This window comes from Bradyrhizobium algeriense, assembly GCF_036924595.1.
GTDB classification, from domain to species: domain Bacteria; phylum Pseudomonadota; class Alphaproteobacteria; order Rhizobiales; family Xanthobacteraceae; genus Bradyrhizobium; species Bradyrhizobium algeriense.
Genome location: NZ_JAZHRV010000001.1, coordinates 1,715,765 through 1,773,435, shown reverse-complemented (window position 1 = coordinate 1,773,435; position 57,671 = coordinate 1,715,765). Strand labels below are relative to the sequence as shown.

Sequence of the window (57,671 nt, the reverse complement as noted above, 5' to 3'; positions counted from 1 at the left end):
CACCAGCTTCAGCGTGTCGCCGTTGAGCAGGTTGACGCCGTTGAAGGACGCGTCCTGCGCCGTGGTTTTGATCTGCTCGATGATCTGGTTGTACTGGGCCACAAGACCCGCACGAGCGTTCTGCACGTTGGCGTCCGGAGCCGCCGCAACGATTGTTCCGCCGGTGACGGCTGCACCGCCAGAAATATTCACCGAACTCGAAGAACCAGCCGGTGGCGCAACATAAGCAGCACCGTTGGTGATGGTCTGCGACGCGGAATCGTTGGTCGAGGTGAAGGTCAGCTTGCCCGTGGTCGCGTCGATGCCGGCGCTCAACTGAATGCCCGAAGCCACAAGCTTCGTATTCAAGGCATCGATCGTATTGATCTGGCCGGCCGCCACTCCGAGCGTGATCGTGACGTCGTCCGAAGCATTCGCCGATGTCTTGAAAACAATGGTCTGCGCGTTAAACGAGTTCGTGCCGGCGGCTGTCAGATCGGCTGCAGTACCCAAAGTGCCCGCCGTCGGAGCGTTGCCGGTGAAGGTAGCCTTCGTGAAGCCGCCGGGCTGCTGCAGCGCCTGGTTGGCGATCGACTTGGCGGTATCGACCAGCTTTGACAGCGAGGTGATGCCGGTGTTGGCGGCCTGCAGCACCTGCACGCCGTTGCCGATGCTGTCGAGCAGGTTGCCGATGTCGCTGGCGCGGGCGTCGAGACCTGCGGCGGTGAAGAAGTTGGTGGGGTTGTCGAGCGCGCTGTTGACCTTCTTGCCCGTGGCGAGGCGGGTCTGCGTGGTCGAGAGCAGATCGGCGGTGCCCTGCAGCGAGAGCAGGTTCTGGCGAACCGAAGCCGAGAGGGTGATGTTGGAGAGAGACATGGAAACAACCTTTCTGGTGTACGCAACAGCTCAGCCTTCTTGGCCGAACCCGGGGGGCACCCTGGAAGCAAATGATCAACGAGAAATAAATTGGGACTGGCAGAAACGGGGCTACCGCGCCGGTTCCAAAATCATGGTTAAAAAGGGGTAAAGACGGCGGGAGAGATCAAATCGATGTGGCGGGCGAGTTGCCGGCCAGGTCTTAAGCGAACGTGAATCCTGCCCGTCGTTCCTGCGAACGCAGGAACCCATACGTCGCAGCCATCATTGTCGGAAAAGACAAGCCAACGACCAGCGCGCAAAACAATTGCTGCCGGTGGGTATGGGTCCCTGCGTTCGCAGGGACGACGCTGAGAGCTTGCAGGATCGCCCGGTCACCGCCCGGTGATGACGGGCGAGCGCTCTCTCACCCGTCGTTCCTGCGAACGCAGGAACCCATACGCCGCAGCCATCATTGTCGGAAAAGACAAGTCAACGACCAGCGCGCAAAACAATTGCTGCCGGTGCTATGGGTCCCTGCGTTCGCAGGGACGACGCTGAGAGTTTGAACAAATTCAAACCGGGCAGCGCGCCTTAGATGTATTTCAACAGCGTCGTCTGATACAGCATCGCCGTCGTCTGGTACGATGCGTTGAGGCTGTTCTGCACGGCGAGGAGTTTCGCCGTGACCTCCGCGTCGGTAACGCCTTCGATCGATTGCAGCATGGTCTCCGCGGTGTTCCTGGTCTGGGTCTGGCGATCGCCTGCCGACTTCATCGCGGCCTGCGCGCCGGCGAAATCCGCCGCGATATCCTGCACGCTCTGCTGGCCGGTCTGCGTCAAAAGTTTTGTCGCCACCCGCTGGTAGAGCGCGCCGATCTGGGCGCTGGCGTTCGGGTCGCCGGTCGTGGTGGTCATGGCGGCCATGGCGGCAATGGTCTGCAACTGCGCCGTCAGCGCCTGCTCGTTGGCGCGGGCGCCATATTGCACGGTGATGCTGCCGTCGACGCGTGCCACCGCGGTGCCGCGCGCGGGATCGGTGCCGGTTTCACCAGTATACCAGGAGAGCGTATTCGCAGCCGTGCCGGGCACCTGCGTCGTCGCGGTGGCGAACGGCGGACCGCCGACGCGCGGCACCGGGCTGCCGCTGAAGAATTCGCTGGACGCCTTCAGCGCGGACGCTGCGACCAGGGCGCCGTTGGCGAGGCTGCCGACGGCGGTGGTCAACGCGGCGTTGATGTTGGCGGCGGTCGCGGTCGAGTTGGCGCCGATCAGGAACTGCCCGGCCTGCGGCGGCGTCGTGGTGGTCGCGGTCAACTGCACGTTTTCCGAGGTGCCGTCCGGTAGATTGAACGCCAGCGTGATAGTGTCGCCGGTGTTCAGGTTGGTCGCGCCGAGATCGAACGACCCGGTGGCCGGCGAGCCAGTCGGCCCGGTGGTCGTGACGCTTGCGGCCGACGAGGTGATCGAGGCGAGCTTCAGGCCGAACGGACCTGTGTCCTCGGTCAATGAAATCGACGTCGCCGTCGGCGTTGCCTGTGTCAGCCGGCCGGTGCCGGAGCCGACATCGGCCTGCTTGCGTTCCGCGATCAGCTGCTTCAGGCCCGCCTGCGCGCCGACGCCGTTGAGAACGTCGTCGGTCGCCGCCGTCGCCGGCGTGTCGGTGGCGCGTCCGGAAAACAGATAGCGATCGCCCGACTGGCTGTTCAGCAGGCTCAGCATCTCGTCGAGCGAACTGCGCGCGGTGCCCTGGGCAATGGTCTGGCCGTTGCTGGTGATCTGCGTCGAGGACGTCACCGCCGCGCCCTGCACCGTGGTTCCGATCGCGATAATCCGCGTCAGTGCCGCGTTGGCGACGTTGATGCGCGTGGTGACGTTGGTCATCGTATCCGAGAACGCGTCGATGCTGCTGATCTGCGCGCGCAGCGCGACGGCAAAGCCGCGGTTGACGCCCATGCCGGCATAGGTGTTCGATTTCTTGCCGGTGGCAAGCTGGGTCTGCAGACTGTCGAACTGGCTTTGCAAGTCCAGGATTCGCGATGCCAGAATCGATGTCTTGGTGCCTACACCGCTAACCGTCATGATGACCTACTCCAAAACCGTCGCGCCAAACGCATAACGCTAGACCTGCAACAACGCGTCGAACATCTGCTTGACGGTCGACATCACCCGCGCGTTCGCCGCATATGCATTCTGCAGCGACAGCAAATGCGCCATCTCTTCGTCGATGTTGACGCCGGACTCGCTATTGAACTTCTCCTGCAGCGTGCTCAGCACCACGTCCTGACCGTCGGCGATCTGCTTGGCGGTGTCCGCCGCCTGGCCCTGGGCGCTGGCGATCTGCTGCGAAAAATTCGATAGCGTCGCCTGGAACGGTAACGTCGAGGTACCGAAGCCGGTCGACGGCGAATACAGCGACTTGCCGGCGGTGAGCTGCTGGTAAAGGAAATCCGGTCGCGTGGTGTCGCCGGACGGCGTCGTCGCGTTGTACTGCACCAGCTTCGCCGGATCACCGACGATCTGGCTGTTCACCCGGATGCGCGCCGCGAGCCCCACCGACTGCTGGCCTGCCGCGGTGATCGCGCCGGTATAAAGGCTGTTGCCGTCGGTAAACAACGGCACCTCGCCGCTGCCGCCCAGCAGCGACGATGTGGTCGACGTCACGGAGGCGGCATTCACGGTCGCGGTTCCGAAGCCGTTGTCGAGCACCCGCAGCGTCGAGCCGGTGTTGGAGAACTGCAGGCCGGCTGAGCCGAGCGCCGCGTTGAGCTGGCTTGTCACCGAAGCCATGCCGGCGGAGAAATCGATACCGATCACCTGATCGTTGGGATCGGTGGTGGCGTTGTTGGACAAGGGCAGCACCGACGGATCGTTGACCCGCACCAGCGACAGCTGATGCTGGACGTTGCTGGTATCCGTATAGGTGAGATGGATTACATTGCCGTTCTGCAGACCGGACAGATCGAGATCGAAGCCGTTCGACGCCCCCGAACTCACCGCAGTTCCCGCCGTGGTCTTGTCGGACAGCAGGCTCGACATGTTGGCGGCAAACTGGTCAAGCTGGGTTTGCGCCTGCACCAGCGTTTTATCGCGCAGCTCGAGATAGCCGGCGATGGTGCCGGAACGGATCGAATTGGTCTGAATCAGGTTGAGCGAACCACCGTTCGGGAAGTGGAGCGTGAGGGTGCCGAGGTTGCTCTTGGTCGGATCGGCGTCCCATTGGGTGTTCGGTGTCACCGTGCCTTGCGGATTGAACGACAGCGTCGAGGCCTCGGCACCGACCAGTTGCACGCCGGAATTAGTGAAGACCTGGATTTGATTGTTGCCGTTGTCGATGACGCGAATGTCCATCAGTTGCGACAACTGATCGACATACTGGTCGCGCTGGTCCCTCAGGGCTGCGGCCGCAGCATCGGTGGTGTCGCCGCTAGCAAGCTGGCCGTTGAGATTGACGATCTGCTGCATCGCCGTATTGGCGGTGTTGACCGCCGAATTGAGCCCGGATTCCGCCTGGCTGCGCAGCGACTGGATGCCGCCCGACATGCTGTTGAGCTGCTGCGACAGCGACTGCGCGGCATTGAGCACGCCGATCCGTGCCGACTGGCTGTCCGAGCTGGTCGATAGCCCCTGCACCGCGGTGACCAGTTTGTTGAACGCGGTTTCCAGCGTTCCGGTGCCGCCGGGGGTGCCATAGATCGACTGCAGGCTACTCAGGATCGAGGAGCGCAGGTCGGCGTACGACGCGCCGGACTGCTCGGTGCGGATCTGCTGCTGCAGATACAGGTCGAGTTCGCGATTGACGCCGGTGACGCTGACGCCGGCGCCGATCGAACCGGAGGACGTCTGGATCTGGTTGACGGTCTTGCGGATGTAGCCCGGCGTGTCGGAATTGGCGACGTTCGACGAGGTCAGCGACAGCGCGAGCTGGTTGGCGCGCAATCCCGACATGGCAATTGAGAGGGCTTGACTGAGACTCATGACAAACTGCTCGTTTCAATTGCCTGCCGGATCAGACCGTCCATGTGCGCGACCTATCGCAGCACGTTCAGCAGATCCTGAACCATGGAGTTGGATGTGGTGATCACCTTCGTGTTGGCCGAATAGGCCTGCTGGGTGACGATCAGCTTGGTGAACTCGTCGGCGATGTCGGTGTTGGAGTTTTCCAGCGACGAGCCGACGATCGTCCCGCCGCTGCCGTACAGCGCCTGGCCGGACTGGTCCGTCGCCTCGAACGCGCCGCCGTCGATGCGTTTGAGGAAATTGGTGCCGTTGAAGGTTGCGACCGAGATCTGCGCAAGGTCGATGTTGCGGCCGTTGGAATAGTTGCCGACCACCCGGCCGTTCTGGCCGATCGACACGGTCTGCAGCGATCCGGCCGGAAAGCCGTCCTGCTGGATCTGGTTGACCTTCACGTTGCCGTTGGCATCGGCGAACTGGGTGACGCCGCCGGCTCCGAAGTTGATCGAGATATTGCCGAGCGGCACGCCGCCGATGGTCGGCGCGGTCAGGGTGATGCCGGCGATCGCCGGCGTCATCTGGCCGTTCGGCGAGAAGGTGAAGTCGGTATTGACGTTCTGCCAGGCGAGGTCGGTGCCGGTGGCGCTGGAGTTGACTTGGTAGAACATGTTCCAGGTGTCGGTGTGGCCGGCGCCCAGCGACGAACTGTCGACCTTGGCCCAGCGCAGTTGCAGGCTGACCGGCGAGCCGGAGATGTCGTAGGCCGTCACCGCTCCGCCGCTGACGGATTCGTTGATGAAGGCCTGGAGATCGCTGCCGAGCACCTGTCCGGTGCCGGCAGTGCCGCCGCCGGTGCGCGGCACATTCACGGGCGCCGTCAGGCCGAGGGCCCCAAATGCAGTAGTATTGGTGGTAGTGATCGTGAGGTTGGCGGCAATGCCGCTATGCAGCGTGATCGCACCGCTGCTGTTGATCGTGGACGGCGTTGGCGGCGTCGTCGATGACGCACCAGTGATGCCGTCGATGGTCGAGAGCAGGTTGCCGACGGTGGCTGTCGCAAGATCGAGATAAAGATTCGGCGGCGCGCCTGGGGTGCCGCCGGCGCCCGAGTCGTAGAACTGGATGGTTGTTGAGTTCACGGTGATGGTATTGCCGGCGACGAAGTTCGTGGTGAGCGAATTCGTATTGGTGCCTCCGGCCAACAGGGTTGATGTCGAGATGGGTGTCGGCGTCGTCAGCTTGTTGTTCTTGGCGGCGCCCACGATCGTGGCGTCGCCATAAGGCGTGGCAGGCGTGCCGAGCGAACGCGGATTGCCGGACGCGAAATCCGCCGGCTGCAGCAACTCCGACCCCGGAATCGAATTGTCGTGCTTGGTGGTCAGCGGATAGCTCGCCAGGTTGGCGCGATAGCTCACCACCGATGTCGGCACCGCCGGCAGGAAGTCGTTGGCGAATTTCAGCACCTGCGGCACGCTGCCGGTCATGTTGCCGGTCGCCGGATCGATCGGAACGCCTTCGACATAATAGCCCGCGCCGTTGACCAGGTAGCCGTTCTTGTCGAGCGCAAAGTCGCCGCGGCGGGTGTAATTGTCGACGCCCGAAAATATCGGCTGGTTGTCGCTGAAGCTGCCGGGCTTCTGCACCACGAAGAAGCCGTTGCCGTTGATCGCCATGTAGGTGGAGACCGACGCGGCCTGCACGTCGCCCTGCACGGTGTTGGTCTCACGCGATGCGGTGGTGACGCTGCCGGCGAGCTGATTGTTGACGCCGGTGTCCGGGATCAGATCGAGGAAGCTGGTGTCGATCCGCTTGAAGGCGGTGGTCTGCGAGTTGGCGATGTTGCCGGAGATGTTTTCCAGCGCATAGGACTGCGCGCGCAGCCCCGCAACCGAGGTCGTAAGAGCGCCGAAGATACCCATGACATTTTCTCCAAATTCGATCCGGGCGGCTCGCCGGTGTCAAAAGAACCCAGGCCGCGTCGGGAGAAGATGTCGCAAGCGTTGTGCCAAACTACAAAATCATTATAAATCAATGGCTTAAATAAAAAGCCCCAGTCCGAAGACCGGGGCACATTTGCCGGGCGGGCAACAATTGCCGGGCAGCGCCTGTTACGAAGCCGAGGGACCGGCCGGGTGAAACACCAGCCCAAACCCGTCGATGCAATAGCGCAAACCGGTCGGCTTCGGTCCGTCGTCGAAGACATGACCCATGTGTCCGCCGCAGCGGCGGCAGTGGACTTCCGTGCGCGTCATCCCGAACGTCGTGTCCTTGGTTTCGCCAAGGGCATTGTCGAGCGGCTTCCAGAAGCTCGGCCAGCCGGTGCCGCTATCGTATTTGGTGTCCGAGGAGAACAGCGGCAGATCACAACCGGCGCAGGCAAAGATGCCCTTGCGTTTTTCCTTCAGGAGCGGGCTCGAACCCGGCCGCTCGGTGCCGTGCTTGCGCAGGATTTCATACTGCTGCGGCGTGAGCTGTGCGCGCCATTCGGCGTCGGTCTTTTCCACCTCGAATTTCTCGGCGGCTTGCGCCGGCGTGATGCGCAGCCAGCGGAAAGCGGCGAGGCCAAACAGGCCGGCCAGGGATGCGAGCAGGATACGGCGTTCGATCATGGAAATCTCCGTGCGAGGCGGGCGTAACGGTTCGCCATCAAGTACGGCCCACAGGCGCCGACGTTACACGGAACCGTCCCGGAATTTCTCACTTTCCTGCGAGGAAGCCGCTGATATCCCGCCGTCCTGCGCCGCTAGCGGTCGCGGAGGCTGCGGACGCACCGGGCGCGGCGCAGCCGGCGGACCGCGCGGCGGCCTGGTTCCGGCCTGCCGGTTGGCCTCCGCCAATCGCGCCTCGCGCACGCGTTCCCGGGCGCGGGCGCCTTCGCGGTAACGGGCCAGCGCGCCCGCCGCGGCGGAATGGCCCCGCCCCCACAGGCCGATCAGATGGCCGGCGGCGCGGCCGGTGGCGCCGCCCGCCCAGACCAGTTCGAACGGCGAGAACAGTTTCCAGCGTTCCTCGCCCCACAGGATGCTGCGCGCGATGACCTGCCCCGCCATCGCCGAGGTGTTCAGCCCATGGCGGCCGAAGCCGCTGGCGACCCACAGCCCTTTGCGCAGCTGGCCGATCTGCGGCATGCCGTGCACGGTCACCCCGACCGCGCCGCCGAACACGTCTGATATCGCGACCTTGCCGAGTTGGGGGAAGATGGTGGCAATGCGGCGCTGAATAACGGGTCCAAAGCGGCGCGGCCGCGCCTCCCAGGTGGTTTCCGGGCTCGCCCACATCAGCCGGTCGCCGTCGACGATGCGGAAATGATCGATGCCGTCACTGTCGGCCACCGACCCCTTGAAGGCGATCACCTCGCCCAACCGCTCGCCGAGCGGCTCCGTGACCGCGGCATAGCGCCAGACCGGCAGCAGCGTCTCCGACAGGCGGCGCAACGGGGCGCCGAGATGAACGTTGCCGGCCAGCACGATGTGCGATGCGCGCAGCCGCGCCGACGGCGTCACGATGCGTTTGCGAATCCCTGACGAATCGATGCTGACGACCGGCGTGTCCTCGAAGATGCGCGCGCCCGCCCGCCTCGCCTGCGCGGCAAGACCGTGGATGTATTTGCGGCCGTCGATCTGGAACGCGCGCGGATAATAGACGCCGTGGAAATAGCGTGCGGTCCCGAGCTGATCGCGGACGCGATCGACCTGCCATCCCTCGACCTCGGTCTCGAAATCCTCGCTCAGCGTCTGCAGCCGGCTGATCAGCGTTTCGCCGGCGTCGACGGTGGAGACCTCCAGCGCGCCCTCGGTCAGTGCAATTCCCGGCATCGCCTCCTCGGTGGCGGCGGCACGAACGTACTCGGCGCCCTCCTTCGACATCGCCCACAGCTCGCGCGCGTCATCGAGGCCGACGCGCTCGATCAGGTCGCCGATCGGAAGGCTGTAGCCCGGCATGACCGTGCCGAGCTGATGGCCGGACGCGTTCCAGCCGACATGCCGGCCTTCGAGCACGGCCACGCTGGCGCCGAGGCGCGCGGCCTCCAGCGCCACGGTAAGGCCGGCAAGGCCGGCTCCCACCACGCAAATGTCAACATCCAGGTCGAATGACAGACGCGAGCGAAAAGGCGCGTCGTCCTCGGGGCCGTTGGTCACACTTGTGAAAGTCTCGGGCATGGCGTTTCTTACGGACCGCTGCTGCGCTTGTCACCTTGTCGCGGACATGAGCTTGTAGATTAGTCCAGACTAAGACCGAATCGAGATCGCGATCATGCGCCGTTTGATGCTGCTGCGTCACGCCAAGACCGAACACGACGCGCCTTCGGGCCATGACCAGGACCGCCGTCTCGACGAGCGCGGCCGGCTGGATGCCGCCGCCATCGGAACCTGGATCGGCCGGCATCCGCCGCTCCCCGACGCCGTCCTGGTTTCGACCGCGGTGCGGGCGCGGCAAACCTGGGAGATCGCGCGCGATGCGATGAACGATGCAGTGCGGGAACGGCTTCCGCAGCCACAGGTCGAACTGCTCGACGAACTCTACGGCGCCGAGCCGGCGCAGCTGCTGCGGATCATCCGCATGGCCGAAGTCACCGATCCGGCGCGCTTGATGCTGATCGGCCACAATCCCGGCATGCATGAGTTGGCGCTGATGCTCGCCGGCAGCGGCGACGCGGCGGCGAAGAAATCACTCGAACACAATCTGCCAACCGCTGGCCTTGCCATCCTGGATTTTGCGGTCGGCGACTGGAGCGAAGTGGCGTTCCGCCGCGGCAAACTCGTGCGCTTCACCAGCCCGAAATTGCTGAAGCAGGCGCTGGACGATTGAGGCAGGCGGACATCCCTGCCCCGCCATGCTAAGCTGTTCACGACACGGTTTTCGAGCGAATTAAGAACAAGTTCGCGTAAAAGAAAACACGTCAAAACAAATGGCTGGAGTCCGATCCTGATAAGTCAGGACCGAACGGGCGCAAACCAGGAGGCGCAGATGTTCAAGTCGATTCTCGTTCCGATCGACCTGGCCGATACCGATCTGGCCAAGCCCGCCATCGCAACCGCCGCGACGCTGTCGCAGACCTGGAACGGCTCGGTGCGGCTGCTCAACGTATTGCCGATGACGCCGGTGATGTTGGCCGAATATGTACCGGCCGATTTCGACGCCCAGCAGCGCGCGACCTCGGAGGAAGCGCTCGCCATCGTGGCGAAGGAATCCGGCATCGAGGCGTCGCGCATCTCTACCGCAGTGCGGCAGGGCGGCATCTACCACGAAATCCTCGAAGAGGCGGCGGCGATCAAAGCCGATCTGATCGTGATGACCTCGCACCGGCCTGCGATGCGGACCTATTTCCTCGGCTCCAACGCCGGCCACGTCGTGCGCTACGCCAGGTGCTCGGTGCTGGTGGTGCGGCATTAGGCTGCCAACAGCGCGCCCAGACAAAAAACGCAAAACAACCCCATGCAAAGTACAATGGGCCCCGGCTCGCAGCGCTCACGCCGCCTGCGTCCGGGGCTCGAGATGGTCCGTCGTCACGGCCCGGCCTGATCTCATCCTGCTCTAGAGCCTTTTCCGTTCCGATAGAATCGGAACGGGGCTCTAGATTTTTGTTTTGACGCGTTTTCTTAACGCGAACCGGTTTCCACTTCGCTGGAAAACGCTCTAATTTCCGATCGTGGCGATCGTGGCCAGACTCGAGCAGGCGTCCTTCACTGCGGCGTCGAGCTCGTTCAAGGCAAACTCAAGCGTCAATGCGAAGCCGACAATCAAGGCTGCGATGAAAATTTGCTCAATCCTGCCGCGCAGCCTGATTCGCCGGTCATGCATGGGTTCTTGGATCCGTCCCACGGCCGGGAAGTTCGATAGCTTGAAAATTCTGAATGAGATCCCGATGCCGGCGGATCACTCGCGCAGCTTCCTGCTGCCTCGACTCGTGCAAGGCGGCCAGCAACCATGTCCAGATTCGGACGCCCAGCGCCGGTCGTGGATGGCTTTCGGTTGACCAAGGATTGGGTCGGTGTGCGCCGGTGACCCGCAATTTATTGACGGAATGCATCTGATGTTCCTCGACCGGCCGCGAAGCCTTTGCGCAACCATGTCACGGCGATGCCTGCGCCGCGTCGTAGGATCATAGGATTTCGCGCACTTCGTCCTGAGAAAGAGGATGGAGCGGAGCCACGCATGGGTGCGGTGGCCGTGAAAATCGACGGCCGATTACTCCGGCCGCCCCTTCCACCCATGCAGGACCAGGGCGGGAAAAGCCGTCAGCGCCAGCACGGTTCCAAGCCCGGTGGCCGGATCGCTGGAGAGGATGGCCGCGAGCGACGCGCCGCATGCCGCCCCGGCCATTTGCGAGAATCCGAACAGGGCCGCCGCGGCACCGGCCTTGTCGCCGAATGGCGATAGCGCGGCCGCACTCGAAAGCGGACTCGCGATTCCGACCCCGAACAGGAAGATCGAAGCGGCGACAAGAAACGGCACCAGCGAGTGCTTCGCGACCAGCACCGTGACAAGCAGCGCGACAGCGCCGACGACGGCCGATCCCAGGCCAAGCAGCGTCGCATGTGAGGGCCCGAACCGTGCCGACAACCTTGGCGCCAGCATGCCGGCCCCGAATATCAGGAAGACAATTGCGGCAAACAGCAGGCCGAGCGTGATCGGCGACAGTCCAAAGCCTTCGAGAAGCACGCGCGACGCGCCGGAGAAAACGGCGAACACGCCGGCCATCAGAAGGCTTGCGGTTCTGGCAGGCGCAGCAAACCGCGCGTCTCGGATCAGGCCGAGGTAGGAACCGGCAATTTTGAGCGGATGCAGGGAACTGTCGGAGGCCGCTTTGGTCTCGCCGATGAACATCGCATACGCCGCTCCGGCGCAGATGGCGACAATCGCCACAAAAGCAAATTCCGCGCGCCAACCGAAAAGACGATCAAGCGCGCTGCCGACGAGCGGCGAGAATCCCGGTGCCGCCGCAGTTGCGATCGTGATCGACGCCATTGTCTTTGCCAGCGCCTGGCCGTCGAACAGATCCCGGGCGATGGCGCGCGAGAGAACGGCCATCGTACACGCGCCGGAAGCTTGTATCGCCCGGCCGATTAGCAAGCCCAGCAGATCGCCCGCAAATGCGCACCACATCGTCCCCAGCACAAAAATGCAGAGCCCGATCAGGATTGGCATTTGCCGCCCGAACCGGTCCGACAACGGGCCGACAATCAATTGTCCCAAGGCAAAAACCGCCAGAAAAATGGTGATGGTCGAGGTGACGGCCGCGCTGGATACGCGCAGATCGGCCGCGATCGCCGGCAGCGAGGGTAGAAAAATGTTGGTCGACAGGATTCCTGTGGCGGCGAACGCACAAATTACCGCTCTGCAAGTCATTGCCGTTCGCGGCCCGGGCTTTGTTGCAGGCGCCTTGCTCGGAACGACTTCAATGCTCATGCCATGCGTGTCCCGTGCTTGCAGGTCAAAACGCAGGAGCACCGGATGTCTGATGGCCTACGCTGCCACGGCTCTCAGGCCGGACGTCTGCCATCCTGAACAATTGTCTGTGGTGTGTCGTCCTAGGAATGCCGGAGGAGGCGTTGGATCGTCAGCGTCCGGCGTGGACAAAAGCGGCTGCGCCCCGTCGCGCTCAGTCCGCTAGCGGCGTCGCATATCCCGCAACGAGCTTGACGAGATCGGCCTGCCGCGACGTACCCGTCTTTTCGAACAGGCGGGTGACATGCGTCCTGACCGTCGTCTCGGCGATGCCGAACGCGGCGGCGACTTCCGGAACGCCGCCCACCTCGACAATCGCCATCAATACGCGAAGCTCGGTGGGCGTCAGCTTGAAGGCGCTGCCGATGGCTTCAGGCGCGGAAGACACCGCCAGAGCCGCTTTGCGCACGAACAAGGCGGCAGCCGCGGTGTAGACAACTCCGGCGCGCCGCCGCGCTCCCGACGTCAATGGCAACGCATGGGCGACGTAGCGTTCACCATCCCTTCCGATCAGAGGTACGGCGATCCCCTTGACGCCGAGAGCTGCGTCGCCCTGCCCTGCGGCCGCAAAGACCTCTCGCAACGCCCGGTCGACCTGCGCGTCGCCGGCGACCAGCTGTCCGCTCACCGAACTCAGGATATCGCTTGCGCCAAGGATGGCATTGCCCGCGACATTGGCGTGAATTAGACGCCCGGTCCCGTCAACGAGATACATGCCGGCACCAAGCCCATCGAGCGCATCGACGAAGGTTGCGACTTCCGCCGCCTTGAACTCGAACATTCTGCCAATCAGCACGGCGCGCCTGACATGCGGAGCGATCAGCCTCATTTGCCGGCGTGCCTGATCATCGACCATGCCGTTTCGCTTGTGGCGGAACACTCCGAAGATGGCTGAGCTGATTACCGTCCTGTCGAGGACGACGCTCAGGAAATCAATCAGGCCCTGAGGTTCGGCCCATTGGCGATAGAAATCGGTCTGGGCATAGGCTGCGAAAGGCATCAGGTCGGTGGTCGCAATCGGCACTTCGAGGTCGCCGAGAAAGTGCCCTTCTGCGGCCGAATAGATCTGTCGAAAGAGCGCAACGGGCAACGGCCGCTCAAAGCCAACGCTGTGCGGAATCACGGCGTGCGGCACGCCGACGTCCTTGCAGAAGAGTCCGGCGCCGGAGCCGCCGACAAACAAGGCGATCGTTTCGAGGGTGCGCTGCCAAAGCGACGGCTCGATGGCGGCATCGTATATGATGCCAATCAGGTCGCTGAGCTGTTGCTGATGATCGAAAGCGCCGCGAGAGATCGATCGCAGATGTGACACTGTATTCATTCCGAAACGTCTCCAGGCGCAGGCGCTCCATGATACGCCTTCGCGTTCTTGCGATGATCCGGGCATATCGTCTCCTCAAATTATGTTGAGGCGGTCGCAGGGAATAACAGCCATCCTCCAATTGGAGGATGGCTGTTCGGGCACAAGGCCGGTCGCTGTGCCGCGGCGCATCATCAAGATCGCGCCTTGCCGGTGCGAGGTGTCCTGCGCCCCGTCAGAAGGCGACGCGAATGCCACCCCTGGCGGTCCCGATGCGGCTCTGGTCGGACATCGCAATGCCTTCCACCGCGCCGAACAGCGCGACGTTCCTGGCAGTGTGGTAGTCGAAGCCGGCGCCGAACACGGCGCCCACCGTGCTGCCTTTGCCGGGAGTCGCGAACGAAAGCCCCTGCCCGATCAGCACCGTGTTGACGGTGGCATCGCCGACGCGCTGCTGCGCGATCACGCCGCCATGCACGCTGGTCTTCAGGGTGTGGTCGCCGCCGAAGAAGGCCGTCGTCTTTGACACTTCAAGCTGGCCGCGCTCCTCGAAATTCTGCAGCGTGCGGCTGCCGACCGTCAGCCCCTGGGCCGAGCCTGCCTCGGAGTAACCATCGAAGAAGCCCGCGACATAACGCACGCGTGCCGTCGGCGTCAGCACATAGCCGTTGCCGATCTGAAAGCGAGTGCCATACGCCAGTTCCGGACTGATGAACCAGCCGTCGTATTGCGCCTTCGCCGTCTCCGCAGCACCATTGTTCAGCACCAGCCGCTCCGACTTGTTGGAGGAACTGCCGCCCTGCACGGTGAAATCGAAGAAGTGCGAGGCCCATTCGAAGCGGCTGTAGGCGCCGGCGAACAAATAATCGGTATCGACACGCTGCGAGCCGAGATCGACCGACAGCCGCCCCGAGCCGCCGCCGATGAAGGCTCCGACCAGCCAGTCCGGCCGGATCTTGCGGTCAATGCCCATGGCGCTGCTCCAGGCGGTGTTGGTGGCGCGCAAGGTGGCCGCTGTCTCGTCCTGGGTGCGCTGACCGCCGAAACTGTTGGCCCACACCGTGATCGGCGCAGCATTGCTCCAGCCGGAAACGCTGGGAGCCTTGAAGAAGCCTCCGGCATGGCCGCTGTCGGGCGCATAGGCCATCGCCATCATCGATCCGTTCGCCGACGGCGGCGCACCGTTCAGCCGGCCCTGCACCAGCGACGACACGCCGCCGGTGAAATCCATCAGTGCGCGGTCGGCCAACGCCAGCGCGGTCGGATCGAGGGTAGCGAGCGTCGCCCCGGCCGAGACCGCCGGATTGTTGTTGCCGGTGGAGAAGCTGGTGTTGAGGACACCCGTGAAATTTATGAAAGTTGGAAGCGCCACTGACGTCAGTGACGACACCCGGGTTTTGGGCGCGCTGATCGCAACATTGACGATGTCGTCGCCAAAACCCATGTCGACCACGCCGATGATGCGCGAACCGGTCCGCAATGTCAGCGTGTCGGCGGCGGGGGTCAGCTTGATCGCGGTACCGCCAGTGCCGACGATGGTACCGGAATTGTCGATGGTGCTGCCGCTGCCAAAGGAAAGGATGCCAACGTCGCCCGACACCGTGCCGGAATTGGCTATCGTGCCCCGGTCGACAAGGATGCCGCTAAGCGCTCCCGAAATGCTGCCGGAATTGGTGATGGTCGCAATGTGTGCCGCCACACCGAACCTGCCTCCCGCAATCGAGCCGGAATTGATGCCCTTGACGTTGTCGCCGAAAACAGCCGATTCGCCGCCAGACATGGCGCCCGAGTTGACGAGATCGATATTGTTCGCGCTGATCGCTCTATTGCTGCCGGAGATATTGCCGGAATTAGTGAGGTTGACGACGCTGGCCGAGAGCGCGATGTCACGCGAGACGATGCTACCGGAATTGGTGACGTCGATCCTGCCATTACCGCCGTTTCCGGCGGCGACGCCAAACACACCGCCGGAGATGATACCGCCGTTTTGCACGGTCGCGCGCGTGAAGGCGGTGATGCCGCTGTTCCCGCCCGAGATGGTGCCGGAATTCGCAACGTTGGCGACGTCGCCTCCCCGAATGCCGGTGCCGTCTACAGCCGTGGCCTCGATAGTGCCCGCGTTATCTACACTGGCGACACGGGCGGAAATGCCGAACTGCCCACCCGAGATGGTGCCAGTGAGGGCATTGGTCACATTGGCTTCGGTGGCTGATAAAATGCCAAATCCATCGGCGGCCTGCCCGAAAATGGCGCCGGAGTTCGTGACATTCAACGCCTTGAGGCTTTCGATCCCAACTGTGCCACCCGAGATAGTGCCTGCATTGGACACTTTGGCATCGTCGACAAAATGAACCCCGTTTATCCCTCCCAGGATGGTGCTGGCGCTTGTGTTCGTCACTTCGCCGTTCCCGAGAGAGACGCCCTGCCCCACCCCTGAGATGCTCCCGGAATTGGTGACGAACCCGGTAAACTGGATGAAAATGCCGTCGCTGCCTGTACCCGTTGCCAAAATGACACCGGAATTGTTCACGGTGCCGTTGATCTGGACAGAGATGCCGCCGGTAGCACCCGTGCTTGCAATGGTTCCGGAATTGTTGACGGTCCCGAGGTCACGGAAGCGCAGACCAGCATCCGCTCCCGTCACCGAGGCGCCGGCAACGATGTTATAGGTGTTGCCGTTATCGTTATTGGTGCCGTAGCCGGTGGTACCGTTGGCATTGATCGTTGTGCCGGTACAGGTGACGGTCGTGTTGTTGACCGGCGCTGGTGGGTCGCATGCAGCCTGCGCCTGCCCGACCGATGCGATCAGCGGCACCAGCGCGATTGCGTGTCGCCGTATCAAATAACTTCCGCCCGACATTCCCATCTCCAGTTTTCGCTCGATACCGTGCTGATCGTTGGGGTACCGATCGCGCACGAAATCTGCGTCCTGCGAACCTAGGAGGCGGCATTCTATTCTGGGTGGTGGGATATTTTAGCCACGCTGCACGATCGCGCGTGGCGCGGTACGCGATCCGCGCAAACATTTCGGCCCGGTCGATGGACCGGGCCGGTTGCTGTGCAGAGCGATCAGGTCAGACGCCTTACATGATCCTTCCGAAATCCGGATCGACGTTGCCGCGCACGGCCGATTCAATCCGGCTGCGTTCGATGCCGATATCGCGGAGAGCACGATCGTCCAGTTCGCTCAGGGTTTGGATGGCCTGGCGGCGCGCAAAATAGGTGACGATGCCGTTTACCCAGCTTCCGAGCAGGCGGAAAAATCCGCTCACCGAGCTCCGGGGCGCAGGTTGGCCTGCTGTCGAATAGATCGTGGTCATCGCACTTCTCCTTGCTTTCACGCGGCAAGCCGCTGCCGCCGGCGCAAACGCTTGCGAGAGCGCCTGCACCTTGATGGACCGATTGTTTGCACCCCTCTCAGTGCAATCTCTGGCTTGATGGTTCCAAAATGATCCGATACACTACTCGGTGCAAGGAAAACATTGATCTCGGTGCAATAATGTCAAAGTTCGAGTACCTGAAGCTTGCCGATACCGTCGCCGCCGAGATCGCCAATGGCGGGCTCAAACCGGGCGACCGCCTGCCGCCGCAGCGCAGCTTTGCCTATGAGCGCAAGATCGCCGTCTCCACCGCGAGCCGCGTCTACACCGAGCTGTTGCGCCGCGGCCTCGTGGTCGGCGAAGTCGGACGCGGCACCTTCGTTTCGGGCGAGACGCGCCGCGGTATCGCCGTGCCGACTGAGCCGCGCGGCGCGCGCATCGATCTCGAAGTGAACTATCCGATCCTGCCGACGCAATCGGTGATGATCGCAAGAAGCCTTGCCGGGCTGGAGCGCCCCGAAGTGCTCGATCTCGCGCTGCGGCACTCGACCACGACGGGCACACAGGCGGCACGGACCATTTCCGCCGAGTTTCTCTCCCGCGAGGACTGGACCCCGGCCGCCGATCAACTCGTGTTCACCGCGAACGGCAGGCAATGCATTGCCGCCGCCCTTGCAGCGATGGTACCGAACGGCGGCCGCTGCGGCGTCGAGGCGCTGACCTATCCCTTCATCAAGGACATCGCCGCCAGGCTCGGCGTCACGCTGGTGCCGCTTGCGATGGACGAGCACGGCGTTCGCCCGGACGCGGTGGCGAAGGCGCACCGCGAAGCGCATTTGTCCGCGCTGTACGTTCAGCCGACTATACAAAATCCGCTCGGCATGACCATGCCGCCGGCGCGCCGGGCCGATCTGCTGCGCGTCGTCGAGAAGCTCGGCCTCACAATCATCGAGGACACGGTCTATGGCTTCCTCGATGAAGAAACGCCGATGGCCGCGCTCGCGCCGGATAGCTGCATCACCCTCGACAGCCTGTCGAAGAAGGTGGCGCCCGGCCTTGCGCTCGGCTTCATCGTTTCGCCGCCGCGCCTGCGCGAACGCATCATGGCCGCGGTTCGCTCGGGCGGATGGACGGCTTCCGGATTTGCATTTGCAGCCGGACAACGGCTGATGGCGGATGGCACGGTGGCCGAACTGTCACGCCTGAAACGGATCGATGCGGCGCGGCGCCAGCAGATGGCCGCCAAATACCTCGCCGGCTTCGAGGTTCAGGCGAACATCAAATCCTACCATCTCTGGCTGACATTGCCCCAGCATTGGCGCTCGCAGACATTCGTCGCGGCCGCGGCCCGGCGCGACATCGCGCTGACCCCTTCGACCACCTTCGCCGTGAGCCCCGGCCACGCCCCCAACGCCGTCCGCCTGGCGCTCGGCGCGCCCTCTACCGAACAGCTCGATCTGGCGCTGCGCACGCTTTCGGGAATGCTGACGGCGAAAGAGGACGTCGATACGACCGAGTAGAGTTACCGATCGCGCCTTTCGCGCACCGGCCACTCCGCGATAAAGCCCCTCGCCTTGTACGGCTCGATCTTGTCCCACTCATGGAGCATGCGGCGCGAGAATTCGGCGTCGGTGTGCCACAGCGCCCGCGGCGTTTTGAAACTGTCGACCATGACCAGCATCTTCTCCACTTCCGGCCAGTGCCGGTGCAGCGTCATCGGATAGCGGCGCGCCGTCCAAGTGTTGCCGAGACAGATCACGCTGCGGATGCTGGCGAGCCCGAGCGCGCGGTCGATGATCGGCAGCGAGAAGATCACGTTCTCGCCGGTGTTCATCGCGCAATCTTCTCTCAGGATGAGGTCCGCGGGAACACCGCGCGCGACCATTGCACCGGCAATGATCTCGCATTCCGACAGATCGGATCCCGGCGTCACGCCGCCGCTCACGATCGCCCAGCGAAAAAACCCTTCGCGCCACAGCCGGCAGGCTTCATCGACGCGCTCCTCGACATCCCTGCGCGTGCCGAACACGAACAACAGGTCGGCCGGCCGCAGCGGCGTCTCGATCAGATGCTGTGCATTGATCGCGGCAATCTCGGCTTCCGTCGGCGATCGCGTCGTCGGGATTGTCACGGCCACTCGCTTCGTGTCAGGAACGCCGCACAGAGTGCCGTGCCCTGCGGTGCTTCGCGAAATCACATTTCGTGTCGCTTGATTGCGAAGCCTGTTACGGCAGCAGTGTCTCAGGAAGCGCGTCGAACGAATATCTGCGCGGCCGGTTGCGCTTGATGAAGCCGCCGATGGTCCAGGCAAACCAAATCGCCATGCCGACAAGAAACAACGCGCCGGTGAATTCGGAAGTCGCAAGCGCCCGGACGAGAAGCCCGACCATGGCGATGGCCAGCAGCGCCAGCATCACAACCGCCGTGGCATAGGTCACCGTCCCGATGCCGCCGGTCAGGGAAGCCTGGCTGCCTGTCGCCTTCATCCTTCGATGCAGCTCGGTGATGAAGACGCGGTAGCGCTGGTCCTGCGGCGTCATCAACGAGACGGTCTGCCAGGTCGTCGAAAGGATGGCGATCCGCCCCTCCCCGGCCCTTGCGATATCGGCGCGGAAGCGGCGGGATTGCATCGACATCGGCCGGTACGACAGGCGGATCGAAGCAATATCTGCATAGGGCCACACACCGGACCGGCGGCCGATCCGCCACGACAATCCGGCATCCGTCAGTTCGAATTGATACGCCGACGAGATCAGCGACGCCTTGTAGAGGTAGCTGATCGTGCGCGCGCCCTCGCCTTCCCCGGCCTGGTTCGGCAATGATGTCGGCAATCCAAAATATCCCGTGTCGTTTGAAGCCGCCTGCTTGCGCGGCGAGCCGGCTTTACCTTACAAGCGGGCCATGGCCGAGACGACTTATTTTCCGCGCCGCCTGATCCTGGCCGGCGCGATTGTTTCCGGAGTGCTGCTGGCGCTGGCCGTCCACATGCTGGGCGCACGTTACGGGCTCGATCTCGGCGGCTTGTGGCGGTCCGATACCAGCGAATTCATGCCCGCGGGTGCGGCGATTGCCTGGTGGCTGATCGCGACCGTCGGCTTTTCCGGCGGCTATTTCACCGCCAACCTGATGCACAGCGCGGCCTCGGGCCAAATTCCACAGCGGATGCGCCAGTTCCTGATCGTGGTTGGCGTGTTGATCCTCGCCGGCGCGGGACAGGCCGCCTCGGCGCCGAGCCCCGTCCCGACCATATCAGGCGTGCTGGCGGGCCTTGCGGCCTTATGCCTCGGTGCGGCAATGGCGTTCTGCGGCGCGCATTTCGCGCTGTGCAAGGCCTAGGCTATCAGGCGCTGCCGCGGCTGTATCAGCATGTTCTCCACGTCAGCGGCGGGACGCGGGCGGCTGAACAGATAGCCTTGCGCCTGCGTGCACCCCTCCTGGCGAAGGAGATCGAATTGCGCATCGGTCTCGACGCCTTCGGCCGTGGTGACGATGCCGAGGCTCTTGCCGAGGCCGGTCACCGCACGGACGATCGCCATGGAATCTTCGCGCGTTGCCAGTTCGCTGACAAACGAGCGGTCGATCTTGATCTTGTCGAACGGAAAGCTGCGCAAGTAGCTTAGCGACGAATATCCGGTTCCGAAATCGTCCAGCGAAATCTTGACGCCGAAGCCGCGAAGCTCATGCAGAACCGAAAGCGTTGCCTCGGTGTTCTGCAGCAGCACCGATTCGGTGATTTCCAGTTCGAGCCGATGCGCCGGAAGCCCAGAAGCACTCAATGCATCCTTCACCGACGCTACCAGGTTGAGATTCTTGAATTGCACCGGCGAGAGATTGACGGCGACGCCGACATCCTGCGACCAGCCGGCCGCGTCCATGCAAGCCTGGCGCAACACCCAATCGCCGAGCGGCACGATCAGGCCGGTTTCCTCCGCCAGCGGAATGAAATTGACCGGAGAGATCATGCCGCGCAGCGAATGATTCCATCGCACCAGGGCTTCGAAGGCGACCACCACGTCTTTGGCAACGTCGCGGATCGGCTGGTAATAGACCTCGAACTCTCCGCGCTGCAGCGCGGCGCGCAAGTCGAGTTCCAGCAGCCGCCGCGCCTGTGCGCGCGCGTCCATTCCGGTCTCGAAGAAGCGGTAAGTGCCGCGGCCGTCCTCCTTGGCGCGGTAGAGCGCAAGATCGGCCTTCTTGAGGAGCTCGTCGGGATTCTTGCCGTCCTCCGGCGCCAGCGAAATGCCGATGCTGACGCCGATGACGAGCTGGTGACCGGCGATCTCGTAGGGCGCGGAAACCTTCTCGACCACGTGGCTGGCGAGCATGGCGACGGCGGACGGCTCGCAATCGCTGCAGAACTGCACGATCGCGAATTCGTCGCCGCCGAGCCGCGCCACCGTGTCGTGCTCCGTCACGCATTCGCCGAGACGCCGTGCGACCTCTCTCAGCAGCGCGTCGCCGACCGGATGGCCGAGCGAATCGTTGATGTCCTTGAAGTGATCGAGATCGAGACACAGCACCGCAAGCTGATCGCTGCGCCTGACGAGCCGCAAGGCCTTTTCGAGTTGTTCGCGGAACAGCGTGCGGTTCGGCAGATTGGTCAGCGCGTCATGCCGCGCCATATGCGAGATCTGTTCCTGGACCGCCTGCCATTCGGTGATGTCCTCGAAGGTGGCGACCCATCCGCCGCCCTTCATCGGCTGATCGACGACGCGGATCGAACGTCCGTTGCGGCTCACCGTCCTGGTCACGCTGTTGCCGGCCCTGGCCTCGGCGATCACGCTGGCGACGAACTGATCTGGATCGCCATCCCAGCGGCCGAGCGCCTTCTGCTGCCGAAGCACATCGAGCAGCAAACGACCCTGAAGGTCTATACCGGTCCGTCCCATCATTTCGGCATAGCGATCATTGTACAGGAGGATGCGGCCATCCGCATCGAACATGGAAAGTCCCTGCGACATGTTGTCGAGCGCGGTGTCGAGCAGGACTTTCTGCTGATGAAGTTCGCTCTTCGCGCGGCGGTCGATCATGGACGCCAGCAGCGACAGACCGAGGAGGGCGAAAGCCGCGACCGCCGTCAGGAACGAAAGCGCGGTCGGAGAAATCGACAGCCCATCGCTACCGAGCGTCGGGTCGGGAACAAGCGTGACGGCGCCCATCGCCGTGAAATGATGCGAAACGATCGCAACCGTCAGCAGCCCGGTGGCGGCCACGGTGTGAACGGGATTGTCGCGACGCACGGCGACGAGAAGCGCCATGGCCGCAAACAGGCTGCCAAACACAATCGAGGCCGCAACGATGCCGGGCGACCATACGATGAACGCCGGAAGCTCGAGCGCCGCCATGCCGGTATAGTGCATCGCTGCGACACCGCCGCCAATGACGGCGCCACCAAGCGCAATTACCGATTGGCGCGCACTGGACAATGCAATGCAGAGGCCGATGGCGACGATGGTTATCGCGAAGACCAGCGACAACGAGGTGATGGATATGCTGTATCCGGCGTTCGCACCTGGATCGTACGCCAGCATCGCGACGAAATGGGTGGCCCAGATTCCGCAGCCGCCGACAGCCGCATCGAGGCCGATCCAAACCGCGCGCGTTCGGCCGCTTGACGCCCTGGCCCGATGAAACAGGCTGATGGCGACGGCGCTGGCGAGCCAGCAAATGGTGCCTGCCAATACGACCAGACGCCAGTCATGCTCGGTAGTGAGACAAGTTAGAACGCGGTACATTTACAGACTCCCCAGTGGCCTGTAATTGCGGTTCCATTCGTATATTTGAGGTAACCCACCGCAGCTCAGTTGCGCGGATGGTGAACAACGTTTTGAAAATTCACCGGAAGTACCCGCCGCCGATGGTTAAGTTCAGGTAGCCAACCATACCTGGACGGCTCCGGAGCACCTTTAGTGACGGCGAATTCATTTCACGAATCCGGTCTACAAATGCGTCCGTTTCAACCAAACGTTTCGCTAATGATCGAAGTATGGCTGCGATGCCGGTCTCCGCTCGCGAAATCGCCGCCCGAGAATTGCTCCCGGCGCGGCGTTTTGCCTCAACTGCGCGACGAAATCAGCTTGCGGCCCGCAGGTTGACCCTGCCTTCCGCCAATGTGGTCAGCTTCTTGTCGGCCGTCTTTTCCTCGTCGAGCGTCTTCTGCAGGATGCTGGCGCAGTCATTGCGTCCAAGCTGCCGCGCCCACGCGATCAGGCTGCCGTAGCGGGTGATCTCATAATGCTCGGCGGCCTGCGCGGCGTTGATCAGGGCTGCGTCGAGCACGGCCTTGTCAGCGACCTCACCCGCGACGTCGTCGGCTTCCTCGATGATGCCGTCGATCGCCGGGCAATCGACCGCCTTCACCTCGGCGCCGTGCATGCGGAATATCTCCTCGAGGCGTTCTACATGCGTCCTGGTTTCATCGAGATGGGTCAAAAAGCCCTGTTTGAGCAGCTTGTCGGTGGCCTTTTCGGCCATTTTTGGCAATGCTCTCACGAGCTGCTTTTCGGCATAATAGATATCCTGCAATTGATGGATGAACAGGTCGTTCATGGTCTGGATGTCTCTGGTGAAGAGTCCCATTGTGGTCATCCTTCGTTTGGGGAACATGCAGGCGCAGGCCTTTTCCCGGCCGGACGCGCGCTATTCGTGTTCGATGCTGACGGGGAGCTAACCGGCTCGCGAAAAGGATGTTCCTGAAGGCCTCGAAAACGCCGTGATGGAACGGACGGAACGGCAAAAAGAGCACGCGGAACGGACCTCGATGCGACTCAAAATCGTTAACGCGGCGACATATGTAGGGCGTATGACAAGGACGGCGAACGAAGCCAAAAGGCATGCTTGTCAAGGGCTGCACAACGGCCCGGTTTTGGCTTATGGGTTGCGCGAACGGTCCCTCTAACCGTCGACTGTCACCTGTCGTGACAGACCTTGATATTTACGTTGCCGCCCCGCCGGGAGGATGAATGCATCGGCTGCTGACCGCGCTCGGGCGTGGCTTCAAGAAGAAGATCGGCTGGAAACGGCTGGGAATCGCTGCGAGTCTACTCATCATCGGTCTTGCGATTACCCACCTGGTTCAAACCCTCAAGGGGGTCGACACCGGCGTTATCCTGACTGCGCTCACCGACATCGCCCCGCATCGGATCGCGTTGGCCGCGCTGTGCGTGGTCGGCGCGTTTTGCACGCTGACCTTCTACGATTTCTTCGCGTTGCGAACCATTGGCAAGACGCACGTGCCCTATCGCATCGCCGCGATGTCGAGCTTCACCAGCTACACCATCGGCCACAACATCGGCGCCACCGTCTTTACCGGCGGCGCGATCCGGTTCCGGATCTATTCTGACTACGGTCTGACCGCGATCGATGTCGCAAAAATCTGCTTTCTCTCCGGCCTGACCTTCTGGCTGGGCAATCTGTTTGTGCTCGGCTGCGGCATGGCCTGGCATCCCGAGGCGGCAACGGCGATGGACCTGCTGCCGCCGGCGATGAATCGGCTGATCGCGCTCGGCTGCTTGGCCGGCATCGCCGCCTATTTCGTCTGGATACTGATGGGCGAGGGTCGCCGCGAGCTCGGGCAGAACGGCTGGAAGGTCGTGTTGCCGTCTGCCCGGCTGACGCTGCTGCAAGTCGTGATCGGCGTCGTCGATCTCGGGTTCTGCGCGCTGGCGATGTATCTGTTGATGCCAACCGAGCCGCATATCGACTTCGTTTCACTGGCGGTGGTGTTCATCCTGGCAACGCTGCTCGGCTTTGCCAGTCATGCCCCCGGCAGCATCGGCGTGTTCGACGCCGCGATGCTGGTGGCGCTGCCGCAGTTCGGCAAGGAACAGCTGCTGGCGACGCTGGTGGTGTTCCGGATCCTGTATTTCCTGATTCCCTTCGGCATCTCGATCTGGATCATGGGGGCACGCGAACTCTGGCTCAGTGTGCTGCAACCCTGGCTTGAACGGCGCCGGCTCGGCGAAGCCTGCACGGCCAGGGCCCGGGTGCGACCACCGATCAAGGGCCGGCAATCCTGAGGCCGGTAACGGCGTCGTTATCTGCGCCGTCTGGTCTTTTGACGCAGAGCCGCCTCATTCTCTTATTTCTGCCTTACCGCTAACGTCAAACGACGCCATGGCTGGAATCCTCCTACGTTCAATGCTGTCGGTCGCGCTGGTTGCCGGCGCGCTGGCCGGCATCTTCACGTCGGCTGCGGAAGCCCAGACCGCGGGCGGCTATGGGCCGCTGCAGATTTCCTGGGAGGTGCGCAACCGCTTCCGCCTGTTCCGCGAGGAGCGGGATTTCCTGCTGCACGCCGAAAGCGGCCGCGGCCGCAGCGTGCTGGCTTCGGAGCAGGTGCTGGAGATCCAGAGCGACGGCCGCGGCTGGGCGCGCAACACGGTGAACAGGCTCTGCATCGATCTCGCCGGCCGCGTCAATGAGCCCTGCACGCGCGACAACGTCAAGGAAAGCTATCTGACCCCGATCGATCATCCGGTCGTGATCCGGCTGACCGGCCCGGTGCCGGTCGGCGCCACCTGCGCCTGGACGGTGGACGATGGCGACGGCCCGCAAACCTCCACCTTCGACTGCGCCGAACCGGTCAACCTCCGGGTCCGCTACGGCCGCACCACGGTGGTGACCGCCGACGTGTCCAGCTCGGATGGCAGTCAGCGCGTGTTCACCGAGATCGCGGTGCGCGACATCTTCATCGCCGGCCTCGGCGACAGCGTCGCCTCCGGCGAGGGCAATCCGGACCGGCCGGTTGCGCTGGCCGATGAAGGCTTTTGCTTCCGCTCCTATCTCGGAACGGCAGCCGCGCAATATTACCGGCCGAGCCGCGCGGGCTATAAAGGCGGACGCGCCTGCGAGGCGCCCGACACGCTGCCGGTCTGGCAGCGCCAGAGCGCGCTCTGGTTCAATCCCGCCTGCCACCGTTCGCTCTACAGCTATCAGACCCGGACCGCACTGGCGCTCGCCGTGCGATATCCGCACATCGCGGTGACCTATTTGCCGCTGGCCTGCACCGGCGCCACCATTTCCGACGGGCTGTTCGGTTCGCAACGCGCCCGCGACTGCCTGCCGTCGAAATCGGGCGGTGCGTGCCAGGGCACCGTCAACGGGCAACTGGCCGAACTGCGCGATGCCCTCACCGCCGCGAAACGCCGGCAACCGGATCGCAACCTCGACCTGGTGCTGCTGTCGGTCGGAGCCAACGACATCTATTTCTCCGGCCTCGTCGCCGACGTGATCGTGGATACGGCGACCGAACGCGTGCTGTTTCGGCGCAGCGGCGTGATGGCCTCGGTGGACGACGCACGCAGTGCGATGACGCGCGACCTGCCGCAGGGCTTCGCAAAACTGCGCGAAGCGCTGAAGCCGCTGGTCGGCGGCGACCTGTCGCGGGTGGTCTATACCTCCTACGCCAATCCGACGCTGTCGAATGGCGGCGCGCCATGCCCCGGCGGACGCGCCGGCTTCGACATTCATCCCTCCTTCAACGCCCAGCCGCAGCGGCTGGCCGCCGTATCGAACTTCGTCGAAAGCGAATTCCTGCCGCAGTTGAGAGGGCTGGCGCTGTGCGAGGGCGGCATCCTGTGCCGCAATCCGCGCACCGACCGCATGACCTTCGTCGACAACCATCAGACCAGCTTTGCCAACCACGGCTTCTGCGCACGCGCCGAAAGCGATCCCGAATTCGACCGCCAGTGCTTCTCGGCGACCGGCGACAGCTTCGATCCCGATATCGTCTCGGCCGCCAGCCAGCCGATGCTGTGCGGCCGCAGCGCCGGCGAGTACCGCGCCTATCTGCCGCGCGCGCGCTGGATCCGCGATGCCAATGACAGCTACTTCGCAGCGATGACCTACCCGCAAGGCCTGCCGACGTCGCAGCAGCCCTCCGATATCCACGACGCGACCTGGGGCGTGCTGTCGGCAGTCTATGGCGGCGCGGTGCATCCGAGCGCCGAGGGCCACGCCGCGATGGCCGATGCCGCCGTGCCGGCCGCTGCCGCCGTACTGCAGCTCGATGCGGGGGTGCCTGAAGTCACGTCGCAGCCGGCGCCGCCGATACCGGTTGCGCCGGGCGCGCCGCGACCACCAGGTAGAACCGGCGGATTGAACTAACGCGCAGGTGCAGGAACTTGTGCCGGCGCAGTGGTCTTCTTGGGCGCTGCGGGGGCTTTTGCGGCACCGGCAGGTGGCTTCATCGCCGCGGCCTGCGCCGGCAGATATTTTGCGATGATCGCGGGATCGACCTGCGCCAGCGCCGTATCAGGCAGGCGGGTCCAGACCTCATCCCTGCCTAGCAGCGAAATGCCGAGATAGCCGCGCATCGTCAACGTCTGCCCATCGGGACTGAGCGTCATCTTGGCTTTGTAGATCTTGCCATCGCGCGGATCGAGCACATTGCCGTTCTCGTATTTCAATCCGTCACGCTTCATCTCCCGGATGAACGAGAGCCCGAGCCACGGCGCATCCTTGCGATCGTCAGTGCATTTCGAGCAAGTGGGATTGGGAGCATCGCCGGGTTCGGAAAAGAGCTTGGCGAACACGCCCTCGAAGGCGCCATTGCGGTCTACGACGAGGAACCATCCGACCGGCTTGCCCTTCTCGACCTTCTCCCACAGCCCGGCAGCCGAAAGTTCCGCCGGCTGCGCGGCGAGTTCACCGGCAAACGCGAGCCCGAACACGATCGGAAGTATCAGTTGAAATCCGGCCAGCTTGCGCATCGTCATCACCTGGTCAATCCTCTAAATGAATGACCGCAGACTAAGGCCATTTCGCGGACGGTTCCAGTAACGATCGCCGCGCGCTCCGGCAAAGCACCGCGAGCCCAACTGTCATTTTTTGGGTATCAGTTGACCCCGAGCTTCTTCTGCAGGCTCGACGACGAGGTGGTGTACTGGAACACCAGCCGCTTGTCCGGATAGACGTAGCGGTGCGCCTTCTGCGCCATCAGCGCACCTTCGTGGAAGCCGGACAGGATCAACTTGAGCTTGCCGGGATAGGTGTTGATGTCGCCGATCGCGAAGATACCGGGAACATTGGTCTCGAACGCCGCGGTGTCGACCGGCACCAGATTGTTCTCGAGTGCGACGCCCCAGTTCGCCACCGGGCCGAGCTTCATGGTCAGCCCGAAGAACGGCAGCATCGTATCGCAGTCGATCTTCGAGATCGCGTTGTCGTTGCCCTTCATCATCGCGGCGGACAGCTTGCCGCCCTCGCCTTCCAGCGACGTCACCTGACCGATCTTCAGATCCATTTTTCCGCCAGCCACCAGCGCGCGCATCTGCTCGACACTGTGGGGCGCGGCGCGGAAATCGTCGCGCCGGTGCAGCAGCGTCACGCGCCTGGCGATCGGATGCAGGTTGAGCGTCCAGTCGAGCGCGGAATCGCCGCCGCCGACGATCAGGATGCTCTTGTCGCGGAACTGCTCCATCTTGCGCACGGCATAGAACACCGAGGTGCCTTCATAGGCCTCGATGCCCGGCACCGGCGGACGCTTCGGCTGGAACGAGCCGCCGCCCGCTGATATCACCACCACCTTGCACTCGAACACCTGGCCGGCATCGGTCGTCACGCGGAAGCCGGGATCGCCGATCTTCTCGATCGTCTCCACCATTTCGTTGAGATGGAAGGTCGGATGAAACGGCTTGATCTGTTCGAGCAGCGCCTCCGTCAGGCCCTGGCCGGTGACGAAGGGAATGCCGGGAATGTCGTAGATCGGTTTTTCCGGATAGAGTTCGGCGCACTGGCCGCCGATCTTGTCGAGGATGTCGACCAGATGCGCCTTCATGTCCAACAGGCCCAGTTCGAAGACGGCAAACAGGCCGCACGGACCCGCACCAATAATCAGCACATCGGTTTTGATCGCTTCGCTCATATCAGCTTCTTTTCGGTTGAACCTGGCGGGAAGGCCGCACCTGTCTAGCCAACCCGGGGCTGACAGGAAAGCCATAATATGGCGTTCGTGATGGCGGCAACCCCTTGCCGTCATTCGACAAGTGGGCTGTAAGGGAACGAGATTTTCGGAGATGACCCCGTGAACGCCCCCTTGCGTCCCGACGCGACCCCGCGCCTGGAGGATTTTCCCTATCGCCTGTCGGACAACGTGAGGTTTGCCGACCTCGATCCCAACCAGCACGTCAACAACGCGGTTTACGCCACCTATTTCGAAACCGGCCGCGTCACGCTGATAAAGGACCGCAGCTACGGGCTGATGCCGGACGGCGTCACCTGGATCATGGTCCGCCTCGACATGCATTTCCGCGCCGAATTGCGCTGGCCCGGTACGATCGAAATGGGACTTGGCGTCGTGAAGTTCGGCCGGACTTCCGTCACCTTCGATCAGGTGGTGTTCTCCGAAGGCACATGCGTAGCGTCAGCACAATCGGTATCGGTGCTGCTCGACGAAGCCACGCGCAAGCCTAAGCCATTGACGCCGGATATCCTGGCGAATTTTCAGCGCTGGATTCGCCACGGAGCAAAACCCGCATGACGCGCGCGGCGATGTTGGCGACACTGATCGTCTGCATCGCGATGCAACCTGCCGCGCCTCGCCGCCGCGATCAACTTCGCCGGTGGCCGCGGTTCGCGCGCCGACAATGACGTCTGCGATGAGGATGCGCTGGTCCGCGCTTTCGCCACGTTGGGCAAGACGTCACGGATTCCGACGCTGTGGATCTACGCGCAGAACGACAAGTTCTTCGGGCCCGAACTGGTGCGCCGATTGCGCGACGCCTTTACCGGCGCCGGCGGCCGAGCCCAATTCGTCGATTTCCCGCCGCACGGCGATGACGGCCATTCTCTGTTTTCGCGTGGGATGCCGCTGTGGACGCCGGTAGTGGATGACTTCCTGCGCGATCAAAATCTGGGAACGCGCGATATCGCCGCGATGCCGGCGCCATCGCCGCTGCAGCCGCCGCCGCAATTGCGCGACAAGGGGCGCGCGGGATTTGCCGATTCTCTCTCGGCGAGCCCGCACAGGGCCTTTGCCGTCTCGCCAAAGGGAGCTTTCGCTTTTCGCAGCGGGCGCCGGTCGACGCGCGAAGCGGCGGAGGCTGCCCTCACCGCCTGCGCGGAATACGCACCCGATTGCACGCTATATGCGGTCGACGACCATCTCGCCGACACGGCCAACGCCGGATCGCGCTGAATGTTTTGCGGACTTCAGGCCTGCCGTTCCGGCGTTGACACCACGAGGCCGTCGAGGTCGTCGCTCACCTTGATCTGGCACGACAGGCGCGAGTTCGGCCGCACGTCGAAACCGAAATCCAGCATGTCTTCTTCCATCGGGGTCGGAGCGCCGACCTTCTCGCGCCAGGCCTCGTCAACATAGACGTGGCAGGTCGCGCAGGCGCAGGCGCCGCCGCATTCGGCTTCGATGCCCGGAATGGCGTTGCGAATCGCGGCTTCCATCACGGTCGCGCCGTTCTCGACATCAATGGTTCGTTTTTCGCCGGTATGGTCGACAAAGTGGATTTTGGCCATGATCGCTCGTGCTGCCGGAATATGTAAGGATGGTCCCGGCAGTCCTATAACGGGTCGATCCGCACAGCGCCAGCGGTCGGGACGAAAACCTTAAGAGCAGCATTTTATCGGGATTTTGGCCGATACGGACCGCTTTCCGCTCAGGAACGGCGCAGAACCGCCTCGATCGCTGCCCTCGCCTCTGCAACCGCCTCGCCGAGTTCGGCGAGCGCAGCGGACGCATCGATGCCCCTGGCGATGGCCGCCTCCAGCCGGGCTGCGGCATCGGCAACCGCAAAAGCGCCGATCGCGCGGGCCGACCCTTTGAGCGTGTGCGCCAGCGCGCTGGCATCCGCAGGTATGGCAGCGAGCGTGTGCATAAGGGTTGCCGATTGGGCCGAGAACATCGTCAACACCTCCTGCTCGATGGCAGCGTCGCCGAGCGTCATGCGTTGCAGATGGTCGAAATCGATCGGCCCGTCGCCAGGAGCCAGCGGTGGCGATGGCATCCATTCTATCCGTTCGAGATGAAGCGGCATGGCCTAAAGTCCGGATCGCCCCGCCGCACTGATTCTCGGGAGGGGCATCCCGGTCAGCCAACCACAGCAACGGTTAACGGAACGTTCCCGGAATTCGCCCCAACTTAGCCTTGTTTTAGCCGATAATCCGCCTCGATCGACGATCCGGTTCCAGAAATTTGTGTATCCTTAAGGCCTTAAGGAACAAAGCTGTTAACGATGATTAACAATGTCTTAATCGCGGCCATTTCATTCGTATCGCTCAACCAATAGGATGTTTGCGGATGTATGCGGACAAGCTGCCGGCGGGCGGGCTTGCGGTCCGCGGGGGTTATGAATCCGGCTTCGAGCTTGCGGGGGCTTTTTGCAAGAACGGCTGGGTGCATAAAAGTTAGAGGGCTCAGACTGAACATGGCGAACAATCCCAAGAAGGTCAAAGATCCCACTGAAGTCGCGCTCTCCGCAATTCAGGAAGCGCTCAACATCGGCGATACGACCGTCGACACCAGCCGAAATTCGCTCGGCAACGAGCTCGCCCCTCAGACCAGTCCGTCGGCCCCGCCGCCCTATTCCGATATGTCTTTTGACACGCGCGGAAGCGCCGAGCGTCCGGGGTTCGATCCGATCGAGGAGCCGCGCAGTCCCCGTCGCGCCGCCAATGACGATCGCGAAACCATCGGACAGATTCTGCAGGCGATCCAGAAGGGCAGCCCTGCCCGCAGCGTCTACACGCTCGCCTCCGTGTTTGGCGGAGTCTGGGTGATCGGTTGCGGCCTGCTGACCGTCAGCTTCCTGCCTGCGCTGCAGGCGGCGATCGGACAGAGCGGCGGCGTGCTGGTGCTCGCCGGCCTCGCCGCGTTGTTCTTTGCGCCGGTGCTGTTGTTCTATTTCCTCGCCAGCCTCGCCTGGCGCGGCCAGGAAATGCGGATGATCGCGCAGTCGATGGCGCAGGTCGCGATCCGCTTCTCCGAGCCCGAGGGAGCCGCCGCCGATTCGATGGTGACCGTAGGGCAGGCGATTCGCCGCGAAGTCGCCGCGATGGGCGACGGCGTCGAGCGCGCGATCGCGCGCGCCGGCGAACTGGAAACGCTCGTCGCCAATGAAGTCGCGGCCCTCGAGCGCGCCTATAGTGACAACGAGGTGCGGATTCGCGCACTGCTGCAGGATATCGCCCATCAGCGTGACAATCTGGTCGGCCAGGCCGAGCAGGTTCGCAGCGCCATTTCCGGCGTCCAGATCGACCTGCGCCACGATATCGCGCTGATCTCGGACGCCATCGCCTCGCGCGTCGACGAGGTCGCGAAAAGCATCACCGGCGCGCTGGAAGAGCGCGGCCAGCACATCACGAGCGCGCTGAGCCATGCCGGCGACAACATGATCCTCGCGCTCGGCGAGCGCGGCGGCGACCTGCTCGACCGCCTCGAGGAAGCCAGCGCCGAGACCACGCGCGCCGTGCTCGACGCCTCCGAGCGGCTGACCACCAGCCTCAACTTCAAGACCGGCCACGTCCATGACGAGTTCGTCGATCTCGCCGATCGTGTCCACGAGATGCTGAACGAACGCATCGACCGCATCACCGGCGAATTCGAGCAGCGCTCCTCGACCATTGTCGACGGCATCTCCGACCGCACCGAGCAGGTCCACGACTCCTTGAAGAACTCCTCCGACTCGTTGCTGCTCGAACTCGAACTGCGCTCGGGCGATCTCGTCAGCAAGATCGACGATGCCGGCAACCGCCTCGCGAGCCGCATCCTCACCTCCGGCGACAAGGCCAGCGACGCGCTCGACGTGACCGTGAACACGCTGGTCGCCAAGGTGATCAGCCAGACCGAAAACGCCCACGACAGCCTCGCGCTGCAGATGAGCGCCTTCGACGAACTGGTGAAGAACCAGGGCGGCGAGCTTGCGGAAAAGTTCGCCCGCGACAGCGGCACGCTCGGCGCGCTGATCACCCGCCATATCTCCGAGTTCGATCGCACCGTCAAAACCTTCGGCGGCGAGATCGTCGAGCGCATGGGCGCGCGCACCCAGGAGATCAGCGACAGCCTGAAGAATTACGTCGACACTTTCGACACCCGCATGGTCTCGAACAGCGGCGAGATCACCGCCTCCCTCGATCAGCGCCTGCTGCAGTTCGAAACCACGCTCGGCACCCGCGTCAGCAACCTCGATACTTCGCTCGAAAACAAGCTCAAATGGTTCGATGAGACCGTCGACGGCCGTCTGCAATCACTGGAGACGACGTTCGACAGCCGCGCCAGGTCCGTCACCGAGACCATCGACAACCGTCTCAGCACCCTGACGGGCTCGCTAACCGACGGCGCGGCGCAGGCGATCCAGTCGATTGACCAGCGGCTCAGCCTGCTCACCTCCTCGCTGACCGAGGGCACCGCGCAGGCGATTGCAGCGGTCGACCATCGTATTGCCAATGTCACCGAAACCCTCGACGGTCGCTGCGCCTATCTGACCGACACCATCCAGGCGCGGTTCCAGGAAATTCATCAGGGCATTGAGACGCGGGTTGGCGACATCGCCAGTGGACTTGAGACGCGGGTCGGCGGCATCGCCAGCGGCATGGAGACGCGTGTCGGCGCCATCGCCACTGACATCGATACCCGCGTTACGCAGTTCGAGGATCTGCTCGGTTCGCGCATCGAGGCCGTGGCCGGCCGGATCGAAAGCAGCGGCCGTCAGGCCAGCGAAGATCTGATGTCGCGCGCCGAAATGCTGTCCTCCGGCATCAAGTCGCATGTCGAGGACGCCGAGCGTTCGCTGACCAACCTCGTGGTCAATACCGCCGAGACCATCCAGACCGGCGCGCGCACCGCCCAGCAGGCGCTGCTGACGGTTTCCTCCGATGTCGGCGCACAACTCAAACTGACGTCGGCCGAGGTCGAAGCTTCCCTTGCCGCCGTCGGCACCGGCGCGGCCACCTCGATCCTCGCCAGCGCCCAGGAAGCCCAGACCACGCTGGTGTCGGCCTCCTCCGAAGCTGCCTCGCAGATCAAATCTCTCGCCGCCGACGTTGAGCGCACCCTCTCGGCCGCCGGCGACGCCACGGCCGCGTCGGTTCTCGCTGGCGCGCGCGAGGCGCAGACCACGCTGGTGACCGCATCCGCAGACGCGGCAAACCACGTCAAGTCGCTCGCCGCCGACGTCGAGCGTTCGCTGTCGATCGCAGGAACTGCGACTGCCGAGGCCGTCACCGCAGGCGCCCGCGAAGCACAGAGCACGCTGGTCGCCGCCTCTACCGAGGCCGCCACTCAGGTCAAGTCGCTCGCGGCCGACGTGCAGCGTTCGCTCTCGATCGCCGGAACGGCGACCGCCGAGGCGATCACGGCAGGCGCCCGCGAGGCCCAGAGCACCCTCATGAACACGTCCGCCGAAGCATCGAGCCAGGTCAAGTCGCTCGCCGCCGACGTGGAGCGTTCGCTCTCGATGGCCGGCAACGCTACCGCCGAGTCGATCACGACGGGCGCGCGCGAAGCGCAGAACACGCTGATCACGGCGTCGACCGAGGCCGCCAACCACGTCAAGTCGCTGGCGATCGATGTCGAACGCACGCTGACCGCGGTTGGTGCCGAAACCGCCTCCTCCATTCTCGGCACCGCGCGCGAAGCCCAGAGCTCGCTTTCCGCGACCTCCGCCGACGCCGCGAACCAGATCAAGGCCATCGCCGCCGACATGGAGCGTTCGCTCGGCGTCGTCACCGCCAGCACGACCGACACCATCCAGACCACCGCGCAGAACGCGCAGAGCGCCCTGATCGCCGCCACCAACGAGGTCAGTACCAAGGTCAAATCGACCTCGGCCGATATCGAGCGCTCGGTGCTTGCCGCGAGCAGCAATTTCGGCTCGACGATGACCGGCAAGACCGACGAAATCGTCACCTACGTTCAGCAGCAGACCGACCGTCTGGCGCAGATCGTCGACAGCCGCCGCGGTTCGCTGGTCGAGGCGCTCAGCACCAGGACCACGCAACTGACGACCGACATCGACCGCGTCACCGCCGACGCCCTGAAATCGATCGAGACCCGCGGCCAGGCCTTCTCGCAATCGATGTCGACCCACGGCTCGGAAGTCGCGCGCACGATCACGTCCGCGGGCGACATGGCCACCGGCGCGGTGGCAAAGTCGCTGAAGGATCTCGAGCAGTCGTCGCGTTCGGCCATCGACCAGTCGCGTCAGGTCTCGATCGCCGCCGTCACCGAAATGCAGGAGACCAGCAAGATCCTGCGCACCGATACGGTGGCGCTGTTCGAACGGCTGCGTGAAGGCAACATCCTGCTGCAGGAAGTGCTGACCGGCGCCCACGACAATCTCAACTCGCTGGAGCGCGCGCTGGTGACCCGCGTGGCCGACTTCGTGTCCGCCATGAACGACGTCACCGCCCGCAACGGGGTCGCCACGCAGACCCTGGAAGACCAGCTCACCGTCTTCAACAGCAAGACCACGAAGGCGCTGGAGGATCTCGGCTCACTGTCGAGCGAGTTCGAGAAGCACGGCAAGGAGCTGGTCGAGGCAGCCGGCGTGGTCGAACAGGCCAACCGTTCCACCACGACCTCGGTCGCCGACCGCAAGTCGCAGCTCGAATCGCTGGTGACCACCATCGACCTGCGCACCACCGACCTCGACCAGCGCCTGTCGCGCTTCACCGGCCTGCTCGACGAATCGCTCGCCGCGGCCGAAGAGCGCGCCCGCGATATCGCGCGCGTGGTCGCGGAAACCGCGGGCGCCGGATCGGCCGCGATCAGCCGCCAGTTCGAAGCGGTGCGCGCGGCGGCCGAAAACGAGCGGCAGCAGACCCTCCATGCGATGAACGACCTCTACCAGCAGAGCAACCACGAGACGGATGCGATGTTCAAGGAGTCGACCGAGAAGTTCGGTGCGATGGTGCAGTCCATGAAGCAGATGGCCGCCGAAATGCATAACGAACTCGAGGCGACCCGCAACGAGCTGCGCCGCGGCGTGCTCGAGATGCCGCAGGAGGCCGCCGACAACACGGCGCAGATGCGCAAGGTGATCGTCGATCAGATCGAGGCGCTCGCCGAACTCAACCGGATCGTCGCCCATCATGGCCGCGGCCTCGACGTCGTGACCTCCGGCCGTGCCAGCGTGCAGCGCCAGGAAGAACCCGTAGCGATGGCCGCCGGCGGCCGCAACGAGGTGCGCATGCGCGACGCCGGCAGCGCATCGACGCTGCCGCCGCCGGACCTCGGCGTGCCGGCCGCGCGCCGCGCCGAAGCCCCGCCGGTCTCGCCGGCAGGCGGTCAGGACGGATGGCTGTCCGACCTGCTCCACCGCACCGATGCAGGCGCGGGACAGGCTCCCCGTGGCCGCGCGCCGCAGACCCCCGCCAATCCGCTGGAGTCGCTGTCGCTCGACATCGGCCGGCTGATGGATCGCAACCTCGCTTCCGAAATGTGGGACCGCTATCAGCGCGGCGAGAGCAAGGCGTTCAGCAAGCGGCTCTACACGCCGGCAGGCCAGAAGGCGTTCGACGAAGTCGCCCGCAAATACCGCGCCGACCGCGGTTTCAAGCAGACGGTCGACCGCTATATCGCCGAGTTCGAACGGCTGCTCGACGAAGTCGCGCGCGAGGATCGTGGACCGCAGGCGCTGCGCGGCCACCTCACCTCGGAGACCGGCCTCGTCTACACGTTGCTCGCGCACGCGGCGGGGCGGCTGGGGTAAGCCGCGAATAGCGCGTGGCGAATGGAAAACGGAGGCCTCGCGGCCTCCGTTTTGTTTTCGGAGATCCGTTGTTCCCACCAACGTCGGCCCTTCGCCTTCCAGATGCGCGTCTTGCAAACAACCTCATATCTGGCTATATTACCGGATACATCGACATGGGAAGCCTCAGATGGCCGACACCGCTCAGAAGCGAGCGCTCCGGAATTATCGAACGCGGTTGGTAAAGCGAGGCATGGCGCGATTTGAGGTTCTTGGCCTCGACGCCGACCGCGACCTGATTCGATCGCTAGCGAGGCGCCTTGCGGAGAACGATCCCGATGCCGTGCGGATTCGGGCGGCCGTGAGCCAAACGATCGCGGGCGAACCGCCAGGGAAAGGTGGCATCCTTGCCGCGTTGCGCCGTTCGCCGCTGGTCGGAGCCGATCTCAATCTCGCGCGTTCGCACGATACCGGTCGCAAGGTCGACTTGTGACACGCTACCTGCTCGACACGAGTATCATCAGCAACGTTACACAGCCGGATCCTTCAACGTCGCTGCTGGCATGGATGTCGGAACAGGTTGACACTGAGCTGTTCATCTCCGCACTGACTGTCGCGGAAATTCAGCGCGGGCTGCTGCAGAAGCCTGCCGGAAAGAAACGCGCTGTCCTGGAAGCCTGGTTCGCCGGTCCGGAAGGACCGCAAGCCCTGTTCGCTGGCCGCGTACTCGCCTTCGACGAGAAAGCGGCCCTGATCTGGGCGCGGCTGATGGCCGATGGAAGAGCCAAAGGGCGGCCACGCAGTGCGCTCGACATGATCGTGGCCGCGACGGCGGAGGCAAACAGTTGCGTGGTCGCGACCGACAATGAAAAGGACTTTGCCGGATTGAAGTTCATAAACCCGCTTCGAGCCCAAGGGAAGCGGTGACTGCGTTTGGCGCTCGAGGAGACGGCCTACTGCCGCTTCTGCCCGCTCGGCTGCCTCGGCGGAGCTGCCGCGGTCGGCCTCGGGGCGGCCGCGCTTGATTCCGCCGGCGCGGCGTTGTTGCTTCCGCCGAATATCACCCGGCTCGGATTACGATCGAAATTGTTCACGGCGCGGCTGATGTCGGAGAGGGTGCGGCGGCCATCGGCCATCAGCGCGCCCGATCGCTTGTCGAAATCCTCGGCGAGTTCGCGGATCGACTTCACCATCAGATTCAATTCGCCGCCGGCGGCGCCGCCCGCGATCGTGTTCAGCCCGAGCATCAGACTGTCGGCTTTGCCCATCACGCCATCGACCCGGAGCATGACATTGTCGATCTTCTCGGAGTTGCGCGCGAGCGCGGCGGTGAAGGTTTCGAGATTCCGCAGCGAGTTCTTCACGGATTCCTGGTTGTCGGCGACAAGCCGGTTGACGTTCTGCAGCGTGGCGCGGATCGACTCGGTCACGTCCTGTAGCGCGCTCGGATCGGCCGTCAGCATCGGCACGCCGTCCTCGTCGAGCGGCACGGCAGCCGCATTTTCCTCGCCGCCCTTCAGCGAAATCGCCGCGACGCCGGTTAGTCCCTGGAATTCGAGGCCGACGAGCGTGTCCTTGCGGATCGGGGCGTTGTTCTCAACCATCGCGAGTGCGACCACGCGCCGCGGGTTGTCGAGCTTAACAGATACAACCTCCCCTATCCGGATACCGTTAAAATTGACGCTGCCGCCATTGCGCAGGCCGGACGCCGGGCCTTCGAACACGATGCGGATCGGGCTGCGCTGCTTGGTGGCGTGCAGGCTCTGAAACCACAGCACGAAGCCGAATGCGGCGGCGATCACCGCCAGCGTGAAGGCCCCGATCAGGACGTAATTCGCCCGCGTTTCCATAACTCAAGGTACTCCGGAACCTGGGTCTGTTCAGCCTCGCCGATCAGACCCGTCGTTTATCGCTTGTTTGAGCATGATCTCATCAAAAACCGGTGCGCACTTCGTGATCATGCTCTCTAGCCCATGACCTTCTAGCCAATGACCGCGCGGGCGCGCTTGCCGTGGAAATATTGCCTCAGCCAGGGATGCTGCGAGGCCTGCATGTCGGCAATCGATCCTGCTGCAATGATCTTACCGTTCCCTAAAACCGCGATGCGGTCGCAGGCCGTATAAAGGCTGTCGAGGTCATGGGTTACCATGAAAACGGTCAGGCCCAAAGTACGCTGCAGGGTGCGCACCAGTTCGTCGAAATCCCCGGCGCCGATCGGATCGAGCCCCGAGGTCGGCTCGTCCAGGAACACCAGTTCGGGATCGAGCGCGAGCGCGCGCGCCAGCGCAACGCGCTTGATCATGCCGCCGGAGAGTTCGGACGGATAGCGGTCGGCGACCTCGGGCCGCAGGCCCACCATGCCAAGCTTGGCCACCATGATCTCGTCGAGCAGTCGCTGCGAGACCTTGAGATATTCGCGCACCGGAAACTGGATGTTCTGGCGTACCGTGAGCGACGAAAACAGCGCGCCCTGCTGAAACAGGATACCCCAGCGGCGCTCGACGCTGCGGCGCTCCGCGGCACTCGCCGCGTCCAGGTCGACGCCGAACACCTCGATACGTCCGGCGATTTTCGGCACGAGGCCGATGATGGTCCGCGTCAGCACCGATTTTCCAGCGCCCGAGGGGCCGACGAAGCCCAAAATCTCGCCGCGCTTGACGTCAAGGTTGAGCCCGTCGAGCACGCGTGTCTTGCCGAACTGCACGGTGATGTCGCGGACCCGGATGATGGCGTCGGAAATTTCGCCCGCCATGGTCACATTCCGATCGATGCGAAGAAGATCGCGAACACGCCGTCCATCACGATCACGAAGAAGATCCCCTTCACCACCGAGGATGTCGTGTGCTGCCCGAGCGACTCGGCGCTGCCCTGCACGGCCAGTCCCTCGACGCATGCGACGATGCCGATGACGGCCGCCATGACCGGAGCCTTGATGATGCCGACGATGAAATGGTCGATCGAGATGGCGTCGCGCAGCCGCAGCAGGAAAGCTTCCGGTTCGACGCCGCCATAGAGCCACGCTACCAGCCCGCCGCCGTAAAGCGCCGCCATCGCACCCAGAAACGCCAGGATCGGCAGCGCCAGCACCAGCGCCAGCATCCGCGGCAGGATCAGAACCTCGACCGGGTCAAAACCCATGGTGCGCAGCGCGTCGATCTCCTCGCGCATCTTCATCGAGCCGAGTTCGGCGGTGTAGGCCGAGCCCGAGCGGCCCGCCACCATGATCGCCACCAGCAGCACGCCGATCTCGCGCAGCACCAGCACGCCCAGCATGTCGACCACAAAAATGTCGGCGCCGAACTTGCGGAAATGGAAGATGCCCTGCTGCGAAATGATGCAACCGATCAAAAATGTGATCAGCACCACGATCGGGACCGCGCGCCAGCACACCTGCTCCAGATGATGGATGGTCGAGGTCAGGCGGAAGCCGCGGGGCCGAATGAGGACGTGGGCGGCCGCGGCGAGCACCGCGCCCAGCATGTCGATCAGCCCGATCAGGGTGCCGCCGACGCCGGCCACGCTGCGGCCGATCTGCTCCAGCATGCCCGTGATCGTCACGCGGTCGGTTTCGACGATCGGCTCGGCCTTCACGCGGCGTACCTCGTCGACCAGGCTCGCATAATTGGCCGAGAGCCCGGCGATCTGGGTCTCGACACCGCCCTTGGTCAGGCTTCGGCGCAGCCGCTCGATCAGCCAGGCCCCGAACGTGTCGAGCTTCGACACCTGGGAGACGTCGATAAAGATGTCGGGCCGGGTGCCGCGGAGCTTCTCGGCGTCGGCGACCATTCGTTCCAGCACCGGCGCAAAGCGGGCCGTCCACGAGCCGGTCGCGCACAGCGCCAGCGCGTTGCCCCTGGCTATCCGCTCCAATGTCGGGTTGCCGCTCACGATGCCCACCCTTCGGTCGATACGCGCCCCCTGAAAAACGTCAGGTTCCGCACACCGCTTGCCTTGTAGAATCTGTCCCTAACCAGCCATAGTTGGGTGCAGCGAGCAAGCTTGCGGTTCAGAAAATTGCCAGATTTTAAAATGACTTCCAGCCTTTCCCGAAAGCTTGCCGCCAGCATCGAACGCTGGCCGATCGCAGGCTCCTTCACCATCAGCCGGGGCGCCAAGATCGAGGCCATCACGGTTGTCGCCACGGTCAGCCATGACGGCGAGAGCGGCCGCGGCGAATGCGTGCCCTACCCTCGTTATGGCGAGACCCCGGAAGCAACACTTGAAGCGCTTGACGCGATGCAGGAACCGCTTGCCAAGGGACTGGACCGAACGGCCCTGCAGGCGGCGATGCCCGCCGGCGCCGCCCGCAACGCGTTGGATTGTGCACTATTGGACCTCGAGGCCAAGCGCAGCGGCCAGCGGGTCTGGACCCTGCTCGGCCGGCCCGCGCCGCGCTCCTGCACCACCGCTTTCACGATCTCGCTCGGCAGCCCGGAAGCCATGGCGTCAGCCACCGCGAAGGTCGCGCACCGGCCGCTCTTGAAGATCAAGCTCGGCGGCGACGGCGATGACGCGCGGATATCAGCGGTACGCAAGGCGGCCCCGGAATCCGAACTGATCGTGGATGCCAACGAAGCCTGGACGCCGGACAATCTCGAATACAATCTGGCCGCCTGCGCCAATGCCGGCGTGACGCTGGTCGAGCAGCCGCTGCCGGCCGGGCGAGATGAGGCGCTGGCGCGCATCAAGCGAAGGGTCGCGGTCTGCGCCGACGAAAGCGTGCATGACCGCGCCTCCCTCGAAGGCCTTCGCGCGCGCTACGACGCCGTCAACATCAAGCTCGACAAGACCGGCGGGCTGACGGAGGCACTCGCCATGGCCGATGCCGCCCAGGCGCTCGGCTTTGACATCATGATCGGCTGCATGGTCGCGACATCGCTGGCGATGGCGCCGGCCATGCTGCTGGCGCAACAGGCCAGATTCGTCGATCTCGACGGTCCGCTGTTGCTGGCGCGCGACCGCGACGAAGGACTGCGCTACGACGGCAGCCTGGTCTATCCGCCGGAAGCCGCCTTGTGGGGATGACGCGAGAGCCGGTCCCGCGCAAGCCAGACCACCAGCCCGCCCAGGGCGGCCATGACAGCCATCACGTAATAGATACCCTGGCCCCAGGTCCCGTAGATCGTGCCTGACGCGATCGACGCGAGGCCCGCTACGATGCCGCCGCAGGCGGTCAGATAACCTTGCGCGCGCGCCATCACGTGGCCGGGCACGTGATGCAGCATCAATCCCATGATGCCGACCTGCGTCAGCCCGAAGCTCAGTGCATGCGCGAGCTGGACGATGGCGAGAACAGCCAGCGGCGGATCCTGCGCCGTTATCGCCCAGCGCGCGGCCGCGCTCAGGGCCGCGATCATCACCAGCATCGACGGTTGCAGGCTGAAGCGCGGCGACAGCGCGAACAGCACGATCTCGGCAATCACGCCCAGGACCCACAGAACTGCAATCGTCAGTCCGTCGAACCCCGCTTGTTGCCAGGCAATCGACGCGAAAATGTAATAGGCGGCATGGCTGCCCTGGATCAGCGCCGACGCCACGATGATCGCGATAAAACCGCCGTCGCGCAGCAACGCGCCCGCGCTGCCGGTGCCCGGGCGGGCCGTCCGGGTGTCGTCCAGCGGCTGCAGCGCGAGGCTGGCCAGCGCCCCGAGCGCGGCAGAGCCTGCGATGATCCAGATCAGGTTTCGGGCGGCGATGAGGTCGAGCAGCACCCCACAGACCAGCGCGCCGAGGACGAAGGCGGCCGAGCCCCACAGCCGCAACGGTCCGTAGTTGAGGCCATAGCGCTTCACCCCCCGCAACGCATAGCCATCCGTCAGCGGCACCATCGGCGTCCACAGGCAGCAGGTCAGGGCGTAGATCAGGAACACCAGCACCGGCAGATGCTGGGTGCCCAGGATGAAAAAGCCTAGGGCGGTGGCAAAGGCGGTCACGATGATCGCCCCGCGCAAGGCCTGGCGCCGTTCCGCAAGGCCCGTCACCAGCGGTAGCACCGTAAACCGGGTCACCGGGGGGACAGCCGTGATCAGCCCTATCCAAAACGCATCAATGCCGACCGCCTTCAACCAGACCGTGAAAAACGGCAGGTGGGTGCCGGTCATGCCGAACAGCGTGCCGTAAAATAGCGCCATCCGCGTCGCGAAACGCCTGGATGCACCTTGAGATGCGATGGGGATTTGTGATTCGCTCTGCATCAATTCAATTGCGATTCGGGCAATATCGTGTTGTTTCGTTATCGCAATGCGCGCTGATTTGCGCGAAGAGTTTGACATGGCCGACGAAGCATTCGCCCTTTCGCCGATCTCAGCACGCGCCACGCTGCCGAGGGAGGAGGATTATGCCGCGATCGCCGAAGCCTTTATGGAGACTTCGCGGGGCCGCTGGTTCCTGACCGAATACGCCAAGCGCAACCGCAACGCCGACACCCGCATGGTGCTGGATGCGGTGGCGCGGATCGAGCAAAGCCTCACCGCCCAGCGGGAAGAGAACCTTGAGCGGGAGGCAAGCCTCCAGCGGGAGGAAGGCCTTTCGGCGCAGCAGGCCGCGGAGGCCGTCGCCGCGGCGGCCGCGGCGCAAGAGCGCCTGACCGAGGCGCTCGCCGCCATCCGCAGTTCGGTCGAGGCCGCCGAGGAATCGGCGGTGGAAGCGCTCGACAGCCTCGCGCTGGAACAGCGGCTGGCGCCGGTCCGCAAGGGCGCGCGGGTGCTGCGGGAAATCGCCTGGCGGTTGCGCGAAATCGGCAATGACGGGCGGATCTGCGACCTGATCGATTCGCAGGTCACCGTCATCGAAAAGGGCACCGACCAGTTCTCCTCCGAGGAGGCGCGAGCGGCGCTGCGTGCGGCCTTTGCTGCCCTGCAGGGCCGGCTTGTGGAATTCGGCGACGACGACCGCTCCTCACTGGTTGCCGAGACCGAAACGGCGGCGCCCTCCTCGGCCGACCCGGAAATGGCCGCGGCGGCGGAGACGGCCGAAGCAACTTTGGCACAGCAAGCTGCCGAGGCACCGTCTGCTTCGCGGGCCAAGCCCGCCGAGGCCATGCTTGCGGCGGTGGAAGCCGTGCTGACGCAAACGGAAACGCCGCCGGCCGCCGCAGCCGAGGAAGCCGCGCTCCAACAAGCCGCGGTCCAGAACGCCGGCCCCCAAGACGCTGACCTCCAAGACGCCGACCTCCAAGACCCCGACCTCCAAGACGCTGATGCCCAGGACGAGGCGGTCCTCGACATGATCGCGATGGAGATGGGCGCGCCGGATCCGATCAGCGACGACGAGATCGCCGAAGCGGTAGCCGAGCAAGTCCGCCTGGCGGAGCCTGCGCCAATAGCTCCCGCGATCATCGCGAAAGCGCCCGAACCAGTCGCCGTGCCGGCGCTGCCGCCGGTTCAACGGGTGGTTCAGGTGGTTCAGCCACCCCCGCCGCCCGCCGCCGTACCTGTGCCACCTGCGCCTATGGAAGTGTCACTCGGCTCGACCATCATCGCGAGCGGCATGCTGCGAAAGCCCGTCACCGCGGCCAACGACCCGCTGGCGCCGATCCGGCGCATGAGCCAGGCCGAGAAGATCGCGTTCTTTTCGTAAAAGGCCCGCTGCTTGTAAAAGACCCTGTGCGTCGCCGCTCGAAGCGCTCCGGCTTCCACGACGCGCCCGCAGCATTTTGTTGCATCTGCGAATAGTTCGCTTTCCGGTTGCTTCACACCTTCACCGACGCCAAGCTGGCGCGATTGTCTTCGCAAGCGGAGATCGCCGTGAAAACCAGGATCATCGTCAATCCGATGGCGAACAAGGGCGGTTGCGGCAAGCGCTGGCCGCAGATTCGTGCCGGACTCGAAAAGCATCTCGGCCCGATCGATGACGACGACATCACGATGACCCGCGCGCCCAATCACGCGACGAAGCTGGCGCGGGAAGCGGTCGATGCCGGTTGCCGGCGCCTGATTTCCGTCGGCGGCGACGGCACCTTCAGCGAGATGATGAACGGCGTGATCTCGGACGACCGGCTGATTGCCCCCGATCTGGTGCTGGCGCAACTGCCGGCCGGCACATCGAATGAACTCTGCCGCTCGTTCGGTCAGCTCTCGCTCGGCGAGGCCTGCAAGGCGATCGCCATGGGGCACACGCGCGACGTCGATGTGTTCCGCGCCGACGCCAAGGGCTATGGCGGCGGACAGGTGACGCGCTACGGCTTCGTGCTCGCCATCGTCGGCGCCGCGGCCACGATCTCCTGGCGCGCGCAACGTGTGCCGCTCTTGAAGCGGCTCGGCCCGATCAGCTATGTCCTGATGACGGCGTTCACATCGCTGACTTACAACCCCCGCAACTACCGCATCAGGATCGACGACGAAGCCGAGCAGAGCCTGCCGATGTGGTCGCTGATGCTGTGCAGCTTCGACGGCGCGGGTGAAGGCCTGATGCTCGCGCCCGGTGCCGACCCCGGCGACCGCAAGCTCGACCTGATCCTGGTCGGCGACATCGGACATTGGGAAACCCTGACCAGGATCGTCCCCAAACTCGGCGACGGCAGCTATCTGGCGCACCCGAAAGTCTCGCGGCGCCACGCCAGCCGGATCAGCATCGACAGCGACACCATGGTGCGCGCCGACGTCGACGGCGAGAGCATCGGGCAGTTGCCGATGTCGGTGACGATGCTGCCATTCCACCTCAAGGTCGCCGCGGTCAATCGGCAGTAGGGCGGCGTTTCAGTCGCACCTCACTTATGTCCGCGGGTGAACCACCAACACCGGCACGCTCCCGTCCACCAGGATCTCCGACGTTTGACTCCCCAGTATCAGCTTCCTGAGGCCGCGACGCCCGTGCGAGGCCATGACAATCAGGTCGCAGCCTCTGGACTTTGCTGTTTCGATAATCGCAGTGGCCGGGTGCGCGTTTGGTACATGCAAGAATTCAGCGGATATCCCAATCTCCTCCGCCATCGCCCGAGCTTCGTCAAGCAGTTTGCCCGCCTGTTCCTCGCAGGCTGCATCAAAGCGATCAAACTCTTCCTGGGAGGGCATCCATCCCGAGGCATGTCCGCTGCCGTAGTAGATCGGCAGCGGTTCCGTTACGGTGATAACGGTCGCCTTCGCATTCAAGGCCTTTGCTAAAGCCATCCCATGCTTGACGCCTTGTCTCGCGACATCCGACCCATCCGTGCTCAAGAGAATGTTGGCATACATTTGAGGGCTCCTGTGCTCGTCGAACGTTTTCCCTAACAAGTGATGGCTAGACATCGATCAAGCCGCGCTCACAATCCCGGCGGATGAGCCACGTCCAGTTTAGCATGCTGTCGGCGACGTTGTGTCGAGCGGCCCACTCATTCACGGACAAACCAGTACCGGGGTTTTCGCCTGCGTCAGCACCTTGTTTGTCACGCTGCCGATCAAAAGCATGGAAAGTCCGCTGCGACCATGCGATGACATGACGATGAGATCGCAGCCCTTGTCCTCGGCTGCTGCGATGATGGCTTGATGGGGTTGTCCGCTCTCCGCTTGAATCGTCTCGCAGGGAACACCCGCCTTCTTGGCCGCGTTTGCCGCGCGATCCAATACGCTTGTCGCCTGTTCCTTGCGCAGCTCAACATAGGTTGCGACTGCTTCAAGCATTCGTCCCGTCAGTTCTGAAAACGGCTCCACAACGAAGATCACGGATACCTTGGCTCCAAGGGATTTCGCGAGCGCCAACCCGTGCGTCACCCCACGCTCCGCCAGCTCAGATCCATCTGTCGGAATGAGAATATGCCGGTACATGCTTCACCTCCCGTCTTAGAGATAGGCTGATGAGTCCGTGCGCTAGTTCGGCCTGCCGCCTGTAACCAGGTTCTTGTGAATCTTCCCGTCCTTCATGATGACGAGGAAATTCCTGGCCGGATCCTCGATCAGCTTGATGTTCTCGATTGGATTGCCGTCCACCAGCAGCAGGTCAGCCAGCGCGCCCTCTTCGACCACGCCGAGCTTTCCCGGATAGGGATTGCGCTTACCGGACAGTGCCAGCAATTCGCCGTTCGTCCCCGTCGCCATGGCGAGTGCTTCGACGGGGGTATACCAACGGACAAGCGAGGCCAGAATTGCCCCCTGGCGCTGGGCCAGCGCGGGGGAGAACAGAACATCGGTGCCCCACGCCGTCTTGAGCTTGTACTTCTTCGCAAACTCGTATGCCTTGCCTATGCCCGGCCAGACCTCATCCGCCTTGGCTCGCTCGACTGAGCCCTCGGGAAGGCCTTGCCTCAACTCCTCGGGGAGCGGCTGCAAGCTCAGCCAAACGCCCTTCTCGGCGATCAGCTTGGCGGTCGCGTCGTCCATGAGGAACCCGTGCTCGATACACTTCACGCCGGCGGCAATAGCCCGCTGGGTCGCAGCCGGCGTAAAGGCATGCGCGACAACGTATGTGCCCCAATTCTCGGCCGCTTCGACCGCGGCTCGCAATTCGGGCTCGGTGAAGGTGACGGCGTCGATCGGACTGAAGGGCGATGACACCCCGCCGCCCGCCGTCAACTTGATCTGGGAAGCCCCCTGCATGAGCTGCTCGCGCACGCGCACGCGCACCTCGTCGGGACTATCCGCGACCATACTGCCGCCGACCTGCTCCATGCGGGCGAGCATGCCGCCGATCGTTCTTGGCAGCTCGGAACGCTGCCGGAAGTCGCCATGGCCGCTGGTGACCGTGATCATGGCGCCGGACGGGTAGATGCGAGGACCGGGGACGAGGCCATCATCAATGGCTTGCTTGAGCCCAAAGCTTGGCCCGCCCACGTCGCGAACAGTGGTGAAACCCCGCATGAGCGTGTCCGTCGCTTCCGCAGCCGCAAGAAGATTGTTGTAGCCGACGTCGCCCGCTATGGCGGCCGCCGGCGTTGGGCGGATCAACATCGCGTGCCAATGCGCGTCGATCAGGCCGGGCATCAGCACGCGTCCTCCGCCCTCGATGACGACCGTTTGCGCGGCGTCCGCCGTGATCGCTGCGGGCGAGATTTTCGCGATCTTGTTGTCCCTGACCAGGACATTGGACGAGGCTGAAAGCGTGCCGCTCCTGCCGTCGAAGATGCGTACGTTTTGAAACAGGACCGCCGCGCCTTGCTGGGCTTGCGCAGGGAGCAGTGCCGCGGTGAGATTTAAGGCCGCGGCGACTGCCAGGATTTTGACGACTCCGGACCATTCGCTTAAGGGCACGTAAGACCTCCCTCCGAGTACGCACGGCTGGGCACGAAGCAACTACATCCACCGCTAGGCGCTGCTCGCTGTCCTCGTCGTCGGCAGCCACGCGTAAGCCAGCCACCCGATCCCGTGGGATATCAGGTCGACGCCGAGCACGAATCCAAGGACCCACAATCCAGTCATCGGGAATCCCGTCAGGATCACGAGACCGGCCAAGACGCCGAATATTCCCGAAAGTAGCATGATCCAGCCCGCCTGTCGCCAGTGGCTGATGCCGAGCAGGATGCGAACGAAACCCGAAATCAGCAGCACCATGCCGAGGATGTAGGTGAGGATCAGCGCGCTGGCGACCGGCTGGCCCACCAGTACGATGCCGAATGCCATGTACAGGATTCCGAGAAGCACTTGCCAGACGAACCCTCCCCATCCCTTGGTCCAGAAGGCGTGGATGACCTCGAAGGCGCCCGCGATGATGGCGACCCAGCCGATGAAGACGGTGCTGATAAGGGTGACGAGCATGATGTCGCCGAGAACCAGGATTCCGGCTCCGATCATCACGAGCCCAAGCAGCACACAAATCCAGAACGGCGGCGCAGGCAGACTGCCGACGCCCATGCGCGAACTGCTGTCATATGTCGTCATGTCATTCTCCTCACCTCAGGTCTCACCGACCTCTAGTTCCGTTATTTCCATCGCCAGCCACACCGGCGACGGCCGCGATGCCACCAGCAGACCCAACGGCGACGACGACGATGGCGGCGATGCCAATGAGGGGGAGGCCGCGATGGCCGCGTGGGCGGCCGTCCAGGCGGCCGCGTGCCAGGGCCTTGAGTCTCCAGCTTGAATTCTCCGGCGTCCTTTCCGGGATCTTTCTGCATCGCGAGCGGTATCGCCTCGGCCACATCAGGTAGCAGGCTTGCGCCCAGGCCGACGGTCACGGCACCACACATCAGGGTCCGGAGCGCAGTGCGACGGTCGATTGCATCCATTGTTGTTCTCCTTCTTGGGACGCCCCTTTCCCCGCTTGCTCACTGATCAGCTCGACCTCAATCGGCTACCCGGCGCATCGCTCGGAATCTCACCCGGCAGGTAGTTCGGAAGCCGGCCCGCCGGGATGATCGCCAACAGCGCAAGGCCGGCCATGATCAGGAGCCCGATCTTCAGGGCACGCAACCGCGCCTCGGTGTTCACGCGCACGGCTTCCTCGACCTGCTGCGGCGAGGCGGTCGTACTTTCCATCACGCTGCGCAGCCGGTCGTTGCTGACGAAGGTGATGTTGTCGAGATCGACCTGGCTCTGGATTTCCTTTGGCAGCACCGGGTTCGCCGCGATGCTGGTCAGCGCGATCGAGCTCAGCAGGCCGACGAGAAGCGCACCTGCCAGCGCCGTTCCGACCGCCGCGGCAAGATTTTGCGTGGTGCCCCGCAGCGACCCGACGTCGCCCGCGAGTTCCTTTGGCGAGGCGGTGACCAGCACGTTGAACAGCAACGTCACCAGCGAACCCTGGCCAATGCCGAACAGAACCAGGCCGAGAATCACAGGGACCTCGCTCCAGTCGTTGCGCACGACAAAGGCGAGCCACACCAGGCCTATGGTGCACAGCATGAAGCCATAGCGGCCGATCTGCCGCGGCGTCAGCCGGTCATAGACGTTGACGATCAGCATCGCCGTGAAGAACACCGTCAGATTGAACGGCATCATCGCAATCGCGGTCGCCAGCGGCGAACGGCCCTGGACGATCTGGATATACAGCGGCACCGAGAAATTCAGCGCCGCCTCCAGCGCGACCACGGCAAACAGCGCGTAGACCGCACTGCGCTCTTCCGGCGAGTCGATCACCTGAAGCGCGAGCAGCGGCGTCTTCCCCGCCGCCTGCCGCCGGTGCGTCCACGTCAGGAACGCCTGCCCGAGCACGACACCGAGAATGATCATGACCGGCGCCGGCGAAAGGCCGAGCAGATCGAACGGCGCATTGGCGGTCGCCAGCGCAAGGCCCCAGCCGTTCAGGTTGTTGAAACCGAAACTGATGAGGATGATGGCAGAGGCGGCCAGCACGACACCGAAGATATCAATCTGCACGTCGGGGCGGCCGTAATCGCGCTTGAGACGGAAACTCAACAGGAAAACGATGGCGGAAACCGCGATCAGGATTCCGAACGCCGGGCGCCAGCCGATATAGGTGCCGAGCACGCCGCCGATGATGAACGCCAGCACGCCGGCCGCCGCCCGTGCGGAGCCGAGCGCGCCAACGGCCGTCGCCTGCTGCCGCCCCGTGTAGTTCTCGGCGATCAGCGCCACCAGCGACGGCACGATGACCGCCCCCGCCGCGCCGCAAAGCGCCTGCGCAACGATCATCAGCGTTGCGGTGGGACTGAAGGTCATCAATATCTGCGATGCGCAGAACAGGCCGACGGCAAAACGAAAAACCTGCAGCGCGCCGAACCGTTGCGCTAGCTTGGCGCCGAGCATGACGAAGCCGGCCACCAGCATCGAATAGGCCACGATGCCGGTGGCGACCGTGGTCGGCGGCACCCCGAAACTCTTGACCATCCCGCCGAGCGCGACCGGCAGCGAGGCGACGTTAAAGGACATGATCATCTGGCCGAGCGCGATCGCAATCATCGGCACCCATGACTCCCGCGCCCGTTCCCGGATTGCTCCGATCGACATCGAGTGCGTCGCCATGGCGTTCTCCCGAATTGCTCGGCTTTCGGATCGACCGAGCCACAAGCTCGATCGAGCCGCTCTTTGCCTCTGCGTCAGTTTTCCGGTTGCGACACGAACAAATCCATTCCCAGCCGCTGCGACAGGAATTTTGCCGCCAGTTGTCCCTTCACGCTGTTGCCGGCCGCATCGAGCGGCGGCGCGAAAGTGCCGAAGCCGCCTTTGCCCGGAGAAACCGCGACGATGCCGCCGCCGATCCCGCTCTTGCCGGGCAGGCCGATGTCGTAAAGCCAGTCGCCCGAGGTCTCGTACAATCCCGCGGTAATCATCGCAGTGAGCGCATAGTGGCAAACCGAAGCGTCAACCACGCGCTGCCGGGTAACAGGATTGACGCCACCGTCCGCCAGCGTCGCCCCCATCACCGCCAGATCTCTGGCGCTCACGTTCAGCGAACACTGCCTGGTGTAGAGATCGGTCGCCTGCTTGGGGTCACAATAGATGCGGTCGTAGCTCTGCAGCAGCCGGGCGATACTGCGGTTGCGGTAGTTCGTCTGCGACGCCGAGGCGTAAACCTCCTCATTGAGCGCGAGCTTGCGACCCGCAAAGCGCGACAGCCCGTCGTGAATGAATTGCCATTGACCTTCCGCTGTCAGGCCCGGCACAAGACTCGTGGTCGCGATCGCACCCGCATTCACCATCGGATTGGTCCGGCCACCGCCCTGCTCGACGGCGGCGAGCGAGTTGAACGGCAATCCTGTGGCGTTCGCGCCCAGTCTTGCGCGTGCCTCCTCGGGGCCGACCGTCTCGCAAACCAGCGCGAACACGAACGGCTTCGACACGCTCATGATCGAGAATTTGAATTCGGTGTCTCCGGCCTCATAGATGCGACCGCTGGTGCCGGCCACACAGATCCCGAACAGTTCTCTCGGAACCCTGGCAAGCGCCGGATAGACTTGTGAATTGCGCCCTTCGGCATTCGACTTGAAACGCCGGTGGGCATCGGACACCAGCCTCTGTACCATCTCGGGCTCGGGCAGATGTCCCGTCGAGACGTATGGCCGCTCTGTTTGCACTGCGGTCGAAGGAAAGTCCATTGGACTCCTCCCGGCGGCTGAAACGATCTACCTGAGGATCGCCGAGCCGTTCAGCAACACGGATTGCGCGCCGAAAAGCGGCCTCCATCGACCGCTTCAGCTTCTTGTGACCTGCAATGAGCGTAGTGTTCGAAGGTGCATCGAGTCAATCACACAACCTTAAAGTAGGTTTGCGGCGAGTGTGTTCCGCTACAAAATTTTGTGACAAATCGCGCGACGCTGACGATGATGTCATCGACAAACCTCGGCGAATTAGCAACCAATTTGACCGAGCGCTGTCATGGTTTGATGAGCGCGATCAGCGAACCGTGATCCGTTCGCCCGCAGGTTGTGATAGCGTGGGACTTGTGCCGTACACGGCTACCGAGCGACCTGCAACGCGCCGCTGATAAACGGCTCTGCGGGATCATCCTCGCCGCCGGCGGACTGGCCGGCAGCGCCGCTGCGCGGCGGAGGAGCGTTGATCCGTCAACGCCCCGTTCGGCCTGCAGCAGGTCCATCACATCAAGCTGGAGGACACGGAGATGTCAGATCTGATCGCCATCATCTATCCATCCGAGGCAAAGGCCGAGGAAGTGCGGCAACGCCTGTTCAAACTGCAGAAGGAATATCTGATCTCGATCAGCGATGCCGTGATTGCCGTGAAGACGGAGGCCGGCCCCGTCAAGCTGAACCAGCTCGTCAACACGACGGCCATAGGAGCCGTATCGGGCAGTTTCTGGGGACTTCTGATCGGCGTGATCTTCCTCAATCCCATCCTTGGTGTTGCGCTCGGCGCGGCTTCGGGCGCGCTCGGCGGTGCCCTGTCGGACTACGGCATCGATGACGCCTTCATGAAGGAGCTCTCAACAAGCATGCAACCCGGCAACGCGGCGCTGTTCGTACTCATCAAGAACATGACGCCGGACAAGGTATTGCGGGAAATTCAGGACGCCGGCGGCACCGTGCTCAAGACGTCGCTGGATGACAGCAAGGAACAGAAGCTTCGCGACGCGCTCGCGAAAGCGAGCACCGGGCAGCCGGCGCCAAAAACGAATGCCGCTTAGCCCGCGGCAGCCAATTGAAGGATCAGCCGGTTGCGACTGTGGCGGCGTAGCCGGCTGCCTCTCGGAGTACGCTCGGTAAGGACGGCTGTCACATGCGCGCCGTGAGAGAAGCAAAGGCGCGTGTAGCCGAAACAACGAGTGTCCGAAGCGGAGCCCGTGATGACGAGGTCGACCGCGGAACGCGGCTCAACCAGCACCAAAGACCGCATGCTGATCGATCCGCGCGATGGCGACATCGAAGACGATGCGGCAAGTCCCGGACAGCGGTCGCTGCTCGCGATCGCCGGAACCCTGCTCGTCGAAATCAGCCTGCCGAAATTGCTGTTCGCCTGGACGGTATTGCTGCTGCTGCCGGCCGTGCTGCTCGGCCTTGCGCCGCTGCTGGCGTCCGCCTGGTTTTCGAAATTGTCGGAACGTCTTGCCGCATTGACTGAAATCGGTGCGGCCGTCGCGCTGATCGCGGTTCTTGCGCTGGGGTGGATCGGATGGCGGCCGCTGTTTCGAATTGCCGAGACCAGTTTCTGGTCGCTCAACGCCCTCCTGGTCCAGCCCGGCTACGCGTTCGGACGCGAAGCGTTGCGGCATCTGACGGAACTGGTCGGAGGCAAAAACCTGACCACCGCCGGCCGGGCGCGCCTGCGCAGCGCCAACTCGGTTGGCTCCGGCATCATGCTATCCGCATGCGCCGTGGCGATCGCGATGCTGGCCTGGCCTGCCTCGCGCTGGACCGGCAACTGGAGCGACATCGCCCTGCTGCATCGCCTCGTCGTGCCGATGCTTGCGAATGCCGTCGTGCTGGTGTCGGTATATCTGGCGATCGCATCGCTGGTCTGGGGCTTTGCCGACGCCAGCATGCCTCAACCGCTCGACCTTGCCGCGTTCGATGCTGCCTCGGCCGAAAGCCGGCGCTGGCGCATCGCGCATCTATCGGACCTTCACGTGATCGGCGAACAATATGGCTTTCGCATCGAAAGCGGACGCGCCGGCCCGCGCGGCAATGACCGGCTCGATCGGATCCTGGCGCATCTCGCCGCCATTCACGCGATCGATCCGCTCGACCACGTGCTGGTCAGCGGCGATATGACGGACGCCGGCCGCGCCGGCGAATGGGCCGCATTCCTCGACGCACTGGCGCATCATCCGGAGCTCGCGGCGCGGATGATCCTGTTGCCCGGCAATCACGACGTCAACATCGTCGACCGCGCGAATCCGGCCCGGCTCGACCTGCCGTTCAGCACCGGCAAGCTGTTGCGGCAAATTCGGACGCTGTCGGCGCTCGCCGCCGTGCAAGGCGATCGCGTGCACGTCGTCGACGCCGAGGGAAAGCCGATCGCTACGCTGCAGGCGACGCTGGCTCCGCACCGCGATGCGATCGTAGCCGTTGCCAAGCGCGGCGGCCTGCGCCGCGCGGCGGCACTGCGCGGGCTGTTCGATGACCAGTTTCCGATGATCGTGCCGCCCGACACCGACGAGGGTCTCGGAATAGCCATCCTGAACTCCAACGCAGAAACCCACTTTTCATACACCAACGCACTCGGACTGGTGTCCGTCGAACAGACACGCCGCGTCGAGGCGGCGGCCCGACACTATCCGAGGGCACGGTGGATCGTCGCGATGCATCATCATGTGGTCGAGTATCCCATGCCGGTAAAGGCGTTTTCCGAACGCATCGGAACCGCATTGATCAACGGCAACTGGTTCGTGCGCAGGCTGGACGCATTGGCCGATCGCGCCATCGTGATGCACGGCCACCGTCATCTCGACTGGATCGGCGCGTGCGGCCGCTTGAAAATCATCTCCGCTCCGTCGCCGGTAATGAATGCGACTGATGATGCGACGACGTATTTCTACATTCACACCCTGGCGGCTGGCCCGGATGGGCGGCTGGATCTGCTGTCACCGGAGCGCGTGGAGATTGCCGGCGCGACAGCGAGCTAGATTTTACCGGGCTTCGCCGGGTCGGGCCCGCCAAGCAGATCGGCGATCCAGCGGCTTGATGGATGGGCGGCGCAAAAAGTAAGTATCGCGAGCGCGATCGGCACGCCAATGAAGGTCCCGAACAGGCCCCACAGGAAAGTCCAGAAGAAGATCGAAAACAGCACGACGACAGGCGAAATCGACAGCATGGTGCCGGCGACGCGTGGCTCGATGTAGCTGCCGACCGCGAACTGGATGATGTTCAGGCAAACGAAGACGCCGAGCACCGCCGGCCAGCTTTCGAATTGCGTCATCGCCAGCAAGGTCGGAAACAACGTCGCGACGAACGGCCCGATGAACGGGATATAGTTGAGCACGAAGGCGATCACGCCCCACTCGAATGCGAATGGCAGTCCGGTAATCGCCGCGAAAGCGCCGACCAGCACGCCGGTCACCGCGCTCATCTTCGTCCGTACCAGCAAGTACCTTCGAAATTTCGTCGCGGTCGCCGCGCTGCCGTCGAGCAGCACTTGGGCCGCGGTACGATTATCCAGCCGCTCGATCTTCTGCCTGACATTGTCGACTTCGAGAAGTCCGAGCATGACGTAAACGAGCGCAATCACCCAGAAGGTCAGCGTGGTATTGACGCGCCCGGTGACATACTGCGTCGCGCGCAAGAGCCAGCCTACGTTGAAATGTTCGGCCCAAAGCCCTGCGACCGAAACGCCGTGGCCGTCCAGCCAAGTCACCATCGTCGAATAAAGGGCCTGGTAGCGCGGCAGATCCGCGACCAGCGATCGTCCGACGCGACCAAATCCCCAGGCCGCGAGAGAGGCAAAGCCGAGACAGATCGCCACCGTGACGACGACGGTGATCGCCAGCGCGACAAGCTTCGGCATCCACGACTGCAACCGCTTCTGGACCGGCCACACGATGGCGATGATGAAAATGGCCGCCGCAAGCGGCGCGAACACATTGCTCGCCTGAGCCGCAGCCGCGATGACCAGCACCGCCGCGATGATTCCGGTTGCGATCGTTAGCCCGAAGCTTACCCCATGTTGGGTTCCTTCGACCTTCCAGCAACCCGAGATTGTCAGCTGTCTTGAACCGCGGCAAGAGCCGGCCGCCTCCGGCAGCAAGCGTGACCGCCGTCACGTACCGCAAGGGTAAAGCGGCCTAGCGTCCCCACAGCAAATCTCGCCACGAGATTCACGTGAGGAAGCCGCCATGTCCCGTTTCAAGTCATTGCTGTTATCTGCCAGCGTGCTGGCAGGCCTGCTGGGCTTCGCCGGCGCCTCTTTCGCCGAAGCCCCCAACGCCGACATCCGCAACGGCATGCAAACGCCACCGGCGGTGGACCAGCGCATCGCGCTGGTGATCGGCAATTCGAATTACCAGACCGCGCCAAAGCTCGCCAATCCCGGCAACGACGCGCAATCGATGGCGCAGCTTTTGAACTCGGCGGGCTTCGAGGTGACGCAGGCGACCGACCTGACGCGCAGCGACATGGTCAAGGTCGTGCAGGACTTCTCCGCCAGGGTCGCCGAGCGCGGCCCCGGCGCCGTCGCCATGATCTATTATGCCGGCCACGGCGTGCAGGTGGCGGGCGAGAACTATCTGCTCCCGGTCGATGCAAAAATCTCTTCGCCGTCCGATCTCGACCGCAATTCGCTGCGACTGGTCGATCTGATGGGCACGCTGGAATCGATCCAGAGCCGGATGCGTATCGTCGTACTCGACGCCTGCCGCAACAATCCGTTCCCGGAGGTCAATGACACCGGGCGGGGCCTTGCCATCGTCGATGCGCCGAACGGCTCGATCGTCGGCTACTCGACCGCGCCGGGCATGGAGGCGCAGGACGGCGACGGCAACCACAGCCCGTATACGTCGGCTTTCCTGAATGTCGCACGCGAACCGAACCTGCCGATCGAGCAATTGTTCAAGCGCGTCCGGCTCGAAGTGAACAGCGCGACCAAGGGCCGTCAGACGCCGTGGGAAAGCTCGTCGCTGACCTCCGATTTCTATTTCTTCGGCGATACGGCGGTTGCCGCAGGCCGCTCGCCGGATCGCCGTCCGATCATGCAGGCTGCAGCTAATCTGCCGTCGCGTTCGGTGCGCCAGGCCTACGACTACGTGCTGTCCGAAGGCTCGCCCGAGTATTATGAGGAGTTCATCCGGCTCTACCCGCATGACCCGCTGTGCGACCACATCCGCGTGCTGCTTGGCAACCTGCAGGTGGCAAAGGCGTGGCACAAGGCGGTGCTCGCGAACTCGCCCTTCGCCTACAAGACGTTCCATGACAATTATTCCAACAGCCAGTACGCCAAGTCTGCATTGAAGCTGCAGGGTGCGCCGAAGGCGGTGCATCTGATGCAGTTCACGCATCTGGCGAAGCAGTCGCCGTCCTTCAAGTCGGGGAACTTCGGCCACGCGCCGACGCTGGGCATCTCCAAGGGCAATCTTGGCGCCCAGGCTCATATACCCTCGCCATCGAAGATCGTTACGCTGCCCGCCAAGGGCGGGATCACCCCTGCCAATATTGGTAACAACGGCAAAGTGGGTAAGGTCACGACCTTGCCTGGCAAGATCAACACCAATCCCGTCAACACCGGCAAGGTCGCGAAATTGCCCGGCAGGTTCAACAACAATTCGGCACGGCTCACCAACAGGCCGATGGTCAACACCGCGCCGCGTCGTTTCAACAGCCGTATGGGCGGAGGCTTCAGCCAGCGCGTCGCCGCAAGCCCGTCGCGCAATTCATTCGCCCGCAGTTCGTTCGGTGGCAGTTCGTTCGGTGGCAGTTCGTTCGGCGGCCGTTCGTTTGGCGGCGGCGGCTTCGGACGGCGCTGACGGGAGAGCTTCGTACAAACACGAAACCGGGCAGAGCACACGCTCTGCCCGGTTCCGTTTGAGACGGGATGATCAGGCGACCAGCTTGGCGAACAGGTCCGCGTCGACATTGCCGCCGGAGAGCACGATGACGACGTTCTTGCCCCTCGCATCGATGCGACCGGCCAACAGCGCGGCGAGGCCGACGGCGCCGCCCGGCTCGACCACAAGCTTCAATTCCCGATAGGCATAGGCGACCGCCGCGCCGACTTCCTCGTCGGAGGCGATCACGCCATTCGCCAGCAGCTTGCTGTTGATCGAGAAGGTGAGTTCGCCCGGCATCGCCGCCATCAGCGCATCGCAGATGGTGCGGCCGGCGGCATGATGGGCCTCGCGGTGGCCGGCGCGCAGCGACAGGCCATGATCGTCATAGTCCTTGGGTTCGGCGACGATCACCTGCGCTTGCGGAAA

The 57,671-nt window shown here is 63.8% G+C and carries 49 protein-coding genes (2 of these 49 running past the window's edge); 18 read left to right on the top strand and 31 right to left on the bottom strand.

Going from position 1 to position 57,671, the window contains the following annotated elements; all coding sequences use genetic code 11:
- Window positions 1-855 carry the 5' portion of a flagellin N-terminal helical domain-containing protein gene (locus V1286_RS08475; RefSeq protein ID WP_334478878.1) on the bottom strand. The gene continues 387 nt to the left of window position 1, outside the view, so only the first 855 of its 1,242 coding nucleotides appear in the window; it begins with the start codon at window positions 853-855; its stop codon lies off the left edge, out of view.
- Between V1286_RS08475 and V1286_RS08470 the strand changes: the two genes are divergently transcribed.
- Window positions 854-1,006, top strand: a complete 153-nt coding sequence (locus V1286_RS08470; protein WP_334478877.1) for a hypothetical protein — start codon at window positions 854-856, stop codon at window positions 1,004-1,006. The genes V1286_RS08475 and V1286_RS08470 overlap by 2 nt on opposite strands.
- Before the next feature lie 422 nt (window positions 1,007-1,428).
- Here the strand turns inward: V1286_RS08470 and V1286_RS08465 are convergent, their stop codons facing one another.
- The 5 genes from V1286_RS08465 to V1286_RS08445 form a co-directional block, all read right to left on the bottom strand.
- Entirely contained in the window at window positions 1,429-2,916 is a 1,488-nt protein-coding gene (locus tag V1286_RS08465; RefSeq protein ID WP_334478875.1) for a flagellin N-terminal helical domain-containing protein, read from the bottom strand.
- A 39-nt stretch (window positions 2,917-2,955) separates the two neighbouring features.
- Window positions 2,956-4,812, bottom strand: coding sequence for a flagellar hook-associated protein FlgK (gene flgK, locus V1286_RS08460; protein WP_334478872.1), 1,857 nt, complete (start codon window positions 4,810-4,812; stop codon window positions 2,956-2,958).
- A 53-nt stretch (window positions 4,813-4,865) separates the two neighbouring features.
- Entirely contained in the window at window positions 4,866-6,710 is a 1,845-nt protein-coding gene (locus V1286_RS08455) for a flagellar hook-basal body complex protein (protein ID WP_334478871.1), read from the bottom strand.
- A 189-nt stretch (window positions 6,711-6,899) separates the two neighbouring features.
- Window positions 6,900-7,400 (bottom strand): peptide-methionine (R)-S-oxide reductase MsrB, encoded by a 501-nt coding sequence (msrB, locus tag V1286_RS08450; protein WP_334478870.1) that lies wholly within the window; start codon window positions 7,398-7,400, stop codon window positions 6,900-6,902.
- Window positions 7,401-7,463: 63 nt separating this feature from the next.
- Window positions 7,464-8,951, bottom strand: coding sequence for an NAD(P)/FAD-dependent oxidoreductase (locus V1286_RS08445; protein WP_334478869.1), 1,488 nt, complete (start codon window positions 8,949-8,951; stop codon window positions 7,464-7,466).
- Between the two features lie 94 nt (window positions 8,952-9,045).
- On the opposite strand from V1286_RS08445, the gene V1286_RS08440 reads away from it, so the two are divergent.
- Window positions 9,046-9,600 (top strand): SixA phosphatase family protein, encoded by a 555-nt coding sequence (locus V1286_RS08440; RefSeq protein ID WP_334478868.1) that lies wholly within the window; start codon window positions 9,046-9,048, stop codon window positions 9,598-9,600.
- A gap of 159 nt (window positions 9,601-9,759) precedes the next feature.
- On the top strand, window positions 9,760-10,185 hold the full coding sequence (locus V1286_RS08435; protein ID WP_334478867.1) for a universal stress protein: 426 nt from the start codon (window positions 9,760-9,762) through the stop codon (window positions 10,183-10,185).
- 243 nt (window positions 10,186-10,428) lie between these two features.
- Here V1286_RS08435 and V1286_RS08430 read toward each other — a convergent pair whose 3' ends face one another.
- The 5 genes from V1286_RS08430 to V1286_RS08410 form a co-directional block, all read right to left on the bottom strand.
- Window positions 10,429-10,614, bottom strand: coding sequence for a hypothetical protein (locus tag V1286_RS08430; RefSeq protein ID WP_334478866.1), 186 nt, complete (start codon window positions 10,612-10,614; stop codon window positions 10,429-10,431).
- A 366-nt stretch (window positions 10,615-10,980) separates the two neighbouring features.
- On the bottom strand, window positions 10,981-12,141 hold the full coding sequence (locus V1286_RS08425) for a Bcr/CflA family efflux MFS transporter (RefSeq protein WP_334478864.1): 1,161 nt from the start codon (window positions 12,139-12,141) through the stop codon (window positions 10,981-10,983).
- Between the two features lie 253 nt (window positions 12,142-12,394).
- Complete coding sequence (locus tag V1286_RS08420) at window positions 12,395-13,561, bottom strand: helix-turn-helix transcriptional regulator (RefSeq protein WP_334478863.1); 1,167 nt, start codon at window positions 13,559-13,561, stop codon at window positions 12,395-12,397.
- A gap of 214 nt (window positions 13,562-13,775) precedes the next feature.
- A complete protein-coding gene (locus V1286_RS08415) occupies window positions 13,776-16,400 on the bottom strand; it encodes an autotransporter outer membrane beta-barrel domain-containing protein (protein WP_334478861.1) in 2,625 nt (874 codons plus the stop codon).
- A 223-nt stretch (window positions 16,401-16,623) separates the two neighbouring features.
- Window positions 16,624-16,860 carry a DUF1127 domain-containing protein gene (locus V1286_RS08410; protein ID WP_334478859.1) on the bottom strand — a complete coding sequence of 79 codons (237 nt, stop codon included), beginning with the start codon at window positions 16,858-16,860 and terminating at the stop codon, window positions 16,624-16,626.
- Window positions 16,861-17,039: 179 nt separating this feature from the next.
- On the opposite strand from V1286_RS08410, the gene V1286_RS08405 reads away from it, so the two are divergent.
- Window positions 17,040-18,380, top strand: coding sequence for an aminotransferase-like domain-containing protein (locus V1286_RS08405; RefSeq protein WP_334478857.1), 1,341 nt, complete (start codon window positions 17,040-17,042; stop codon window positions 18,378-18,380).
- Window positions 18,381-18,382: 2 nt separating this feature from the next.
- On the opposite strand, the gene V1286_RS08400 is transcribed toward V1286_RS08405, so the two are convergent.
- Window positions 18,383-18,991 (bottom strand): YdcF family protein, encoded by a 609-nt coding sequence (locus V1286_RS08400; RefSeq protein ID WP_334478855.1) that lies wholly within the window; start codon window positions 18,989-18,991, stop codon window positions 18,383-18,385.
- Window positions 18,992-19,085: 94 nt separating this feature from the next.
- Window positions 19,086-19,691 carry a hypothetical protein gene (locus tag V1286_RS08395; RefSeq protein WP_334478854.1) on the bottom strand — a complete coding sequence of 202 codons (606 nt, stop codon included), beginning with the start codon at window positions 19,689-19,691 and terminating at the stop codon, window positions 19,086-19,088.
- 70 nt (window positions 19,692-19,761) lie between these two features.
- On the opposite strand from V1286_RS08395, the gene V1286_RS08390 reads away from it, so the two are divergent.
- On the top strand, window positions 19,762-20,196 hold the full coding sequence (locus V1286_RS08390; protein WP_334478853.1) for a hypothetical protein: 435 nt from the start codon (window positions 19,762-19,764) through the stop codon (window positions 20,194-20,196).
- On the opposite strand, the gene V1286_RS08385 is transcribed toward V1286_RS08390, so the two are convergent.
- Complete coding sequence (locus V1286_RS08385) at window positions 20,193-22,595, bottom strand: EAL domain-containing protein (protein ID WP_334478852.1); 2,403 nt, start codon at window positions 22,593-22,595, stop codon at window positions 20,193-20,195. The two genes, V1286_RS08390 and V1286_RS08385, sit on opposite strands and share 4 nt — an antisense overlap.
- Window positions 22,596-22,932: 337 nt before the next feature.
- On the bottom strand, window positions 22,933-23,439 hold the full coding sequence (locus V1286_RS08380) for a YciE/YciF ferroxidase family protein (protein ID WP_334478850.1): 507 nt from the start codon (window positions 23,437-23,439) through the stop codon (window positions 22,933-22,935).
- 383 nt (window positions 23,440-23,822) lie between these two features.
- On the opposite strand from V1286_RS08380, the gene V1286_RS08375 reads away from it, so the two are divergent.
- Together V1286_RS08375 and V1286_RS08370 are read left to right on the top strand one after the other, a co-directional pair.
- Complete coding sequence (locus tag V1286_RS08375) at window positions 23,823-24,878, top strand: lysylphosphatidylglycerol synthase transmembrane domain-containing protein (RefSeq protein WP_334478849.1); 1,056 nt, start codon at window positions 23,823-23,825, stop codon at window positions 24,876-24,878.
- Between the two features lie 97 nt (window positions 24,879-24,975).
- Entirely contained in the window at window positions 24,976-26,967 is a 1,992-nt protein-coding gene (locus tag V1286_RS08370) for an SGNH/GDSL hydrolase family protein (protein WP_334478847.1), read from the top strand.
- Here the strand turns inward: V1286_RS08370 and V1286_RS08365 are convergent.
- Together V1286_RS08365 and V1286_RS08360 are read right to left on the bottom strand one after the other, a co-directional pair.
- On the bottom strand, window positions 26,964-27,572 hold the full coding sequence (locus V1286_RS08365) for a DUF2147 domain-containing protein (RefSeq protein ID WP_334489583.1): 609 nt from the start codon (window positions 27,570-27,572) through the stop codon (window positions 26,964-26,966). The two genes, V1286_RS08370 and V1286_RS08365, sit on opposite strands and share 4 nt — an antisense overlap.
- A 125-nt stretch (window positions 27,573-27,697) precedes the next feature.
- Window positions 27,698-28,726 (bottom strand): NAD(P)/FAD-dependent oxidoreductase, encoded by a 1,029-nt coding sequence (locus V1286_RS08360; RefSeq protein ID WP_334478845.1) that lies wholly within the window; start codon window positions 28,724-28,726, stop codon window positions 27,698-27,700.
- Between the two features lie 159 nt (window positions 28,727-28,885).
- On the opposite strand from V1286_RS08360, the gene V1286_RS08355 reads away from it, so the two are divergent.
- Together V1286_RS08355 and V1286_RS08350 are read left to right on the top strand one after the other, a co-directional pair.
- Window positions 28,886-29,341: an acyl-CoA thioesterase gene (locus V1286_RS08355; RefSeq protein ID WP_334478843.1), complete on the top strand. Its 456-nt coding sequence runs from the start codon at window positions 28,886-28,888 to the stop codon at window positions 29,339-29,341.
- A gap of 150 nt (window positions 29,342-29,491) precedes the next feature.
- Window positions 29,492-29,998 (top strand): alpha/beta hydrolase, encoded by a 507-nt coding sequence (locus V1286_RS08350; protein ID WP_334478841.1) that lies wholly within the window; start codon window positions 29,492-29,494, stop codon window positions 29,996-29,998.
- Between the two features lie 14 nt (window positions 29,999-30,012).
- Here V1286_RS08350 and V1286_RS08345 read toward each other — a convergent pair whose 3' ends face one another.
- Window positions 30,013-30,333 (bottom strand): 2Fe-2S iron-sulfur cluster-binding protein, encoded by a 321-nt coding sequence (locus V1286_RS08345; protein ID WP_247836033.1) that lies wholly within the window; start codon window positions 30,331-30,333, stop codon window positions 30,013-30,015.
- Between the two features lie 140 nt (window positions 30,334-30,473).
- Window positions 30,474-30,851 (bottom strand): Hpt domain-containing protein, encoded by a 378-nt coding sequence (locus tag V1286_RS08340; protein WP_334478838.1) that lies wholly within the window; start codon window positions 30,849-30,851, stop codon window positions 30,474-30,476.
- Window positions 30,852-31,241: 390 nt separating this feature from the next.
- Between V1286_RS08340 and V1286_RS08335 the strand changes: the two genes are divergently transcribed.
- The 3 genes from V1286_RS08335 (at window position 31,242) to V1286_RS08325 (ending at window position 37,430) form a co-directional block, all read left to right on the top strand.
- A complete protein-coding gene (locus V1286_RS08335) occupies window positions 31,242-36,524 on the top strand; it encodes an apolipoprotein A-IV repeat region-like domain-containing protein (RefSeq protein WP_334478837.1) in 5,283 nt (1,760 codons plus the stop codon).
- Between the two features lie 169 nt (window positions 36,525-36,693).
- Window positions 36,694-36,996, top strand: a complete 303-nt coding sequence (locus V1286_RS08330; protein WP_334478836.1) for a hypothetical protein — start codon at window positions 36,694-36,696, stop codon at window positions 36,994-36,996.
- Entirely contained in the window at window positions 36,993-37,430 is a 438-nt protein-coding gene (locus V1286_RS08325) for a PIN domain-containing protein (protein WP_334478835.1), read from the top strand. The genes V1286_RS08330 and V1286_RS08325 overlap by 4 nt, the downstream gene beginning before the upstream one ends.
- 26 nt (window positions 37,431-37,456) lie before the next feature.
- Here V1286_RS08325 and V1286_RS08320 read toward each other — a convergent pair whose 3' ends face one another.
- The 3 genes from V1286_RS08320 to V1286_RS08310 form a co-directional block, all read right to left on the bottom strand.
- On the bottom strand, window positions 37,457-38,353 hold the full coding sequence (locus V1286_RS08320) for an MlaD family protein (protein WP_334478834.1): 897 nt from the start codon (window positions 38,351-38,353) through the stop codon (window positions 37,457-37,459).
- Window positions 38,354-38,484: 131 nt separating this feature from the next.
- The gene (locus tag V1286_RS08315) at window positions 38,485-39,255 is read right to left on the bottom strand and encodes an ABC transporter ATP-binding protein (protein ID WP_108513221.1); all 771 of its coding nucleotides are present in this window, start codon (window positions 39,253-39,255) and stop codon (window positions 38,485-38,487) included.
- A 2-nt stretch (window positions 39,256-39,257) separates the two neighbouring features.
- Window positions 39,258-40,391, bottom strand: a complete 1,134-nt coding sequence (locus V1286_RS08310) for an MlaE family lipid ABC transporter permease subunit (RefSeq protein ID WP_334478832.1) — start codon at window positions 40,389-40,391, stop codon at window positions 39,258-39,260.
- 141 nt (window positions 40,392-40,532) lie between these two features.
- Between V1286_RS08310 and dgcA the strand changes: the two genes are divergently transcribed.
- Entirely contained in the window at window positions 40,533-41,528 is a 996-nt protein-coding gene (dgcA, locus tag V1286_RS08305) for an N-acetyl-D-Glu racemase DgcA (RefSeq protein WP_334478830.1), read from the top strand.
- Here the strand turns inward: dgcA and V1286_RS08300 are convergent.
- Window positions 41,498-42,697: an MFS transporter gene (locus tag V1286_RS08300; protein ID WP_334478829.1), complete on the bottom strand. Its 1,200-nt coding sequence runs from the start codon at window positions 42,695-42,697 to the stop codon at window positions 41,498-41,500. The genes dgcA and V1286_RS08300 overlap by 31 nt on opposite strands.
- A 76-nt stretch (window positions 42,698-42,773) precedes the next feature.
- Here V1286_RS08300 and V1286_RS08295 point away from each other — a divergent pair, with 76 nt between their 5' ends.
- The gene (locus V1286_RS08295) at window positions 42,774-44,081 is read left to right on the top strand and encodes a hypothetical protein (RefSeq protein WP_334478827.1); all 1,308 of its coding nucleotides are present in this window, start codon (window positions 42,774-42,776) and stop codon (window positions 44,079-44,081) included.
- A gap of 167 nt (window positions 44,082-44,248) precedes the next feature.
- The gene (locus V1286_RS08290) at window positions 44,249-45,190 is read left to right on the top strand and encodes a diacylglycerol/lipid kinase family protein (protein WP_334478826.1); all 942 of its coding nucleotides are present in this window, start codon (window positions 44,249-44,251) and stop codon (window positions 45,188-45,190) included.
- Window positions 45,191-45,214: 24 nt separating this feature from the next.
- On the opposite strand, the gene V1286_RS08285 is transcribed toward V1286_RS08290, so the two are convergent.
- The 6 genes from V1286_RS08285 to glsA form a co-directional block, all read right to left on the bottom strand.
- Entirely contained in the window at window positions 45,215-45,676 is a 462-nt protein-coding gene (locus V1286_RS08285; RefSeq protein WP_334478824.1) for a universal stress protein, read from the bottom strand.
- Between the two features lie 141 nt (window positions 45,677-45,817).
- Window positions 45,818-46,246 (bottom strand): universal stress protein, encoded by a 429-nt coding sequence (locus V1286_RS08280; protein ID WP_334478822.1) that lies wholly within the window; start codon window positions 46,244-46,246, stop codon window positions 45,818-45,820.
- Between the two features lie 42 nt (window positions 46,247-46,288).
- Window positions 46,289-47,593, bottom strand: a complete 1,305-nt coding sequence (locus V1286_RS08275) for a metal-dependent hydrolase family protein (protein WP_334489582.1) — start codon at window positions 47,591-47,593, stop codon at window positions 46,289-46,291.
- Between the two features lie 126 nt (window positions 47,594-47,719).
- Window positions 47,720-48,292: an HdeD family acid-resistance protein gene (locus V1286_RS08270; RefSeq protein WP_334478820.1), complete on the bottom strand. Its 573-nt coding sequence runs from the start codon at window positions 48,290-48,292 to the stop codon at window positions 47,720-47,722.
- A 393-nt stretch (window positions 48,293-48,685) separates the two neighbouring features.
- Window positions 48,686-50,335 carry an MFS transporter gene (locus V1286_RS08265; RefSeq protein ID WP_334478819.1) on the bottom strand — a complete coding sequence of 550 codons (1,650 nt, stop codon included), beginning with the start codon at window positions 50,333-50,335 and terminating at the stop codon, window positions 48,686-48,688.
- A 74-nt stretch (window positions 50,336-50,409) separates the two neighbouring features.
- Window positions 50,410-51,408, bottom strand: a complete 999-nt coding sequence (glsA, locus tag V1286_RS08260; protein WP_334478818.1) for a glutaminase A — start codon at window positions 51,406-51,408, stop codon at window positions 50,410-50,412.
- A gap of 524 nt (window positions 51,409-51,932) precedes the next feature.
- Between glsA and V1286_RS08255 the strand changes: the two genes are divergently transcribed.
- Together V1286_RS08255 and V1286_RS08250 are read left to right on the top strand one after the other, a co-directional pair.
- Window positions 51,933-52,454: a DUF1269 domain-containing protein gene (locus V1286_RS08255; protein WP_334478817.1), complete on the top strand. Its 522-nt coding sequence runs from the start codon at window positions 51,933-51,935 to the stop codon at window positions 52,452-52,454.
- 159 nt (window positions 52,455-52,613) lie between these two features.
- Complete coding sequence (locus V1286_RS08250; RefSeq protein WP_334478816.1) at window positions 52,614-54,392, top strand: metallophosphoesterase family protein; 1,779 nt, start codon at window positions 52,614-52,616, stop codon at window positions 54,390-54,392.
- Here the strand turns inward: V1286_RS08250 and V1286_RS08245 are convergent.
- Window positions 54,389-55,381: an AI-2E family transporter gene (locus tag V1286_RS08245; protein ID WP_334478814.1), complete on the bottom strand. Its 993-nt coding sequence runs from the start codon at window positions 55,379-55,381 to the stop codon at window positions 54,389-54,391. The genes V1286_RS08250 and V1286_RS08245 overlap by 4 nt on opposite strands.
- A 217-nt stretch (window positions 55,382-55,598) precedes the next feature.
- Here V1286_RS08245 and V1286_RS08240 point away from each other — a divergent pair, with 217 nt between their 5' ends.
- Complete coding sequence (locus tag V1286_RS08240) at window positions 55,599-57,221, top strand: caspase family protein (RefSeq protein WP_334478813.1); 1,623 nt, start codon at window positions 55,599-55,601, stop codon at window positions 57,219-57,221.
- A 72-nt stretch (window positions 57,222-57,293) separates the two neighbouring features.
- Here V1286_RS08240 and V1286_RS08235 read toward each other — a convergent pair whose 3' ends face one another.
- A protein-coding gene (locus V1286_RS08235) for a threonine ammonia-lyase (protein WP_334478811.1) crosses the window boundary here: on the bottom strand, window positions 57,294-57,671 show its final stretch. Its footprint extends 612 nt past the window's final position; only the last 378 of its 990 coding nucleotides appear in the window; its start codon lies beyond the right edge, outside the window; it ends in the stop codon at window positions 57,294-57,296.

Coding starts and splice junctions, on each gene's coding strand:
- V1286_RS08345 (WP_247836033.1), bottom strand. CDS start 30,333: ATGGCCAAAATCCACTTTGTCGACCATACCGGCGAAAAACGAACCATT.
- V1286_RS08300 (WP_334478829.1), bottom strand. CDS start 42,697: ATGCAGAGCGAATCACAAATCCCCATCGCATCTCAAGGTGCATCCAGG.
- V1286_RS08320 (WP_334478834.1), bottom strand. CDS start 38,353: ATGGAAACGCGGGCGAATTACGTCCTGATCGGGGCCTTCACGCTGGCG.
- V1286_RS08240 (WP_334478813.1), top strand. CDS start 55,599: ATGTCCCGTTTCAAGTCATTGCTGTTATCTGCCAGCGTGCTGGCAGGC.
- V1286_RS08340 (WP_334478838.1), bottom strand. CDS start 30,851: ATGCCGCTTCATCTCGAACGGATAGAATGGATGCCATCGCCACCGCTG.
- V1286_RS08470 (WP_334478877.1), top strand. CDS start 854: ATGGAAACAACCTTTCTGGTGTACGCAACAGCTCAGCCTTCTTGGCCG.
- V1286_RS08280 (WP_334478822.1), bottom strand. CDS start 46,246: ATGTACCGGCATATTCTCATTCCGACAGATGGATCTGAGCTGGCGGAG.
- V1286_RS08265 (WP_334478819.1), bottom strand. CDS start 50,335: ATGGCGACGCACTCGATGTCGATCGGAGCAATCCGGGAACGGGCGCGG.
- V1286_RS08405 (WP_334478857.1), top strand. CDS start 17,040: ATGTCAAAGTTCGAGTACCTGAAGCTTGCCGATACCGTCGCCGCCGAG.
- V1286_RS08330 (WP_334478836.1), top strand. CDS start 36,694: ATGGCCGACACCGCTCAGAAGCGAGCGCTCCGGAATTATCGAACGCGG.
- V1286_RS08370 (WP_334478847.1), top strand. CDS start 24,976: ATGGCTGGAATCCTCCTACGTTCAATGCTGTCGGTCGCGCTGGTTGCC.
- dgcA (WP_334478830.1), top strand. CDS start 40,533: ATGACTTCCAGCCTTTCCCGAAAGCTTGCCGCCAGCATCGAACGCTGG.
- V1286_RS08255 (WP_334478817.1), top strand. CDS start 51,933: ATGTCAGATCTGATCGCCATCATCTATCCATCCGAGGCAAAGGCCGAG.
- V1286_RS08285 (WP_334478824.1), bottom strand. CDS start 45,676: ATGTATGCCAACATTCTCTTGAGCACGGATGGGTCGGATGTCGCGAGA.
- V1286_RS08365 (WP_334489583.1), bottom strand. CDS start 27,572: ATGCGCAAGCTGGCCGGATTTCAACTGATACTTCCGATCGTGTTCGGG.
- V1286_RS08465 (WP_334478875.1), bottom strand. CDS start 2,916: ATGACGGTTAGCGGTGTAGGCACCAAGACATCGATTCTGGCATCGCGA.
- V1286_RS08375 (WP_334478849.1), top strand. CDS start 23,823: ATGCATCGGCTGCTGACCGCGCTCGGGCGTGGCTTCAAGAAGAAGATC.
- V1286_RS08435 (WP_334478867.1), top strand. CDS start 9,760: ATGTTCAAGTCGATTCTCGTTCCGATCGACCTGGCCGATACCGATCTG.
- glsA (WP_334478818.1), bottom strand. CDS start 51,408: ATGGACTTTCCTTCGACCGCAGTGCAAACAGAGCGGCCATACGTCTCG.
- V1286_RS08410 (WP_334478859.1), bottom strand. CDS start 16,860: ATGACCACGATCTATTCGACAGCAGGCCAACCTGCGCCCCGGAGCTCG.
- V1286_RS08315 (WP_108513221.1), bottom strand. CDS start 39,255: ATGGCGGGCGAAATTTCCGACGCCATCATCCGGGTCCGCGACATCACC.
- V1286_RS08250 (WP_334478816.1), top strand. CDS start 52,614: ATGACGAGGTCGACCGCGGAACGCGGCTCAACCAGCACCAAAGACCGC.
- V1286_RS08455 (WP_334478871.1), bottom strand. CDS start 6,710: ATGGGTATCTTCGGCGCTCTTACGACCTCGGTTGCGGGGCTGCGCGCG.
- V1286_RS08270 (WP_334478820.1), bottom strand. CDS start 48,292: ATGACGACATATGACAGCAGTTCGCGCATGGGCGTCGGCAGTCTGCCT.
- V1286_RS08380 (WP_334478850.1), bottom strand. CDS start 23,439: ATGGGACTCTTCACCAGAGACATCCAGACCATGAACGACCTGTTCATC.
- V1286_RS08440 (WP_334478868.1), top strand. CDS start 9,046: ATGCGCCGTTTGATGCTGCTGCGTCACGCCAAGACCGAACACGACGCG.
- V1286_RS08360 (WP_334478845.1), bottom strand. CDS start 28,726: ATGAGCGAAGCGATCAAAACCGATGTGCTGATTATTGGTGCGGGTCCG.
- V1286_RS08295 (WP_334478827.1), top strand. CDS start 42,774: ATGGCCGACGAAGCATTCGCCCTTTCGCCGATCTCAGCACGCGCCACG.
- V1286_RS08390 (WP_334478853.1), top strand. CDS start 19,762: ATGGCCGAGACGACTTATTTTCCGCGCCGCCTGATCCTGGCCGGCGCG.
- V1286_RS08415 (WP_334478861.1), bottom strand. CDS start 16,400: ATGTCGGGCGGAAGTTATTTGATACGGCGACACGCAATCGCGCTGGTG.
- V1286_RS08420 (WP_334478863.1), bottom strand. CDS start 13,561: ATGAATACAGTGTCACATCTGCGATCGATCTCTCGCGGCGCTTTCGAT.
- V1286_RS08425 (WP_334478864.1), bottom strand. CDS start 12,141: ATGACTTGCAGAGCGGTAATTTGTGCGTTCGCCGCCACAGGAATCCTG.
- V1286_RS08335 (WP_334478837.1), top strand. CDS start 31,242: ATGGCGAACAATCCCAAGAAGGTCAAAGATCCCACTGAAGTCGCGCTC.
- msrB (WP_334478870.1), bottom strand. CDS start 7,400: ATGATCGAACGCCGTATCCTGCTCGCATCCCTGGCCGGCCTGTTTGGC.
- V1286_RS08385 (WP_334478852.1), bottom strand. CDS start 22,595: ATGTACCGCGTTCTAACTTGTCTCACTACCGAGCATGACTGGCGTCTG.
- flgK (WP_334478872.1), bottom strand. CDS start 4,812: ATGAGTCTCAGTCAAGCCCTCTCAATTGCCATGTCGGGATTGCGCGCC.
- V1286_RS08445 (WP_334478869.1), bottom strand. CDS start 8,951: ATGCCCGAGACTTTCACAAGTGTGACCAACGGCCCCGAGGACGACGCG.